The following is a 57,179-nucleotide window of genomic DNA, read 5'->3' as shown; positions in this document are numbered from 1 at the left end:
TCCACCGCTGACCACGATCCGCCAGCCGATCCGCGCCGCCGGACAGGCGCTGGTGGGGGCGCTGCTGGCGCTCGTCGAGAGCAAGCCGGCGGGCTCGCTGCAGTTGCCGACCGAGCTGATCGTCCGCGCGACGTCCACCTGATATCCCGGTTCGAGACACTTTTCAAGCGCCGCTCTAACAACATGTAACCGATTGCATTTTTCCGCGATTTTGTGGAAAAAAAGCCTCATTGGCGCGAAATGTATTGTTATGCAATCGATTGCATTAAAAAATTGCCTGAGTCATAATCTGCTCGCACACACCAATAAGCGCCGCTCGACGGCGCACCCCCTACCGGAGGAGACTATGACAATCCAGACCACCCGCATGGCCACGGCCGTGTCCATCGCGCTGCTTCACATCGGCGCCGCCGCCCAGCAAACCCCGTCCGCCGAGGCGCCCGCCGCCGATGGCCTGAACATGGAGCGCGTCGTCGTCACCGGCACCAGCGGCGGCGCGTCGAAAATGAAGTCGAGCGTCTCGGTGAGCACGATGGAGCTCGACGCCGTCCTCAAGACCGCACCCACCAGCGCCGCCGACGTGCTGCGCTCGATCCCCGGCGTGCGCTCGGAGTCGTCCGGCGGCGAAGGCAATGCCAACATTTCGGTGCGCGGCGTGCCGGTCTCGGCCGGCGGTGCGCGCTACGTGCAGATCCAGGAAGACGGCTTGCCGGTGCTGCAATCGGGCGACTTCAACTTCATCACGCCCGACAGCTACGTCAAGATCGATGGCAGCCTCGATCACCTGGAAGTGGTGCGCGGCGGCTCCGCATCGACCCTGGCCAGCAACGCGCCGGGCGGCATCATCAATTTCATCAGCAAGACCGGGGTGGAGAAGGGCGGCAGCGTCGGCCTGACCAAGGGCCTCGATTACGACACCACGCGGGTCGACTTCGACTACGGCGCGCCCTTGTCGGACAAGACGCGCTTCTTCGTGGGCGGCTTTTACCGGTACGGCGAAGGGATCCGCAAGACCGGCATGAACAGCGAGCAGGGCGGCCAGATCCGCGCCAACGTCACCCATGAGATGGATCAGGGTTTCGTCCGGCTCTCGTTCAAGCACCTGAACGACAAGACGCCGGCCGGCCTGCCGGTGCCGGTCCAGGTGAGCGGCAAGGTCATCTCCGCGATCCCCGGCATCGACCCGCGCGACGCGAGCTTCTATTCGCCGCACTGGGTGCGCGACGTCACGCTCGCCAAGGACAACGGCCAGGTAGCGAGCGATGTGAACGATGGCCTGGCGGTCAAGAGCACCGCCATCGGGATCGAAGCGCAGCTCAGGCTGGGCGACGGCTGGAGCGTGAACGAGAACCTGCGCTGGTCGGACAACACGGGCCGCTTTATCGGTGTCTTCGCGGGCAATAACGGCAGCATCGGCGAGTACACCTTCGCCACCGGGCCGCATGCCGGCAAGGCGTACAGCGGCCGTGCCTTTTCCGCGGTGGTATTCAATACCTCGATCGACGACGCCGGCGCCGTGTTCAACGACACCCGGCTGTCGAAGACCTTCACGTTGGGCCAGGGCGCCAGGCTGACCGCCACGGCCGGCCTGTACCTGTCGGTGCAAAACCTCGGGCTGACCTGGAACTTCAACGAGTACCTGATGCAGGCCAGCGGCGACCAGCCGGCACTGCTGCGCACCGCCAGCGCCACGCCCGGCCTGGTCGGACCGGCGTTCGGCGCCTGCTGTTCGCGCGCCGTCGACATGCAGTACAAGCTGACCTCTCCCTACGTGAACCTGGGCCTCGAGCGCGGCGCACTCAATGTCGATGCCAGCCTGCGGCGCGACATGCAAAGCGCCAGCGGCAGCGCCAACATCGCCACCGGCGCCACGCGCTACGACCCGGCCACGGCCCAGCAGGTCGACTATGACGTCGCGCGCACCTCGTATTCGGTGGGCGGCAACTACAAGCTGGCCACCGGCCTGGCCGTGTTCGCGCGCGCCAGCGACGGCGTCGCCTTCAATGCCGACCGCATCCTGTTCGGCTCTCCGCTGGACGGCAGCGCGCCGGTCAGCATCAACACGGTCAAGCAGCTCGAAGGCGGCGTCAAATGGCGCAAGGGCGGCATCAGCACCTTCGCCACCGTCTTCCAGGCCAGGACGCGCGAATCGAACTACGAGGCGACGACGCAGCGCAGCACCGCCAACAGCTACGACGCCAAGGGCGTCGAGCTGGAAGCGGCCTACAACGGCGGCGCCTTGCGCGTGGCCGGCGGCCTGACCTACACCCATGCCAAGATCACCGCCACCGCGCCCGGCGGCGAAGCCGTCATCGGCAATACCCCGCGGCGCCAGGCCAAGGTGGTGTACCAGCTCACGCCGAGCTACGTCATGGGGGACGCCAGCGTCGGCGTGAGCGTGATCGGCACCGGAAAATCGTGGGCCGACGACGTCCACACCATCATCATGCCGGCCTACGCGGTCGTGCATGGCTTCTTCAATTACCAGTTGGGCGAGCGTACCCAGCTCGCGCTGAGCGCGAACAACCTGTTCAACAAGACCGGCTACACCGAAGTCGAAGGCGACGGCCATGCCGCCCGTTCGATCAGCGGCCGTGCGATCAAGGCCAGCATCAGGTACGCATTCTAAGCCCCGCCGCGGCCGGCGCGTCCACCCTGCGCCGGCCGCGGCTTTTTTTTTGGCCACCATGACCACTTTCTCACCACAGCAGCGCATGCTCGACGCGCTGCCTCTTCACCTGCGCGAGCAGGCGGCGCAGCGCTACGCCCGGCACGAACCGGTACTGCTGGACCGCCTGCAGCGGCTGTACGGCCAGCGCGCCGATTTTCACGCGTGGTACGCGGACCTGATGGGCGCCGTCGGCGCGCTGCACGGCGCGCGTTCGCCCGAACTGCTGGCGCTCGACGCCCGGCGCGCCGCCGATCCGGCCTGGTTCGCCGGCCAGCACATGCTCGGCTACAGCGCCTACGTGCAGCAGTTCGGCGGCAGCCTGCGCGGCGTTATCGGGCGCATCGCGCACCTGCGCGAGATGGGTGTGACTTACCTGCACCTGCTGCCTTTCCTGCGCCCGCGCGCCGGCGACAGCGACGGCGGCTTCGCCGTGGCCAGCTTCGACGATGTCGATCCCGCCCTCGGCACCGGGGCCGACCTGCTGGCCCTGACGGCGGCGCTGCGCGACGCCGGGATCAGCCTGTGCTCCGACCTGGTGCTCAATCACGTGGCCGACGATCATGCGTGGGCGCTCGGCGCCAAAGAGGGCGACGCGGCGCTGCGCGACTACTTCCATGTCTTCCCCGACCGCGAACAGCCGGACCGCTACGAACAGACGGTGGGCCAGATCTTCCCCGAGGCGGCGCCCGGCAACTTCACCTGGGTCGATGCGATGCAGGGCTGGGTCTGGACCACGTTCTATCCCTTCCAGTGGGACCTGAACTACGCCAATCCGCACGTGCTGTCGGCGATGGTCCAGAGCCTGCTGCGCCTTGCCAACCGCGGCGTGGAGGTGTTCCGGCTCGATTCGACCGCCTTCCTGTGGAAGCGCGAGGGCAGCGACTGCATGAACCAGCCGGAGGCGCACCAACTGCTGCAGGTGCTGCGCGCGATCGTGGAGATCGCCGCGCCCGGCGTGCTGCTCAAGGCCGAAGCCATCGTGCCCACGCGCGAGCTGCCCGCCTACTTCGGCGATGCGGGCGGCGCGGCGCGCGAGTGCCACCTGGCCTACCACAGCACCCTGATGGCGGCCGGCTGGGCCGCGCTGGCCGAACAGGACGCCGGCCTGCTGCGCGCCGTTGCCGCCGCCACCCCGGCGCTGCCGCCGGCCGCCAGCTGGCTGACCTATGTGCGCTGCCACGACGACATCGGCTGGAACGTGCTGCGCGCCGAGGCGGGCGCGCCGCGGCTGGCCGCCATCGCCGATTTTTACGGGGGCGGCGACAGCGCCAGCTTCGCGGCCGGCGTGGCGTTCCAGACCAGCGCCGGGCGCGCCGTGCATGGCACCAACGGCAGCGCCGCCGCGCTGGCGGGCCTGGAGACGGCCTGCGGCCCGGAGCAGGAGGCATATGCGCTGCGGCGTCTGATGCTGCTGCATGGCCTGGCGCTGGCTTTCGGCGGCTTGCCGATGCTGTACATGGGCGATGAGCTGGGCATGGAAAACGATCACACGTATCTCGGCCACGCCGGGCGCGCGCCCGACACGCGCTGGGTGCAGCGCGCACCGTTCGACCAGCTGCGTTACGCGCAGCGCCACGATCGATCGAGTCCGGCCGGGCGAGTGTTCGGCGCCTTGTGCGCGCTGCTCGAACGGCGGCGCGGCTTGCCGATGCTGGCCGCCGGTGCGCCGCGCGCGCTGCTCGAGACGCCCTACCCCGCCTTGCTGGCGCTCACGCGCGGCGAGCGTTTTCTGAGCCTGTCGAATTTTTCAGCGCAGCCGCTCTCGTTCAGCCTGTCCGCCATCGGCGCGGGGCAGTGGCCGGGCGCGGGCGACGCCATCGCGCTGGCGCCGTGGGACATGCTGTGGCTGGAACGCCCGGCGTAATATGCTTATTAACGATGGATCAAGTTGAAGGAAGACCGCAGACATGGATATGGTGACAGGACCGATCGTGGTGTTCGGAGAGGCGCTGGTCGACGATTTTCTTACCGAGCAGGTAGTGGGCGGCGCGCCCTTCAACGTGGCGCGCAACCTGGCGGCGTTCGGCAGCGCGCCGTTGATGGTCACGCGCATCGGCGACGACCCGGCCGGCGTGCTGCTGCGCGCGCAGTTCGAGCGGTTCGGCCTGGCGCAGCAGGGCTTGCAGTTCGACGCCACCGAGCCGACCGGACGCGTGCTGGTCGAACGTGGCGCTGACGGTCATCGTTTCACCATCTTGCCCGACCAGGCCTACGACCGCATCGACAGCGCCGCCACGCTGGCCGCTGCCGGCGCGCGCACGCCATCGACCATCTATTTCGGCACGCTGGCGCAGCGCCACCCGACCTCGCGCGGGGCGCTGCGCGCGCTGCTGCGCTCCTGCGACGCATTGCGCTACCTGGACCTGAATGTGCGCGAAGGCCAGGTCAGCGAGCGCTGCGTGTTCGAGTCGCTGCACGAAGCCGACATCGTCAAGGTCAACGAAGAGGAGCTGCAAGACCTGTTCAGCTGGTACACCCACACGCGCCACGACACCGGCGACATGGGCAGCAGCAGCGTGCGCGGCGCCTGCGCGGCCTTGATCCGCATCTTCTCGCTCGAAGCCCTGATCGTCACGCTCGGGCCGCGCGGCTCGGTGTACTTCGGCGCCGGCGGCGCCACCCTGGTCCATGCCGATACCGTCAAGCCGGCGCGCATGGTCGACACGGTCGGCGCCGGCGACGCCTTTTCGGCGCTCTTTTTGCTGGGGCGCGAGCGCGGCTGGCCGCTCGAGCTCACGCTGGCGCGCGCCAACGAGTTTGCCGGCGCCGTCTGCGCCATCCCCGGCGCGGTGCCGGCCGAGCGCACCTTTTACGCGCCCTACATCGCGCGCTGGCCTGCCGACTGACCCCACGAAAGAGCACCATGTCGACCACCAAACCCACCTTGTCGTTCTGGCAGATCGTGAACATGAATGTCGGATTTTTCGGCATCCAGTTCAGCTTCGGCCTGCAGCAAAGCAGCATGAGCCCGATCTACAACTACCTCGGCGCCGACGAGGCCAGCCTGCCCTACCTGTGGCTGGCCGGCCCGGTGACGGGCCTGATCGTCCAGCCCATCGTGGGCGCCATGAGCGACCGCACCGTCACTCGCTGGGGGCGGCGCACGCCGTACTTCCTGCTCGGCGCGATCCTGTGCAGCATCGGCCTGCTGTTCATGCCGTTCAGTCCCACCCTGTGGATGGCCGCCAGCCTGCTGTGGATCCTCGACGCGGCCAACAACGTGACGATGGAGCCGTACCGCGCTTTTGTGAGCGACAAGCTCGATCCCGCGCAGCATTCGCTCGGCTTCATGACCCAGAGCGCGTTCACGGGACTGGGGCAGACCCTGGCCTACCTCACGCCGTCGCTGCTGGTGCTGGCGGGGATGAACAAGGATGCCGTCAACGCCAGCCAGATCCCGCACATCGTCATCGCCGCCTTTTTGATCGGCGCGGTGTTGTCGATCACGTCGGTGCTGTGGACACTGAAGACCACCAGGGAGCATCCCCTGAGCGCGCGCGAGGTGGCGGCGATCCGCGCCCAGCCGCAGGGCTTCAGGCACACCCTGCGCGAGATCGGCAGCGCGATGCGCGAGATGCCGCCGACGATGAAGCAGCTGGCGCTGGTCAAGCTGTTCCAGTGGTACGCGATGTTCTGCTACTGGCAATATATCACGCTGTCGCTGGCCACCACCCTCTACGGCACCACCGATCCGGCCTCGCAGGGCTTTCGCGACGCCGGGCTGCTCAATGGCCAGATCGGCGCGTTCTATAACTTCGTTGCCTTTGTCGGCGCCTTTGCGCTGGTGCCGTACACGCGCCGCCACGGACCGAAGGCCATGCATTGCCTGTGCCTGGCGCTGGCCGGCATCGGCATGCTGGCGATTCCGCAGATCCGCTCGCCCGCGCTGCTGCTGATACCGATGGTGGGTATCGGCCTGGCCTGGGCCAGCATCATGGGCAACCCGTACATCATGCTGGCCGGGAGCATTCCGCCGGAGCGCACCGGCGTCTACATGGGCATCTTTAACATGTTCATCGTGATCCCGATGATCATCCAGATTGCCACGCTGCCGCTGTACTACCGCAGTTGGCTTGGCGGCAATCCCGAGAACGTTATAATGCTGGCCGGCGCCCTCATGCTGTGCGCGGCGGCAGCTGTGCTGCGCGTAAAGGTCGATCAACCGCGGCGCGCCGATGCGCCGCCCGCGCCGTCCGCGCTCGCTGGCTCGAAGCCATAGGCGTTCCGGGCGCCGCAATGCGCAAGGAATGCAGAGTATGACAACCGTGGTGTATGGCGAGGCCCTGGTCGACGACTTTTCGAGCGAACAGGTGGTGGGCGGCGCGCCGTTCAACGTGGCGCGCCACCTGGCGGCGTTCATGTCGCCGCAGCTGGCGATCACGCGCATCGGCAACGACCGTAACGGCGCCGTGGTGCGCGCCGAGTTCGAGCGCTTCGCCATGTCCGACGCCGGCCTGCAGCTCGATCAGATGGAAGAAACCGGGCGCGTGGCGGTCGAGCGCCATGTGCGCGGTCACCGCTTCGTGATCCTGCCGGGCCAGGCCTACGATTACATCAATCCCGAACAGGCGCTGGCCGCGATGGCGTCGGTGCAGGCCTCGGCGATCTATTTCGGCACCCTGGCGCAGCGCTGTGCGCGCTCGCGCGACACGCTGTATGCACTGCTCGACGCCGGCAACGCCACGCGCTACCTCGACCTGAACCTGCGCGAAGGCCAGTTCGACGAGCGCTGCGTGTTCCACTCGCTGCACGCGGCCGATATCGCCAAGGTCAACGAGGAAGAGCTGCAGTCGCTGTTTGCGTGGTACGTCGATATCCATCCATCCTCGCCGCCGCTGGAAGGCGACGAGGTACGCGCCGCCTGCGCGCTGCTGGTGCAGCTGTTCGCACTGGAAGCGCTGATCGTCACCCTGGGACACCGCGGCTCGGTGTACTTCGGCGCCGACGGCACGGTGCTGGTCCATCGCGACAATCCGCTGCCGCCGTTCGTGATCGATACGGTGGGGGCGGGCGATGCGTTTTCGGCGATGTTTTTGCTGGGCCGCGTGCGCGGCTGGGAACTTGGCACGACGCTGGCGCGCGCCAACGAGTTCGCCGGCGCGGTATGCGCGATCCCCGGTGCGGTACCGAGGAGTCTTGCCTTCTACGACAAGTGGGTGGCGCGCTGGCGCGCCGGTTGAGGGAGCGCGAACCACTACCCTAAAAACCGTCGCCCCCGCGCTACCTGATTACGCGTGCTCGCCCATCTGGCTTTGCAGGTAGTTCTGGATGCCGACCTTGACGATCAGGTCCAGCTGCGTTTCGAGCCAGTCGATGTGCTCTTCGGTGTCTTCCAGGATCATCAGGAACAGGTCGCGCGTGACGTAGTCGCCGGCCAGTTCGGAAGCGGCGATGCCTTCCTTGACCGTGGCATGCGCCGCTTGCTCCAGTTTCAGGTCGCATTCGATCATTTCCTGGGTCGATTCGCCGATCAGCAGCTTGTGCAGCGCTTGCAGGTTCGGCAAGCCGTCGAGCATCAGGATGCGGTCGATCAGCTTGTCGGCGTGCTTCATCTCGCCGATCGATTCTTCGTATTCTTTCTTGGCCAGCTTTTCCAGACCCCAGTGGCGGTACATGCGCGCATGCAGGAAGTACTGGTTGATCGCGGACAGCTCGTTGGTCAGCTGTGCGTTGAGCAGCCGGATGATGTTCTTGTCGCCCTTCATGGGAGGCTTTCTTTAATGATGGAGAGTATGTCCATCATAACAAAAAATGCGTCCCAACGACGAAAAGCCCCTCGCGGAGCCTTCGTTTTGTTGCTCCCGCACCGATCAGCTGGCGAGCTGGAAGGTCAGCGGGACGATCACGTAGACCGGGACCGGACGGCCATCTTCCACGTGCGGCTTGAACACGGCGCGCAGGGCTGCCTGGCGGCCGGCTTCGTCGAGGCGTGAGGAACCGGATGAGCTCTGCACCTTGACCTGGTCGGGCATGCCTTTTTCATTGACCAGGATCAGCAGCACGACCTTGCCCTGTTCGCCCATACGCTTGGACATGGTCGGGTACACCGGCTGCGGCGGCTGGATATATTCGACGCCCGAGGTGATCGTTTTCGGGCCGGGTGCCGGCGGGGCCGGCGGCGCCGCCACGGCCACCGGCGCGGCTGGCGCTTCGCTCACGGCAGGGGCCGAAGGCGGCGAGGCGGTAATGGTGTTCTGGACTGCGACCTGCACCACCGGCGTCGGCGGTACGATGACCGGCGGCGGCGGACGTACCTTGGCGACCGACACGGTTTTCGGTGCGGCGGGCGTGGCCGGCTTGGGCGGCGGCGGCGGGGCGACAAAGGTCACCATCACCGCGCGCGGAATCGCGACGTCGACCATGCGGTGCAGCAGCCCGCTCGAAATCAGGTAGAACAGCACGGCGTGAATGGCGACCACGGCGGCGATGGGGCCGAACTTGGCGCGCAGCTTCGCCACCACGGCAGTGGGATCGCCCATGCCGGGTTCGGTGGAAAAGGTCATTGCGCTCATAGGTACACTCAGGCTGTTTGCGCCGAGCGGAAGGAAAGCTCGGTGGCGTGGATTTTGCTGTCGAGGTGTTCGTTCAGCACTTGTTTGGCGCAGCTGGCGCATTTGCCGCAGCAGGTGGCCACGCCCAGGTCGCGGCGCAGCTCGGCCATCGACGAGAGGCCGAGATCGACCGCCTGACGAATTTCGCGGTCGGAAATGTTATTGCAAACACAGACGATCATCGAAGCACCTTCCTTTGACTTGGCTTTGCGTTGGCTCGGCGGACAATCTTGCCGCTTTCACTATAATGAGAATCATTATCATTAAGATTTGTATTTTGTCGGAACTCCAGATCGTTTGCAAGTGGTTTTCTCAAAAAAGGGCCAACTCCAAATAGAAATAAGTCGCATTTACGTTTATGATGCTAGTATCCAACACGATGTAGCGCGAATTCCACTTATCTTAGTGAAGTGACAATATGACTCTTGCCCCCACCCTGATCACGCTCGATGCCCTCGTTCCCGGCCAGAGCGGCACCGTGATCCATATCGCGCCGTGCTCGGCGGACGCGGGCGGCGGCGTCGATGTCGCGCGCCGGCTGATGGAGCTCGGCTTCGTGCCGGGCGAACGCATCCGCATGCTCAAGCGCCTGCCGGGCGGCGATCCGGTGGCGGTCAGGGTGGGCGATTCCACCTTCGCGCTGCGCCGCTTCGAGGCGTCGCTGGTCTCGGTCAAACCGGAATAACGGAACAACGGAAATAACAATGGGTGCTGTAGAACCACAAGTCCAGGCAGTGACGCGCACGCCGCTCATTGCGCTGTTGGGCAACCCGAACTGCGGCAAGACTGCCCTGTTCAACCGCCTCACCGGCGCGCGCCAGAAGGTCGCCAATTACGCCGGCGTGACGATCGAGCGCAAGGAGGGCAGTTTCACCTCGCCCGCCGGCCGTGCCTATAAAGTACTGGACCTGCCGGGCGCGTACAGCCTGTCGGCCACCACCCCCGACGAAGCCATCACGCGCGACGTGGTCGGCGGCCTGCGCGCGGGCGAACAGGCGCCCGACGCTGTCGTCTGCGTGGTCAACGCCACCAACCTGCGCCTGAACCTGCGCCTGGTCCTCGAAATCAGGCGTCTCGGCCTGCCGATGGTGCTGGCCCTGAACATGGTCGATGTGGCCAACAAGCGCGGCATCAAGATCGACAGCGCCAAGCTGGCGCGCGAACTGGGCATGCCCGTGGTCGAAACCGTGGCCGTGCAGAGCGGCGGCGAAATCGCGCTGCTCAAGGCGCTCGACCTGATGCCGCAGACAAGCACCGTCAAGGCCGCGCCGCTGTCGGTGATCGATGCCGTGCCGGTCGAAGAAACCCAGCGCGAAGTGCGCCGCATATTGGACGCGTGCGTCAGCTACGCCAACGATACCGGCAACCTGTCCGAGAAAATCGACGACGTGGTGCTGCATCCCGTGTTCGGCCCGATCCTGCTGGCCGCGCTGATGTTCCTGGTATTCCAGGCCGTATTCAGCTGGGCCGCGGTGCCGATGGAATTGATCAGCGGCGGCGTGGAAGCGATCGGCGCCTGGGTCGGCGGCCTGATGGGCGAAGGCGTGCTGCGCAGCCTGCTGGTCGAGGGGATTCTCGGCGGCGTCGGCAGCGTGCTGGTGTTCCTGCCGCAGATTCTGATTTTGTTCTTCTTCATCCTGGTGCTGGAAGACTGCGGCTACCTGCCGCGCGCCGCCTTCCTGCTGGACCGCATCATGGGCGGAGTCGGCCTGTCGGGGCGCGCCTTCATCCCGCTGCTGTCGAGCTTTGCCTGCGCCATTCCGGGCGTGATGGCCGCGCGCACCATCCAGAACCCGCGCGACCGCCTGGTGACGATCATGATCGCGCCGCTGATGACGTGTTCGGCGCGCCTGCCGGTGTACGCGCTGATCATCGCCGCCTTCATCCCCAACCGCGATGTCGGCGGCGGGTGGATCAACCTGCAGGGGCTGGTGCTGTTCATCCTGTACTTTGCCGGCATCTTCAGCGCCATGGCGGTGGCCTGGGTGATCAAGCGCTTCATGGGCGCGAACACCCATCAGCCGCTGATGCTCGAACTGCCGAGCTACCACTGGCCGCACCTGCGCAACCTGGCGATGGGCCTGTGGGAACGCGCCAAGATCTTCCTGGTCCGCGTCGGTACCGTGATCCTGGCGCTGATGGTGCTGCTGTGGTTCCTGTCGAGCTTCCCCGGGGCGCCGGAAGGCGCGACCCAGCCGCCGATCTATTACAGCATCGCCGGCATGCTGGGCCGCGCGCTGGCCGTGGTGTTCGAGCCGATCGGCTTCGGCTGGCAAATCTGCATCGCGCTGGTGCCGGGCATGGCCGCGCGCGAAGTGGCCGTGGGCGCGCTGGGCACCGTGTATGCGCTGTCGCAGACCGGCGACGAGCTGGCCACCACGCTGGCGCCCATCATTTCGCAGTCGTGGTCGATGCCGACCGCGCTGTCGCTGCTGGCCTGGTATGTGTTCGCGCCGCAGTGCATCGCCACCCTGTCGGTGGTGCGGCGCGAAACGGGCAGCGTGCGGTACGCGTTCATCATGGCCGGCTATATGTTCGCGCTGGCGTATGCCGCCTCTTTCATCACTTACCGGGTCGCGATCGCGATGGGAGCCTGATATGCTGGAGAACCTGATCGTTGCAGTCATCGTCGCCGCGGCCGCATGGTATGCGGCGTCGAAGTACCTGCCGGCCAAGTTGCGGGCCAGGCTGTTCGGCAAGAAGAAGGCGCCGGCCGGCTGCGGCAGCGGTTGCAGCAGCTGCGGTTCGTGCGAGGATGCGCCGGCGAAGCCGCGCGCTGATGCGGGCGTGCCGCCGCGCGATCCGAGCGCGCGCGTGATCCAGCTTCACCTGAAGTAAGCGAATTTCCTCAGTGCGCTTGGTTCGGCGCAGTCAGATCGATCGGGGTCAGATAGCCGTATTTTCCGGGCACCACATCGTAGGTGCGCGTGTACGGCGGATAACCGGCCACATTGATCGTCAATTCATACCTGCCTTCCTTCAAGCCGACAAACGAAAAAAACGATTTGAACAGGTAATCCTGGCCTGCCACATAGGCTTCGAGGGTGCGGTCCCTGGTGTCACGGCTGGGCGCGATCTCGCGCCGGTCGGTTCCGTTGGTGAGGACGATGGACTCGATGTTGATGTCGCGGCGGCCCCCGCGAAAGCTGCCGGCCGGATTGTCGGCGGACGTGACGTCGGCACCGATATAGCCGGACAGCACGCCCTGTGGCGTCAGCTCGAAGTTCAGGTCGGGAATGCCGCCGGCGCCGATAGTCACCTGCGTGCTGGCCGGCGTGGTCTTGAACGCGCGCGCCATCAGGCCCACGTTGTAGACGCCCGGTGGAAAAGGCCCCAGTTCGCGTCCGCTGTCGCGCGTACTGACCGGTAAAACAATCCGCTCGCGCGTCGCATCGCGCGCCGCATCGCGCGCCGCATCGACGGGCGTGAGCACCAGCACCGGCGCCGATGCCGGCGTCTCGTCCGGCCGCGCGTAGGAGAACGCCACGCGCAAATTGCCCTTGCCCGCCGACCGGCCATCGCCATCGCGCCGGTCGGCCGCCTTGAGCAGCGCGGCGTATTGGGCGAATACCTGGGGCAACGACAGGATGCCGACGTGGTCTTCATCGTAGCCGAACACGCGCCGGGCTTCGGACTGGGCGTCCGAGCGCAATTGGCTCGACAGGGTAATGGTGCCGTCATTGCTGGCCGGGCGCAACAGGCTGTAACGGCCGCCGTGGCCGAACATCAGGTAATAGTCAAGTTGGCGCGGGAGCGGCTTTCGGAACAGCGTTTGCACGTAGCGCCCGCCGGCCCGCACATCGTTCCACGACGGGATGACGGCCGGCGAGTACGCCACGCCCTGGTCGGCCAGCGCATCGCCGCCCCACGGCGTCGACAGGGTGACGAACAGTTTGGCGGCCGGGAACTGGTCGCCGTAGTCGGCCAGGAACGAGCGCACTACCAGCCCGCCCATGCTGTGCGCGGTCAGGTAGAGCCGGTCGAAATGGTGGCGCCGCTGCAGGTTACTCAGTTTCCAGTACAGCAGGTAGGACATGGAATCGAGCGAGGAACCGGACGGGTAGTAGAAAATCCATGGCTGGTAGCGGCTGCGGTCCAGGTGCTTGAGGAAGTAGCTCCAGTCCTGCGGCGAGCCGGCCGCGCCGTGCACGAACAGCACCGGCGTCTTGCGCGCATCGTACTCCTCCAGGAAGTAGATATTGCCACCGACCTCCTTGAAAAAGTCGACCGGCGCCCAGTAGCCGCGCCGCCCCGATTCGGCCGACAGCAGCGGGTCGTCCAGCCTGGCGATGGCGCCAACCTGGGTACTGTGCGTTTTTGCCGATGCGCGCGCGGCGACGGAGGTGCCGCGCGGGAGGGCACTTTGCGCAGCGGCCGATATCACGACATCGAGGCTCACCAGCGAGCCCGTTCCCGTGGCCCGCACCGGGGCCGCCCCGTATTCGCCGACCGGTTCGCCGGCGTCCAGCGTCAGGTTGCCGTTGGCGTCGCCGAAGGCAAACAGGGCGTAATCGCCCTTTTGCACAATCAGCTCGTAGCCGCCGGCTTCATGCAGCACGGTGTAGTGCGCGATCTCCAGCCGGCCATTGCGCCGGGTGTAGGCGGCGACGACGACCGGCTTGTCCCATGCATCCGCGCTGGAGACATGGCCCGCCAGCACCGTGGACGAATAAAAGGTCTTCGATTCTTCCTTGAGCTTGACCAGCGAGCACGCGCTCAGGCAGAAACAAAGAAGTGCCAACACCAATCCGGATCGATTTCGCAAGAGACGCCTATTCAACGTAAGCCAAAGGTACTCCCTTATACACAACTATTGGAAGTCCCGGTAGGGCCGGGCCCCGGTTCATTTCGCCGCCGGCACCACCGGCAGTTCGACCGCGCTTTCCATGCCCGGCGCGTGGAACACCTTGTGCGTGGCCTTGCGGTAGTCGCCCGGCTTGGCGAAGAAAATATTCGGCACGAAGGTTTGCGGATTGCGCTCGTACAGCGGGAACCAGCTCGACTGCACCTGCACCATGATCCGGTGGCCCTTGAGAAACACGTGATCGGCGTTGGGCAGGGCGAAGCGGTAGCGTTCCACCTTGTTCGGCGTGATCGCCGTCGGTTTGTCCAGGCCCGTGCGGTAGCGGCCGCGGAAGATATCCATGGCGATGCCCAGCTGGTAGCCGCCCAGTTCCGGCTGCGACGCCACTTCGTCCGGATAGACGTCGATCAGCTTGACGACCCAGTCGGCATCGCTGCCGGTGGTGGCGGCGAACAGGTTGACCATCGGCTGGCCGGAAATCTGCAGGGGCGCGTCGAGCTTGTCCGACACGTAGGTGAGCACGTCGGGGCGGTCCGAGAACGAGCGCTGGTCGCTGGCCAGCCACGGCTTCCAGACCGCGCTGTCGTACATGCGCACCGGACGCGGAATGAAGGGTACCGGCTTGGCCGGGTCGGATACGTAGTCGTCGGCCTGGGCCGCGCCGGTGCCGGCGGCCGGCTTGTCGAAGTCCAGGCGCGCGCCCGCTTTCAGGTACACCGGTTTCATGACCTCGGTGAGTGGCCACTTGTCCAGGCGCTGCCACTTGTTGGTGCCGGTGAGGTATGACAGCACGGGCGGCGTGTCGGCTTTCGGTGCGTCGTCGCGCAGGTACTGGTTAAAGAAGGGCAGCATCACGTCGCGCCGGAATTCGGCGGCGGTGTCGCCGGTGAAGCGGATCGCGCCCAGGTTCGAGCCGTCGTAATTGACGCCGCTGTGGCGCCACGGGCCGACCACCAGGTGGTTCATGGTGTTGGTGGTGTCGAGCTTTTCGGTGGCGGCGTAGGCGGCGTACGGGCCGTAGATGTCTTCCTGGTCCCAGCGCCCCACCACGTGCATGGTCGGCACCTTGAGCGGGCGCGCGCCGAGGATGCGGTCGAGCGCCTGGTGCTGCCAGAAGCTGTCGTAGGCCGGATGCTCGAAGACCTTCTTGGTGAAAGTGAGCTGGTCGATGCCGAAGCGCTTGGCGTAGTCGGATGTGGAACCGGCGCGCAGCGCGAAGTCGTAGTCGTCGTACACGCCGGTGGCGATGGCGGGCCCGCTGCCGCGCGCGCCCGTCTGGCCGGCGAAGTAGGAGAGGTTATTGAGGCGGAAGGCGCCGTTGTGGAACCAGTCGTCGCCGCGCCAGCCATCGACCATGGCGCTCATCGGCACCGCGGCCTTGAGCGCCGGGTGCGGATCGGTCAGCGCCATGAGCACCGTGAAGCCCTCGTACGAGGAGCCGACCATGCCCACCTTGCCATTGCTTTGCGCGATATTCCTGACCAGCCAGTCGATCGTGTCCCAGGCGTCGGTCGCATGGTCGACCGCGGTGTCGTTGAGCGGGCCGCGCAGGGGACGCGTCATCACGTAGTCGCCTTCCGAGCCGTACTTGCCGCGCACATCCTGGTACACCCGGATGTAGCCGTTGGCGATGTAGCCGTCGTCGCCCTCGGCCAGCATCGACGCCATGTGCGGGCTGACGTTGCGCTCGGTGCGCTTGGCCGCGTTGTACGGCGTGCGCGAGAGGATCAGCGGCGCGCGCGCAGCACCCTTGGGAATGACGATCACGGTGTGCAGCTTGACGCCGTCGCGCATCGGTATCATCACGATGCGCTTGACGTAATCGGCGCCGTTATCGGGCACTTCAAACTTGGTGGCGGCAATGTCGGGCGCCATCGGCGCGGTCTGGGCGGCGGCCAGCGCCGGCACCGACAGGAGCATCAGGGATAGGGCGGACAGGCGGATGGTGCTTTGGCGCGGCATTCATGTCTCCAGGGTGGTCTGATCGTCATTGCGATCTTTATTGCAATATTGCTTGATAGTACCCAATGAAACACCCGTATGCAATCCGCATGGGACGACATTTGCAGCGAATGGAAAATTCAGTGCCATTGTGACAAACCGCGCTTTTTCAGCCGGATAATCCGTGTATCCTCGCTGCCCCCGTGCCTGCCTTGCCCTTATCGCTGGCGCACCGGATAACCGTCGAATACGCCGGTTTTGATGAACGTGATCCTGCTGCCTGTGGGCCACGGCCACTGCCGGTCCGCCACATTCAGGTTGGAGAAAGCACTGACCTTGACGCGCACGCGCTGCGCGGCAAATACCGGGGCCGGTGCCAATGCGGCTAAACGGATGCATCCCCGGATGGTCATGATATCGATGGTTATTTGATCAAGCTTGGCTGAAAGTTAATGGTAGCCGAATCAATTTTGGCGGGCAAGCGTTTCAGGATGGGATGGTCAGCATGCCAGCGGATGAAACGATTCAGCCTGCGCAATCGGCCAGTACAACCCGAAGACCGGCGGCAGGCGTTCGAGCTGGTTCGGATCGAGCAGTTCGCCCTCGGTCAGATACGGCAGCAGGGCCGAAGCCAGCTTGACCTGGTTGGGCGAGACGCGCCGCACCAGGTGGTGGGGTTTAAGCTGGTTGGGATGGGTCAGGCCGGCGGCGGCGATCAGCTGCGCCAGCGCCTTCATCGTATTCTGGTGGAAGTTGGCCACGCGCGCCGTTTTGTCGGGCACGTCGAGCGCTTTCTGGCGCAGCTCGTCCTGGGTTGCCACCCCGGTCGGGCAGCGGTCGGTGTGGCAGCTTTGCGACTGCACGCAGCCCAGCGCGAACATGAAGCCGCGCGCCGAATTGCACCAGTCGGCGCCCAGCGCGATGGTGCGCGCGATGTCGAAGGCGGTGACGATCTTGCCCGAGGCGCCGATCTTGATCTTGTCGCGCAGGCGCGCGCCGACCAGGGTGTTATGCACCAGCAGCAGCGCTTCCTGCAGCGGCGTGCCGACGTGGTCCGAAAATTCGACGGGCGCCGCGCCCGTGCCGCCTTCGCCGCCATCGACCACGATAAAGTCGGGCACGATGCCGGTGACCAGCATGGCCTTGACGATGCCGAAGAATTCCCACGGGTGGCCGATCGCCAGCTTGAAACCGGTCGGCTTGCCGCCCGAGAGCGTGCGCAGGCGCTCGATAAAGTGCAGCATTTCGATGGGCGTTGCAAAAGCCGAATGGCTGGCCGGCGACAGGCAGTCCACGCCCACCGTGACGCCGCGCGCGGCCGCGATTTCGATGGTCACCTTGGCACCCGGCAGAATGCCGCCCTGGCCCGGCTTGGCGCCCTGCGACATTTTGAGTTCGATCATTTTGACTTGCGGGGCGGTGGCGTTGGCGGCGAAGTTCGCCTCCGAGAAGCTGCCGTCGGGGTTGCGGCAGCCGAAGTAGCCCGAGCCGATCTCCCATACCAGGTCGCCGCCGTTGTGGCGGTGATAGCGGCTGATGCTGCCCTCGCCGGTGTCGTGCATGAAGCCGCCCAGGCGCGCGCCACCGTTGAGCGCCAGGATCGCGTTGGCCGACAGCGAACCGAAACTCATCGCCGAGATGTTGAAGACGCTGGCGCTGTAAGGCTGTGCGCGCGGACACGTTGGGTGGTTGCCGATCTCGATGCGAAAGTGGTAGTCGCTCATGGGTGCCGGCGCCATCGAATGGTTGATCCACTCGTAGCCCGGCTGGTACAGATCGAGCTGGGTGCCGAACGGGCGTTTGTCGGTTTCCATCTTGGCGCGCTGGTAGACGATGCTGCGCTGGTTGCGCGAGAACGGCTTGGCGTCGGTATCGTCTTCGAGGAAGTACTGGCGGATCTCGGGCCGGATCGACTCGAAGAAAAAGCGGAAGTGCGCGAGGATCGGGTAATTGCGGCGCAGCGCGCGCCGGGTCTGGGCCAGGTCGGCGATGCCCACCGCACTGAGGGCGCCGCTGAGTGCCGCCAGCCACCATCCGGGGCCTTCGCCCTGCAGCGCGAGGGCGCCCGACCACGCAAAGACGATCAGCGAGATCAGGAACGGCAGGTAGCGCGGCGAGGCGAAACTCATTGGTGACTCCATGGTCAATAGGCAGCAACAATGCTAAGCTAGCGCCGATTCCATACCGGCGAAAGAACCCAATGATCATTGTCCACCATTTGAATAATTCGCGCTCCCAGCGTATTTTGTGGCTGCTTGAAGAATTGGGACTGGAGTACGAGATCAGGAAATACCAGCGCGACGCCAAGACCATGCTGGCGCCGCCCGAGCTGCGCGCGGTGCACCCGCTGGGAAAGTCGCCCGTGATTACCGATGGCGAGAACACGGTGGCCGAATCGGGCGCCATCATCGAATACCTGCTCGAACGCTACGGCAATGGCAGATTCGTGCCCGCCGCCGGCACGCCGGACAAGCTGCGCTACACCTACTTCATGCACTACGCCGAGGGTTCGGCCATGACGCCGCTGCTGATGAAGCTCGTGTTCGACCGCGTTGAAAAGAGCCCGATGCCGTTCTTCGCCAAGCCGATCGCGCGCGGTATCGCGCAAAAGGTCAAGAGCACCTTTATCGTGCCGCAGATCGTGCAGCATCTGACCTATCTTGAAGCCGAACTGGCCAAATCAAGCTGGTTCGCCGGCCAGGAGTTCAGCGGCGCCGACATCCAGATCAGCTTCGTGCTGGAGGCGGCCGCCTCGCGCGGCGGCCTGGGCGACAAGTATCCCAAGCTGATGGATTTTTTGAACCGCATCCATGCGCGTGCGGCCTACCAGCGCGCGCTCGAGCGCGGCGGCCTGTACGAACTGCTCAAGTAAGGCCGTGGGCAAACTGCTTGCGATTGACGGACTCAATATCGTGCGGCGCGTGTACGAGGCCAGTCCGGAGCCCGATTCGGCCGAGAAGGCCGACATCGCGCTGCGCCACGCGCTGTCGTCGTTCCGCAAGCTGCTCGCCACGCACGCGCCGACCCACGTGCTGGCGGCGTTCGACTTCGGCGGCCCGACCTGGCGCCACGAGCTGTATCCGCGCTACCGCGAGCAGCGCGCGCCGATGCCATCCTTCCTGCGCGACGCGCTTCCCGGGTTTCATGCGAAGCTGGCGGGGGAGGGCCTGCACGTGCTCATGCTGCCCGGGGTCGAAGCCGACGACGTGATCGGTACCGGGGTGCTGCGCTGGCTGGCCGAAGGGCGCGGCGACGCCATTGTGGCCAGCACCGACAAGGACTTGCACGGCCTGATTGCGCAAGGGGCGCTGGTGTGGGACCATTTCAAGGGCGAGTGGCACGATGATGCGTGGGTGCGCAAAAAATTCGGCGTCGCGCCCGAGCTGCTGGTCGACTTGCTGGCGCTGATGGGCGACGTGACCGACGGCGTGCCGGGGGTGTCCAAGGTCGGCATGAAGACTGCGGCCAAGCTGCTCAACGCGTACGGCAACCTCGACGCGGTGATGGCCGGCGCCGGCATTCTCAAGACCCCGGTGGGCGAGCGCCTGCGCGCCGAACGCGAGGTCCTGTATTTGTCGCGCCAGCTGGTGCAGCTCAAGACCGACGTGCGCCTGGGCGTGACCTGGAACATGCTGGCATTCGATACGTTCTGACGAAAAGGAAAAGACGCGATGTTAAGAGCAGTGATCGTCGATGGAAATGCGATTTCGCGGGGCTTGTTGAACAGCGTGTTGACCGAGGGTGGCTACAACGTCGTCGGCGACACGCACACGGGCGCCAAGGGCTATCTGATGGTGCAGAAGCATCACCCGCAGATTGTCTGCGTGGCGTTGGAGCAGGTGGAGGATGGCGGCGACATCGTCGAACAGATCCGCGCGCATTTTCCGAAGACGCTGATCTTCATGGTCTCCGGCACGCTCGACGCGCCCACCGTGCAGGCAGCGGTGGCGCGCGGGGTGCACGGCTTCATCGTCAAGCCGTTCAAGGCCGATGCGGTGCTCAATACGATACGCAACACCGTCATCGCGGTGATCAGGAAGCAGAAGGCCAGTTAAGGCACGACGACGCCGGATGTCGTCGTTGTTCCTGTGGATAGCTGGCCGACGTCAGCGCAGCTGGCGCATGCGCATCACCAGCCGGTACACCCCGTACCCGTACAGGAGCGCCGCCACGGCGCCGAAGGCGAGCGCCAGTTGCAGGGACTCTCCCGACAGGGCGCGCAGCGGGCGCCAGTCGATCATGAGCCAGGCCGACAAGCCAAGGCACGCGCCGATCACGGCCAGCAGGAGCAGCATGGCCGTTACATTGTCGCGCTTCGAATACCGGTCCGGCGGGAAGGCCGGCACCTTGCCGTTGACGGCGGTCTGGCGAAAATACTTCCAGCCGCCGGCATCGGCCGCGCGTTCCCAGCCCGCTTGCGCGAACGGTCCCCAGTATTGCTCCGGTTCGTCCACGTTGTCGCCGCAATCGAGCCGGTACACCACATCGGCCGGCGCACCCTTGTCGAACTTCCAGAGCGAGAGCACGTTCACGCCCGCCAGATGCAAGCCTTGCTGCGCCATCCGGCGCAGCCACAGCTCCTGCTCGTGCTCGCGGGCAGCCCAGAACCATTTGAAGAGACGGACCTGCGCGCCCACTCAGCCAGCCGTGGACGAATCGATCATCCCGCCGCCCAGGCACACGTCGCCGTCATACAGCACCGCCGACTGCCCCGGCGTGACCGCCCACTGGGGATCGGTGAAGGTCAGGGCGAAGTTGCCCATGCCGTCGGGCGTGACCACGCACGGCACATCGGCCTGGCGGTAGCGCGTCTTGGCCGACATGGCGCGCGCTGCGGGCGGGGCGCCCGCCACCCAGCTGGCCTGGTCGGCGCGCAGGGAGGCGGACAACAGCCACGGATGGTCATGTCCCTGCACGATGTACAGGGTGTTGGTGGCGATATCCTTGCGCGCCACGTACCAGGCGTCGCTGCTGCCGTCCGGGTTCTTGTACGCCTTCATGCCGCCCACGCCGATGCCCTTGCGCTGGCCCAGGGTGTAGAACGACAGCCCCACGTGCTCGCCCACCGTCTTGCCGTCGTCGGTTTTCATCGGTCCCGGCTTGTACGACAGGTAGCGGTTCAGGAAGTCGCGGAACGGCCGCTCGCCGATGAAGCAGATGCCGGTCGAATCCTTCTTGGCGGCGTTGGGCAGCGCCAGCTTTTCGGCGATCTTGCGCACCTCGGTCTTGGGAATTTCGCCCAGCGGGAACAGGGTGCGCGACAGCTGCGCCTGGTTCAGGCGGTGCAGGAAGTAGCTCTGGTCCTTGGTGTGGTCGAACGCCTTGAGCAGCTCGAAGCTGCCGGCGTTCTGGCGCACGCGCGCATAGTGCCCGGTCGCGATCAGGTCCGCGCCCAGGTGCATCGCATGGTCGAGAAAGGCCTTGAACTTGATCTCGGCGTTGCACAGCACATCCGGATTCGGGGTGCGCCCGGCCTGGTATTCGCGCAGGAAGTCGGCGAACACGCGGTCCTTGTATTCGGCCGCGAAATTGACGGCTTCGATATCGACGCCCACCACGTCGGCCACGCTGGCCGCGTCGATCCAGTCCTGGCGCGTCGAGCAGTATTCGGAATCGTCGTCGTCTTCCCAGTTTTTCATGAACAGGCCGACCACGTCGTAGCCCTGTTCCTTGAGCATCCACGCCGCGACCGAGGAGTCGACTCCGCCCGACATGCCGATCACGACTTTCTGCTTTTTCCCTGCGTTTGCCATTGCATTACATCCGTCTTAGGTTAATCCACCCTCGAACACCGAGGCGTGGGTGTGCAGCATTTCGAGAGGCATGCGCCGGCCGGCCAGGTAGTCGTCCACGCACTGCAGCATCAGCGGGCTGCGGTGGCGCTCCTGGCAGGCCGCCATTTCGTCGCGCGTCATCCACAAGCTGCGGATGATGCCGTCGTCGAGCGGCTGGTCATGCTCGGCGCCGGCCTCGCCGCAAAAGGTGAAGCGCAGGTAGGTCACGTCGGTGCCGCGCCGCCTGGAGGTGTAGCGCGACATGTACACGCCCACCAGCGCCTGCGGCGTGAAGTCGTACGCCGTCTCTTCCAGCACTTCGCGCACCACCGCCTGGGCCAGCGTTTCGAGCGGGTCGAGGTGGCCCGCCGGCTGGTTCAGGCGGATGCCTTCGCTGGTCTCTTCTTCAATCAGGAGGAACTGGCCATCACGCTCGATGATGGCGGCAACGGTAACGGAGGGTTTCCAGATATGCGGCATGCGTGTCCTTCAAAATGAGCCGTCATTTTACCTTCATGCAGCATCGGTTGCCGATCCGCCATCGAACACAGGACTAAATCAGGGAACAGGGTATTGATCTGATACAAGAAAACGTGGGATTTTGCGCAGTGCGCAGTGCAACCGGTTTGGATGTGGAGGACTTCGTCTAGAAAAAACGGATGGTCGTGCTATTTTGAGGTTTGCGTGTACTATCGTGAGCAGTTTATTAATTCTATGGAGGCGTCATGAGAATAGGCATACCGGCCGAAACGCGGTCGGGTGAAACCCGTGTTGCTGCAACACCCGAGACGGTCAAGAAGCTCGCCGCCAAGCACCAGGTGGTGGTCCAGGCGGGAGCCGGCCTGATGGCCTCCGTCACCGATGAAGCGTATGCCGCGGCCGGCGCCACGATCGGCACCGCGCCTGATGCCTTCGGCTGCGACCTGGTGCTCAAGGTGCGCGCACCGAACGCCGACGAACGCCCCCTCATGAAACCCGATGCCGTGTTGATCGGCATGCTCAATCCTTTCGATACCGACAATATCGCCGCCATGGCCGGTGCCCGCCTGCGCGCCTTTGCGCTCGAAGCGGTGCCGCGTATCACGCGCGCCCAGTCGATGGACGTGCTGTCCTCGCAGGCCAACATCGCCGGCTACAAGGCGGTGATGATGGCGGCGAACACCTACCAGCGCTTCATGCCGATGCTGATGACCGCGGCCGGCACCGTCAAGGCGGCGCGCGTGCTGATCATGGGCGTGGGCGTGGCCGGCCTGCAGGCCATTGCCACCGCCAAGCGCCTGGGCGCCGTGATCGAGGCGTCCGACGTGCGCCCGCCCGTCAAGGAGCAGGTCGAGTCGCTCGGCGCCAAGTTCATCGACGTGCCGTACCTGACCGACGAGGAAAAGGAAATCGCCAAGGGCTCGGGCGGCTATGCGCGCTCGATGCCGGCCGACTGGATGCGGCGCCAGGGCGAACTGGTACACGAACGCGCCAAGCTGGCCGACATCATCATCACCACCGCGCTCATTCCGGGCCGCGCCGCGCCGGTGCTCATTTCCGAAGAGACGGTCAAGGCCATGAAGCCCGGTTCCGTGATCGTCGACCTGGCCGTGTCGCAGGGCGGCAACTGCCCGCTGTCGGAACTGAACAAGACCGTCACCAGATACGGCGTGCACATCATCGGCGAGCCTGACCTGGCGACGCTGGTGGCGGCCGATGCCTCGGCCCTGTATGCGCGCAATGTGCTCGATTTCCTCAAGCTGATCATCGACAAGGATGAGCAACTGGTGATCGACCGCGAAGACGAGATCCTCAAGGCCACGCTGGTGTGCGCCGACGGTGCGGTGCTGCGCACATAGCGCCTGCAGCACAGCGGCGCCACAAGAATAAAGCAAGGAACAAAGCAAGGAATAAAGCAAGCCATGGGGGACGGGCCGCGGCCCGTTGTCACATCAATGTAAAGAGGGAGGCAACATGGAAGTCAGTCACACCATCATCAATCTCATCATCTTCGTGCTGGCCATTTACGTCGGCTACCACGTCGTCTGGACCGTCACACCCGCACTGCACACGCCCCTGATGGCGGTCACCAACGCGATTTCGGCGATCATCATCGTCGGCGCCATGCTGGCCGCGGGCCTGACCACGGGCATCGTGGGCCAGGTGGCCGGCACGGTGGCCGTGGCGCTGGCGGCGGTCAATGTGTTCGGCGGCTTCATGGTCACCCAGCGCATGCTCGAAATGTTCCGCAAGAAGGAACCGAAGGCAGCCAAGACGGGAGACCACGCATGAGTTACATCAGCATGAACCTGGTGACGATGTTTTACCTGATCGCGTCGGTGTGCTTCATCCAGGCGCTCAAGGGCTTGTCGTCGCCGTCCACCGCGCGTACCGGGAATGCCTTCGGCATGAGCGGCATGGCGATTGCCACCGTCACCACCGTGGCGCTGATCTTCAAGCTGCAGGCGCAGGCTGCCACCACCGGTGGCCTGGGCTTTAGCCTGGTGCTGCTCGGCGTGGTGGTCGGCGGCGGCATCGGCGCGTTTGCCGCCAAAAAGGTCGAGATGACCAAGATGCCGGAACTGGTCGCGGCGATGCACTCGCTGATCGGCCTGGCGGCGGTGTGCATCGCGGTGGCCGTGGTGGCCGAACCGTGGGTGTTCCAGATCACGACCCCGGGCGTGGCGCTGCCGTTCGGGAACCGCCTGGAGCTGTTCATCGGTACCTTTGTGGGTGCGGTGACGTTCTCGGGTTCCGTGATCGCCTTCGGCAAGCTGTCGGGCAAATACAAGTTCCGCCTGTTCCAGGGCGCGCCGGTCAGCTTTCCCGGCCAGCACATGCTCAATCTCGGCATCGCCATCGCCCTGATCGCGCTCGGCCTGGTGTTTTGCTTCGCGCCCGGCGTGGAGCCGGCATGGACGCCGTTCATCATCATGGCGGTGCTGGCGTTCATCCTGGGCGTGCTGATCATCATTCCGATCGGCGGCGCCGACATGCCGGTGGTAGTGTCGATGTTGAACAGCTATTCCGGCTGGGCGGCGGCGGGCATCGGGTTTTCGCTGAATAACTCGATGCTGATCATCGCAGGTTCCCTGGTCGGTTCGTCCGGCGCGATCCTGTCGTACATCATGTGCAAGGCGATGAACCGCTCGTTCTTCAACGTGATCCTGGGCGGCTTCGGCGGCGACCCGGCGGCGGCCGCCGCCGGCGGGGCGCAGGAACAGCGTCCGGTCAAGTCGGGTTCCGCCGACGATGCGGCTTTCATCATGAGCAATGCCGAAACCGTGATCATCGTGCCGGGCTATGGCCTGGCGGTGGCGCGCGCCCAGCACTCGCTCAAGGAGCTGGTCGAGAAGCTGACCCACAAGGGCGTGATCGTCAAGTATGCGATCCATCCGGTCGCGGGCCGCATGCCGGGCCACATGAACGTGCTGCTGGCCGAAGCCGAGGTGCCGTACGACCAGGTGTTCGAGATGGAGGACATCAACGGCGAATTCGGCCAGACCGACGTGGTGCTGGTGCTGGGCGCGAACGACGTGGTCAATCCGGCGGCCAAGGATCCGAAGTCGCCGATCGCCGGCATGCCGATCCTGGAGGCGTACAAGGCCAAGAGCATCATCGTCAACAAGCGCTCGATGGCGTCCGGGTATGCGGGGCTGGATAACGACCTGTTTTACCAGGCCAATACCATGATGGTGTTTGGCGACGCCAAGAAGGTGATCGAGGCGATGGTCAAGGCGGTCGACTAGTCACCGCCTCGCAAAGCAAAAAACGCGCCACTCGACGAGGCTGGCGCGTTTTTTTTCGTCCCGGGCAAGATGAAGCCATGCTTCGCTTCACCAGCGGCCGTCGAGCGTTAGCGCGCCGATTCGGATGTCAGGCGCTCGAACTCGGTCGCATATTGCTTGGCCAGGGCGGGTACGCCGACAAACAGGTTGAAGTTATCCGCTGTCTTCTTCGATGGCGTTCCGGCGCGCGCCTTCTGCATCGCCGCTGCCGTGAACCCGGCGCTGCCGAAGGCGACCCGGTCGTCGTCGCAAATCACGAAATTCTGATGCATGCCGCGGTTGCGTGAATGAATCAGCGGGGTAATGCCACCGGCGCGAAAGCGGGCGGCTGCGTTGTTCTTGTCGGGACCGGTCTGGGAGGCGTCGAGCAGGACGCGCACGTCAAGGCCGCGCACCTTGGCCTGGATGATGGCCTGCGCCACGTCCGGCAGGCTGAACTCATTGGCGGACACCCAGACGCGGTGCTGCGCTTTGTTGATGAAGTCAACTAAGTAGAGGGCGATATCGTCCTGCGAGGAAAACAACACATCGGCCCCCGCCGACTCGCCGCGAAGTTGCACGCGTTCCGCGAGGGCGGACGACGTTGTCGCGCATCCAATTGCGCAAACGAATCCAATAATTCTCATGTGAAATTTTTTCATTGCGTTTTTTTGTAGGTAGAATGGTGCATGGCATCACGCAGGGCAGAGGAAATATTGCAAAAGAAGTATCGCACGATTTTGCTGCTTCAGAACTTTTTTGCACCCCTTCACAGGGTGGGGCGCGCCCCGGGAGGGCGATTGGTATGTTGCATAAATTCAACAAAATTATACAATATGAGTTGACATCAAGCATGCGTAAGTTGACAATAAGATAAATAAAATATTTCCTGCCCACTAAATGATTATCTGTGACATTGTTGCTTAATTGTTGCCGTATGGCAATGTGCAAGGCTGGAAACTCAACAATATGAGGGATTTGGAGAGTATTGAGCGTTTGTCCGTCAGGTCGAATGACGCGGATCGCAACAGTGGTGTCAGACAGGCGGAATGGACGAATGATCGATTTTGTGTTTCTCGCGCAACAGTGTGCGCCGGGTGTCCATGTCGACACGATGCAGCGGATCGTCCGTGTCGAGTCCTCGTTTAATCCCTATGCCATCGGTGTGGTCGGCGGGCGGCTTGAGCGCCAGCCGCGCAATAGTGGCGAGGCGCTGGCTACGGCGCAGTGGCTTGAGAAGAATGGCTACAACTTCAGCATGGGCCTGGCGCAGGTGAACAAGCGCAATCTGGCCAAATACGGGCTGACACTGGCGACCGCATTCGATCCATGCAGGAACTTGAGTGCGGGAAGCGCAATCCTGGCGGACTGTTATCAGCGGGCGGGCAAGACAGGCCGCAGCCAACAGGATGCGTTGCGCGCGGCATTCAGCTGCTATTACTCGGGTAATTTCATCAGCGGATTCCGGCTGGGGTATGTCCTGAAAGTGGTTGGCGCGGGTGGAGGCGGAAGCGCTCCATCGCCGCGTATTGCGCTCAATCAGGCGCCCAGCGTGGGAGCAGCGAATCGCCCGCTACGGTCGCGCAGGGATAGTGGCAGCACGCTGCGCATGGCCAGTGATCCTGGCTCCACCAGCGGGCAGGCAGCGGCGGTTTCCCCGCAATCGAATAGCGCGTTGTTGTTTTAACGCGAGACTGGCAATACGAAAACCGCAGGCGCAGGAGTATCCTTTATAACCATCTATTAAGCTCAAGCGTGGAGGACATAATCTCATCAGACAATTTATTTGCCTTAGCACGAGAATGAAACTTCAGCAGTATACCACTTTATAATTTAGAAAGAAATTTAATGAAAAACACGTTTGCCAAACTGGAAGCCTTCAAAACGATGCGCAACAACTATGCAGCACGCCTGACGGTGGCCGCAGTCGCCCTGATGTCGTCGCCTGCGTATGCGCAGATTTCAAAAGTGAACTCGGTGATGACCAACGTCCAGACGGTCCTGACCGGCGTTGCCGTGACCTGCTTCACGATCTCCCTGATGTTCGCGGGTTTCAAAATGGCATTCCAGCACTCCAAGTGGTCGGAAATCAGCAATATCGTCATCGGCGGCATTATCGTCGGCGGCGCGGCTGGTATTGCTGGCTGGCTGATCAACTAAGTCATGTCCGGATATCGCGATCCCATCTTTCGCGGGTGTACGCGGCCCGCGATGTTCGCGGGCGTGCCGATGCTTCCTTTCTTGTTGATTTCAGGTGTATTCCTGACATTGACCGTCTGGACGTTCTACCTGGTGAGCGGGTATGTCTCGCTCTTCCTGGTAATGGCTTACGTCCCGCTTTTTGTAACCATGCGCGCCGTGACGAAAAAAGACGATCAACGGCTGCGCCAGTTGCTGATGCGCGCGCGGATGCGTGTGCGCCAGCAAGCCAGCCGCCAGACCTGGGGCGCTATATCCTTTTCACCGTTACGGTATAAACGCCGGAAATAAGTATGAATATGAGATCGAAAGAAGCTGTACAAGCGGCGGCGGATGCGCAAATTCCATCCGCCGACTATATTCCGTTTGGAACGCATATAGCGCCGAACGTCATCAAGCTGAAGAAATCCGGCGACTATATTGTGATCTGGCGTCTGGAAGGAATCTCCTTCGAGACCGCTGACGTCGATTTCATTCATACCCGCAAGGATGGCCTGAACAGCTTCCTGCTGGCCCTGGGCGGCGGTCAGTATTCGATCTGGTCGCACAAGGTGCGGCGCCGGGTGCGCGAACGTCTGGACGGCCGCTACGAAGATGATTTCGCGCGCGAATTCAACGACCGCTACAACGCCAGTTTCGACGCGCGCGACCCGAACACCGGCCAGCTTCTGCACAAGCAGATGGCGACCGAGCTGTATATTACGCTGATCTATCGTCCGACGCCCACACGCGGCGCACGCCTGTTCAGCAAGCTGACGGCGCGCACGTCGGCCGAGCTGCATGCCAAGGAAAGCGAAAATCTCGACATCGTCGACGATATGGCCAAGCAAGTCACGTCGAGCTTGCGCCGCTATGAGCCGCAACGGTTGACCACGTACACGCGCGGCGGTACGGTGTTTTCGGAAATGGGCGCGTTTTTGGGCTTTTTGACGAACGGCGTATGGGAAGACGTTCCGATGCAGCGCGCGAATATCGCGGAGTATCTCCCGACCTCGCGCCTGATGTTTGGCGACAAGAACGGGATGATGGAAATCTGGCACCCGCTCGAGCACAAGTACGCCGGCTTCCTCGATTTCCAGGATTACCCCAAATTTTCCGAACCCGGCATGAACAATGTCATTTTGTACGGCGACTACGAGTACATTGAAACCCAGAGCTTCTCGATCCTGAACAAGCGCGATGCCATGACGGCGCTGGAGCGCCAGAAAGGGCAGCTTGAATCGTCCGAGGACGTCTCCGAGCGCGAAGTCGAGGAAATGGACGAGGCCATGGAATCGTGCAACAGCGGCACGATCGCGATGGGAGAATACCATTACACCCTGGCGATTTTCGGCGATACGCTGGGCGACGTTGCGAAAAATATTCAGGAAGCCCGCACCGCGCTGCAGGATGGCCCGGGCTTCAAGATGGCGGTCATCGATGCCATTCCCGAGTGCGCCTGGTTTGCGCAGTTGCCCGGCAACTGGGATTTGCGCCCGCGCGAAGCATCGATCACCAGCCTCAATTTTGCGAGCCTGAGCCCGTTCCACAATTTTGCGCGCGGCAAGCGCGATGGCAATCCGTGGGGCGAAGCGCTGGCCCTGATGCGCACGCCCAGCGGTCAACCGTACTACCTGAACCACCACGTCTCGCCCGAGGACAAGGATTCCACCGACGAGAAAAAGCCGGGCAATACCGCGGTGATCGGTACCACCGGCGTGGGCAAGACGACCCTGGTGATGGGTCTGATGCTGTTCGCGCTGAAATACAAGGGTTTGCGCGGCGTGTTTTTCGACAAGGACCGTGGCGCCGAAATCGGCATCCGGCGCCTGGGCGGGAAATACTATGCACTCAAACGCGGCGAGCCGACCGGCTTCAATCCGTTCCAGCTGCCGCCGACCGAAACCAATATCGAATTCTGCGAGAAGCTGGTGCGCTTGCTGGCCGGGCCTGCACCGCAGGAGGTCAGGGCGGCGGAAGACGCTGAAATCAGCCATGCGGTCAGGACCGTGATGAGCGACAAGGTGTCGTTCGAATTGCGGCGCCTGTCGGGCGTGTGGCAGAACCTGAAGGTCACCCAGGGCGGCAACAGCCTGCGAGACCGGCTCAAGAAATGGACCGGAAATAATCCGCGCGGCTGGGCATTCGACAATCCGCGCGACACCCAAGATTTCAGCAATACCAGTATCCAGATCTACGGCTACGACTATACCGAATTCCTGGACGACGAGGAGCTGCGCACGCCGATGATGGCGTACCTGCTGCACGTGACCGAGTCCCTGATTACGGGCGACCCTTTCATCTACTGGATGGAAGAGTTCTGGAAGCCGCTGATGGACGAGTACTTCACGGATTTTGCCCTGAACAAGCAAAAGACGATCCGGAAGCAGAACGGCCTGGGCGTGTTCCTGACACAATCGCCGTCGGACGTGTTGCAGCACAAGATCGGCAAGACCATGGTCGAGCAGTCGGTCACCAAGATTTTCCTGCCGAATCCGGCCGCCGATCACAAGGATTATGTGGAAGGCTTCAAGGTCACCGAGCAGGAGTTCAACATCATCAAAAATCTGGGCGAGGACAGCCGCCTGTTCCTGGTCAAGCAAGGTCACCGTTCGGCCGTGGTCAGGTTCGATCTGGGCGGGATGCCGGACATCCTGAACATTATTTCCGGTTCGACCGATAACGTCGAGTTGCTCGACCAGATTCGCGAAGAAGTGGGCGACGATCCGAAAGTCTGGGAACCATTGTTCCATCAACGCATTGCCGCGCGCCGGGCGCAGATTAAAACCAAATGAGGAGCTTAATCATGTTGCAGTCGAAACTGCCTTTAATGGTGTCATGTTTATCCCTCCTCGCCTTGGGCGCGTGCAACAACAGTGCGAAAGATGATGGGAATTCAGGCACCAAGAGCGCAATCGATACTTTCGAGTATAAACACGATCCGGACAAGTACAAGGACCGGCCAGCGAACGTGAATGCGCCTTCAGCCGGCGCTGAATCGGTGGCCGGCGAAAACAGGGCGAAAAATGACGGAAATTCCGGCACCAAAAGCGCTATCGATACGTTCGAGTATAAACATGATCCGAACAAGTACAAGAACCCGCCAGTGGGTGTGAACGGTGCGCCGGCGAAAGCCCAAGCGGTGGACAGCGCAACCGGCGTTCCATCCAACTCAGTGAAGGAATAGCAGAATGGGAATCGCAACTCAGTTAGAGCTCTCCATTGATGAATTGCTACTAAATTTCGTTACCAAAATCAGCAGCCAGTTGATTACGGCTCTGGTGCCGATTGTGCTTACCGGCGCCACGATCTACATCATCCTGATGGGATTTGCCATCATGCGCGGCGAGGCAAGCGAATCGGTCCGGACGTTCTCGTGGAAGTTGTTCCGGATGGCTTTCATCGCAGGGATCGCGCTTAGTGTTGGCGTCTACCAGTCTTTTATCGTCGACGGGGTTCAAGGACTACAGAAAGGGCTTATTCAGGAGGTTTCTGGCAAGGAGTCGGTCGGTGACTTGATCGATGCCATGTCCAAACCTTATGAGAAGCTGGGATCCTCTTTGTTGGCGAAGGCATCGACTGGCAACTGGTCCAAACCGGGTATGTTGATTTCTTCCGGGCTGGTCTTTGCGGGCCAAGCGTCCTTGTTTATCGTGGGATTAGGGTATTTCCTGGTAGCCAAAGTGGGACTGGCGCTGGTGCTGGCGGTGGGACCATTGTTCATCATGTTAGCGATGTGGCCCGGTACACAGAAATACACCATGAACTGGATCGGTACCGCGATGAATTACGTTCTCTTGAATGTACTGCTCGTGACCTGTGTTGCGATGCTGACCGACATTGCCAGTCAGTTTGCCGTGCACGTTACCGCCAAAGAGGCGCTGTCGGGGGCGGGAACGGTTAACGTCATTTCGTCGACCATGGCGTTGTTTATCTGCTCGTGCGTGCTGCCGACTGTCATGCGCAATGTTCCTCAACTTGCCACTGCGCTTGCCGGCGGCGCGACCATTTCCGGTATCGGACGTGACATGGCAAGTGCCATGAGTGGCGGCGGCGGAAAAGCCGCCGAGGGCAAGGCGTCCAAGCCGAAGAGCGCGGGAAGCGCACAAGCACCTAAGACTCCGAAGGAACCGCTGTATTGTGGCAACACTAACTACAGCAAACCATCAAAATAAGGAAGCATCGATGAAACGCATATTAGCATCCGTAACATTGGCGGCGCTGGGTCTCGCGAGCAACCCGGCCCAGGCCCAGGGCATTCCTGTGTACGACAATCTGGGTTTGCTTAAGCAGATCGCATCATGGACAGCGCAATTCCAGCAGATGAAGAGTCAATATGACCAGATGAAAACGCAATATGAAGCGTTGAGGGGAACGAAAGGCTGGGGCGATCTTCTGATCAACCCGGCCCTGCAAGGTATTGTTCCGAAGGACATGGCGAATATTTACAGGGCGGTGCAGGCAGGCGGAAATCTAAGCGGCACCGCAGCGGCTTACCGCGACGCTGCAAAAATTTATATGTGCGAAAACCGCACCGGGCCGGATTATTCGGCGTGCCGGGGCTTGTTGAATACCAATGCGCAGTCGCAGGGATATGCGGCCGACGCGTTGGCGCTGCTCGATACGCGCATGACGCAGATTGACTCCCTGCGGGCCGCCATTAAAACCATGGTTGAGCCCAAGGATATTGCTGACTTGCAGGCGCGGATTCAGGCAGAGAATGCCCAGGTGGCCAACGATACCAGCCGCCTCATCATTTTAAAAGCGATGGCGGACGCCCAGGCCCACGCAGTCGAGCAGACACTGAAGGAACATGAGTTGAAATCCCTGGCGAGCGACGTCAATGCCGGCGACGACTTCGTGTACAAGAAAACACCGTAATCATCGAGTTAAATCGGAAAATCAACGATGTCAAATAAAGAAACAGTGAAGGCGGCCGACGAAGCCGCTTTCTATCAAGAAGCGCGCGGTTGGGAAGCTGACCGGATGGCCATGCTGCATAAATCGGAGCGGCGCGCGTGGCGCATCGCGGGCGGCGCCTCACTGCTGGCCCTGGCAGCGGTGATCGGTCTTTCCACGCTGGCGCCGTTTCGCCGGACTGTTCCCTACCTGTTCGGCGTGGATAAAGCCACCGGCAATGTGGAATATGTCGGTGCGGTGGATGATCGCGCCGTCACCGGATATCAGGAGTTGCTCGACAAGCATTGGGCGGCAAGATATGTCGTCGCCAGGGAGTCGTATAACTTCAAGCTCCTGCAATCGGACTACGACATGGTATTGGGCTTGAGCGACGATAACGTCGGCAAGGATTTCGCCCGCCTGTACGATGGCCCGAACGCGCGCGACAAGAAATACGGCGCCAGCATGGAAATGAAAGTGGCTGTGATCAGCGTGCAGCGTTCGCAAAACGCCGTGGGTTCGGTGGCGGTGGTTCGTTTCAGCAAAACCACCAGGCGCGTCGAAAGCGAAGCCGTTGAACCTCCGCAGTATTTCGTCGCGACCCTGGCGTATGAATATAAGCCGAGCATGTTTGGTAAAGAGCAGGATCTGATTGCCAATCCGCTGGGCTATAAAGTGACAAGTTACCGCGCCGACTCCGAGCTCGCTCCTGTCATCGTGGCCCCGGCCGCATCGCCAACCGCATCGCCAACCGCAGCCCCGGCACCGGTACCGGCTGTGCCTGCGTTGCCGGCAAGCCCGACATCGGCCGCGCCACCCGCACCGGCGGAGCAGGTTCCGGCCGTGACGACAACTGGTCAATAGGGAACGCGCATGAAGATCATATTTGCATTGCTGCTTGCGGCAGCTCAGTGTTCGGCCGTGGCCGCCGAGTTGCCGGCGCCCGGTCAGCATGACCCCCGGGTGCGCTACATCACGTATAAAAAGGATGAGGTCACCGTCATCTATGCCCGTCGCGGTACGGTGACGCGCATCGTGCTGGCAGACGATGAGAAAATCATCAAGGATGGCGCGGCGACCGGTTTTCCATCGGACTGTTCAAAAGCCGACCTCGAATGGTGCGTGCGCGCCGATGTCGGGGCCAATCAGATCTGGCTCAAACCGAAGGACAACGCGACCTATAACAACCTGGAACTGAAAACCGACAAGCGCGATTACAGTTTCGACCTGCGCTTGTTAAGCGACCCGCCGACCGACCCGTCCAAAAAACTGGCCAGCAGGCGCGGTCTGGAAAACGAGCCGATGTTCCGCGTGATTTTCCGCTATCCGATGGCCTTGCCTTCCATGGCTTCCATGCTGGCGATGGCGAACACGCCCGCAACGGCGCTGGCTACCGAAAAAGCGCAATTGGAAGACCGGCTGGCGATGGCGACGGTCAAGCCCGCCAACTGGCGCTATTCGATGCAAATCCTGAAAGGCGCCCAGGATATCGCGCCCTCCATGGTGTTCGACGATGGCCGCTTCACCTACTTCCGTTTTCCCGCCAATCGGGAAGTACCGACGATCTACCACGTCTCGCCGTCCGGCGAGGAGTCGCGCCTGAGCTATCACATGGACGACAAGGACGACGAACTCGTTGTGGTCGAGCGCATGGGGCGGCGTTTTGTGCTGCGCCTTGGCGAGGCGGTCATCGGAATCTGGAATGACGCCTTCGATCCGGACGGCATCCGTCCCCAAAATGGCACGACGGTCGACGGTGTTTCGCGCGTCATTCGTGAAGGAAAATAAAAATGGAAGATAGAGACTTGAACAACAGCGCGCCCACTCCCCCCGAGTCGAGGGGGATCGTGTCGGTGAACAGCCGCGGCGGTTCTTCCAGCGGCTTGATGGGCAAAGTCATTTTTGTCATGGTGCTGCTCGCTGCGCTGGTGATTGGTGGCCTGATTTCTTTTAATAAGTACAGGGCTTCCCAAAAAACCGAAGAGAACCTGGCTCAACAAAGTTCCAAAAATGAGAATAAGCCGGCTGCCGTAGGCCAGCGCCGCAAATTCGATACCGATCCACCGCTCGTGCCTGCCGATGCCGACGGCGGGAAAAGCGCGGCTATCCGCCTGCCGCCGCCGCTGCCGGGGCAGGGGCAGGGATGTGCCGACAATAGCCCCGGCCAGATTCTGCTAGGTGCCGATAGCAAACCCATGATGGCGCCATCCGGCCTGCCGATGCGGGTCTGCGCAAACGGCCAGATACTTGTTCCCGCGCTTGCGCTGCGGCCCGGTGAGGCACCGATCGGTGTCGCCGGCCAGCCTGGTGCCGCGCAGCCGGGCGGCACGCCGCGTCCGAGCCGGTTCGCGGGCGACGTTATTGTCCCTCCCAGCAGCGGCCTGGCCGGTATGGGCGGCGGTAGCGACCCGTTGTCGGCCGAAGATCCGTTCGTCAAGGCGATCCTGGCCAATTCGCGTGGCGGGGCGGGCGCGGGCGCCGCGGCGCCGTCGGGTGCACCACCGGCGGCGGTGCCGCCGGCCAACGTTGCCGCGGCAAGCCAGCAAGGTCCGATCGCTAACCTGCTGCAACCGGCGCCGACACCGAACGTTACCGCAGGCATGATTGGCGACCGCAACATGATCTTGCCGAAAGGGCGCACGATCGACTGCAATCTGTCGACTCGCGTCGTGAGCGAAGTGTCGGGCATGGCGACCTGCGTGTTTTCGTCCAACGTCTACAGCGACAATGGCCGCGTGGTGCTGGCCGAGCGCGGTTCGGAAGCGACGGGCGAGTATAACTCCGTGTTGCAGCAAGGGCAGCGTCGCCTCTTTATCCTTTGGACGCGAATCAAGACCCCGCGCGGCGTGACGGTCAACATCAACTCGCCGGCCTCGGACGCACTGGGCGCCTCCGGCATTGAAGGCTATATCGAAAACCGCTGGATGGAACGGATCGGCGCGGCTTTCCTGTTGTCGCTGGTGCAGGACGCGATCGCCTTTGAAACGGCGAAAGCGACGGCCAGCAACGGCGCCGCGGGCGGCGTGACCATCATGGAAAAATCCACCCAGACCGGCAATACCATCGCCTCGAAGGTACTGGACAGCACCATCAACATCAAGCCGACCCTGTACAAGAACCAGGGCGACAGGGCCTCGATCTTCGTTGCACGCGATGTCGATTTCGGGAGCGTTTATGCACTTCGAGCCAATTGATCTTCTCGCCAATGACGCGATGGTGCGGGAGTTGTTCCGCCCCCTCGTCGACTTTCTGTCGATTCCGGGCGCCACCGAGATCGCGGTCAACCGCCCCCACGAAGTGTTCGTGGAGGCCGGCCCGATCTGGAAGCGCTATGACGCCCCTTCGCTGACGTTCGAGCAATGCGTCTCGCTCGCGCACGCCGTGGCCTCGTACACCGAACAGCATATCGGCCCCAGCGCGCCGCTGCTGTCGGCGATGCTGCCCGGCGGCGAGCGGATTCAGATCATCTTCCCGCCCGCGGTCGAACGCGACACGGTTTCGATGACGATCCGTATCCCGGATTTTTCCACGCGGACCTTCGAAGACTATGAACAGCAGGGATTCTTCGGCAAATACCGCTGGCCGCGCCCGGTCCAGCTGGAAGACCGGCGGCGCGACCTCAAGCAGGTCGACCTGAAGCTGATCGAGCATCTGGAAAACAACCGCCTCGGCGACTTTCTGCGCCTGGCGGTCAAGGCGAAGAAGAATATCGCCGTGGTGGGCGATACCGGTTCCGGCAAGACCACATTCATGAAGGCAGTCTGCCAGTACATTCCGAAGGATGAGCGCCTCATCACCATCGAAGACGTGCGCGAGCTGTTTCTGCCGCACCATGCCAACCGGGTCCACCTTCTGTATTCCAAGGGCGGGCAGGGAGCGGCCAAGATCACGCCGGCCGATCTGATCGCCAGCAACATGCGGATGAAGCCGGACCGCGTCCTGCTGGCCGAGCTGCGCGGCGGCGAAGCGTTCGACTTCCTGAAACTGCTCACGACCGGCCACAGCGGCTCGATCACCAGCTTCCACGCAGAGTCGTGCGCGCTGGCGACCGAACGCTATGTGTTCATGTCCAAGGAACACGAGCAGGCGGCCATTTATGACGCGGCCGCACTCAAGCGCCTGGTGGCGCTGACGATCGACATCATCATTCACGTCGAGGTTGAGAAAATCTACGACGACGAGGGCGAGCCGGTGCGCAAGGACCGCTACATCTCGGAAATTTCTTTCGACCCCGTCGCCAAACTGGCCACCCAGTTCGGCGCCGCGCAATTGCATCACGCCTGAAGGTAATCCATGAACGGAAAAAAAGGCCTCATTGCCGCCATTGTGCTCGTGTATGTCGTCGCCGGTTTTTTTGCGGCCCAGTATATCGCGGGCGCAGCGTATTTCGCCGTGAGTAAAACCATGCCGGTCGATATCGCCCTCGATACCTGGATGCGCTACTGGGAAGCCTACGGCGACGATCCGGTGCAGCGCAAGCGGCTCATCACCGGCGCCGGCATCGCGGCCATCGTTGTGTATGTCCTGCCGCTGCTGGTGGTGATGCTGGCTTCGCGCGGCCCAACCCGTTCGCTGCACGGCGACGCACGCTGGGCGACGGCGGCCGAAATCAGAAAGGCAGGCCTGTTATGAGCGGCGTTATCGTTGGAAAATATCAGGGCAAGTATCTGATCTTCCCGGGCCAGCAATTCGTGCTGGTGGCGGCCCCGACCCGTTCGGGAAAGGGCGTGGCGATCGTGATCCCGAATTTGCTCAATTACGAGGATTCGGTCGTCGTGCTCGACCTGAAGATGGAAAACTACAGGCTCACCTCGCTGTTCCGTGAACGTAACGGACAAAAAGTGTACCTGTTCGCCCCGTTCGCGGAAGATGGCATCACGCACCGCTGGAACATGCTCGACACGGTATCGCGCCATCGCAACACGCGTATCGGCGACGTGCTGTCGGTCGGACAGTCCCTGTATCCGAGCGATTGCGATCCGAAAGACAAATTCTGGAACGATAACGCGCGCAATCTGTTCCTGGCATTCGTGCTGTACCTGATGGAGTCGCCCGAATTGCCGTGCACCTTCGGTGAAGTGTTCCGCCAATCGTCCGGCCGCGGCCGTCCGATCAAGGAGTACTGCGAAAGCATCATCAAGGAGCGCGCCGATGCCGGCAATCCGCTCAGCAACGAATGCCTGGACGCTTTCGGCCGCTTTCTGGCCGCGCCTGAAAATACCCTCGGCAACATTCTGTCGACCTTCAATGCGCCGCTGCTCATTTTCGCCAACCCGATGGTCGACGCGGCCACCAGCGCGTCCGATTTCGATATCAATTCAGTGCGCAAGCAACGCATGTCGATCTATATCGGTATCCAGCCGAGCCAGTTGGCGGACGCGTCGCTCCTGATCAATATGTTTTTCTCGCAGCTGATCAATTTGAACACCAAGGAACTGCCCGAGGATAATCCGTCGCTGCGCTATGCCTGCCTGTGCGTGCTGGACGAATTTACCTCGATCGGCAAGGTCGGCATCATCGCCAAGGCCAATTCCTTTATTGCGGGCTATAACGTGCGGCTGCTGACGATCGTGCAAAGTATCGCCCAGCTCGAAGGCGTGTACGGCGAACAGGATACGCGTACCCTGGTCACCAACCATGGCTTGCAGATCATGTATCCGCCGCGCGAGCAGAAAGATGCGAACGACTATAGCGAGATGCTCGGTTACTTTACCGAAAAGTCGGTCTCGAAAGGGAACAGCAATTCGGGCGGGTTTGGTGCCGGCAACATGACCAGGAGCGAGAACACGTCGGAAAACCGGCGTGCGCTGATGTTGCCGCAGGAATTGAAGGAAATGCCTCAGGATGAAGAATTCATCCTGATGGAAAACACCAAGCCGATCCGCTGCCACAAGGCCCGCTATTTCAACGACCATGTATTTATCGACCGCCTGAAATCGGTCAGTCCGACCCTCGCGGCGCTTGATCATGTGGGCTGGCGCGCGTATGCGCGCAAGCTGGGGCTCAATTCGATCGGGAAGGTATTGCCCACATCGTCACAGCTCAAGGAAGTCGCGTTTATTCGCAGGGAAATGAGCTCGGCGGTTCCCTTCCTGGACGTCGATTTGTACAAGGCAAAGATGGAAGGCCGTATGCGCCCGCTCGAAGAAGGCGAGCCGATCGATCCCGCGACGTTGGCCATCGATGTCGCGGCCCTGCCCACGATCGACAATCAGAAGGACCCCGCCCCCAAGCAGGTTGAGGCGCTGGTCGATGCGTTCATGTCGGAACTCGAGTGGGGAGATGAGGATGCGTACGAGGAGCCGGCGCCAACGCCGGCCGTGCCCGTTACCGAGGCGGCAGGCGGGTGGATCGAAAAAGGCGACGATGCCGCGGCGGCGCTGCCTGCCATGGCTGGGGCCGACAATGACGAGACGTAACGCTGCCAGCCATGCCGCCTTGGATGGCGGTTGGCATCACTGTACTTCGTTGCTTGACCAATAATGCACAAAGGAAAATCCGATATGTACAAAACAATCATCGCACTGGCCGCTATGACCGCGCTGGGCGCCTGCAGTTCCGTACCTCATCCGGCCATGCCTAGCGGCTGGGACCGCAAGCCGATCAACAGCCAGGTCAAGATCGACGAATACCGCGCGCGCGTGGCCGAGGAATCGGTCGACCGCAAGGAAAGGATTGCGCTGGCACGGCAGGTGGAAGCGCTCAACCGCCAGCTCGCCGAGCTCAAGTTTTACATGATGGCGATGCAGGCCGATGCGCAAAATGGCCCCCCAAAAGCGCGGCCGGTATCCCAACAAGGCACGGTACCGGCCATTGAAATCACGAATGCCGAATCCGTCGATGTGCGCAAGCAGGCGATTGTCTTCCGTATGGCCCACCGCTATGGCAAATCCGCCTTCAGTCCAACTGCCGGGTTTCAGGAATCCTTGCTCAAGGCCGCCCGCAGCAGCTCGCGCATCGTGATCCGTGGGCGCACCGATTCGGCCATGGAGGATGATGCCAACCGCCGGGTGGCGATGGGCCGCGCCGTGAAGGCGCGCGCGTTTTTGATCGAAAGCGGCATTCCTGCCACCAAGATTCAAATTAGTTACCAGGCCGCGGGCGGTTTCCTGGTAGCGAACGATACCGAAGCGGGCAGGGCGCAGAACCGCCGTGTTGAGATCGAAACGGTCGATCTGGACACCACCGCGTTTGCCGTTCAAGCCCCGCTGGCGATCGGAGCGGCGCAATGAATGAAATGACCGAAGGTGCAAACCGCCCACCGGCCAGGCCCGCCGGGTCGGACCGGGGTGAGGCTGTTCCATCGGAACGGCAGGGCGCAGCGCGCGGCGCCGATGACTCGCGCGGCGAATTCGTCCAGCGCGACAAGCAGTTTTATTACCGCGACAAGCAAGACACTGTGGCGTTCGAAGACACGGGTGCGCGCCTGGCTACCAAGAATAACGATGTGGCGGTAGCGCGCGCGATGGTCGACATGGCGGTCGAGAAGGATTGGAAGACGATCACGGTCTCGGGCGCCGACGAGTTCAAGCGCGGCGTATGGCTCGAGGCCGCCGCGCGCGACGTGCCGGTCGCAGGCTACAAGCCGACCGATGTGGACATGGCCTTGTTGCAGGAGCGCCAGGAACGTCAGGAACGCGCCAGCAAGGAGCGGGCGCCGGGTGCCCCCGAGGCGGGCGAACGCGGCAGCCGCGCCGAGGGTGCGCCCGGCTGGGTGGCAGCCGACCGCGATGCGGTGGACACTCCGGCCAAGGTCGCCGCCCGCGCTGAAGAGCAGCGCGAGCTGACCGCCAAACAGCAACTGGCCATGGATGCGCTCAAGTCGCTCATGGGCGGACGCGGCGACTCGGACAAGGCGATGGAGATGGCCATGAAGCTCATGACCGATCTGTTTCAAAAGCTCGAGAAGGAAGATGAAAAGTCCCGGCGCGGCGATCCTGTGGTGAACCGTTACGACCGCGACGCCGAATCGCGCACCCAGGTGGAATTGGCGCAACGCGATACATCGTTTAACCGCGATCCCGACGCCCAGTTGGAGCGCCAGGCCCCACGACCGGCTGATCGCTCACGCTAAATTGCACGTGTTTATGCTGCGGATAGCTGTAAAGAATTATAAATCACCGCTTGTTTTGAGCAAATGAATGGCTTGTCGCCCCGCTCCAGCCGGAAGCTGAAAGGAGATTCAACATGCAGCACAAAAAACTCTATGCCTCGATCGCGTTTGCAGCAGCCGGCTTCGGCTTCGTCGCACCTGCCCAGGCGCAAGAATTGAACGCCGATGCCAAGTTGGCTTGTGAAATGACCCTTTGTCTCCTCGCCAAAGCCAAAGGCGACAATCCCAGCGAATGCCTCGAGCCAATAAAGAAATACTTCGATATCAGAGCGAAAAAATTCAAGGACACCCTCAAGGCGCGCACCAACTTCTTGAAATTGTGCCCGAGGAATAGTGGCCAAGCCTCCAGCGACGACAATCCTAGTCCCGAAATGCTGGCCGAGAGTTCGACCCCGGTGTATCCGGACCCGGTCGAAGAGCCGGTGCCGGCACCGGGCGTTCCGGGCACGGTGCCCGGTGTTGTGTACACCCCGGATACGAAAGAAGCCATCAAAGCCGAGATCGCCAGGCTGATGCCAATCTGGGACGCCCAAGCCGTGCTGAGCGTTGCTGCGCGGACGGTGGTGGAGACATGCGTGCAACTGAATGGCCGTGTTCAGGATGGATACTGCAAAGCGGAAATGGCTGACTACGATGCCAAACGCTTGCCCACGATTGCCAGCCGCGAAGAAATCTACCGCTTGCAAGCCATTCTCGCCAGCATGCCTTAAAAAGGGATGGCAACATTCCTTTGACAGTTATGCACTTGAGCCGCGGTCGCCATGACCGCGGTAGCTCGCACGGCCTGAAGGGATAGGCCGCAACTGCGGACCGAGCCAGTTGCCCGGTGTTCCGCCGGCACAACATCCTCAGTTTCCTGCAATATTCGAAGTCGGGAGGGGGAGCGCCCGGGGCCGGTATGCGCCAGGCTGCCGGTCGAAAAATGGGCCGCATCTCCCGGTCGGTAGCGCTGCAAAACAGCTGTTGTTGAGAAGCGCATGCAATCCGGCGCCGCGAGGCATATCCCCAAATTTCCGCTACAACGTGCGGGAGTACACAAGTGTGTAGGTATCGACGTGCTCGACGGCCGGCCGGCTGGCCGGGTCGAGGGGACGTACTTGCAATGTCGCGGCAAAGTACACATTCACTGTCCGATCGTCGTACTCGACAACGAGCGCTGGAAAACCCAGAATCGGTTCCTTGGCGAAGACGCGCTCCGGATGGTCGTATTGGATATGGGGATCGGGAATTTCTTTGTTGAGGTCGACGGTGTGGCTCAACTGCGTGCCGTCTCGAGAGCGCCATTTCATCTCCAGCGGTCCCGCGAACGCCTTGTAGAAACCCGATAAAACGCCAGGGACGCGGTTGACGTCGGAAGGCCGTTTTTCCCGGGCGACCTGGGTTACGCAAAGCTCGCTGATCAAACCCGCATATTTCAACCAAGCATTTGTTACGTAAGCGCCCAGCCGTCCCACCTATGATTTTCCAATCGTCCCGCCCAAACTAATCCCTTCGATTAATTCAGGAGGGTAACGGTGACGAATTCAGAACGAGAGACGGTGTGGCAGGAACGCGTGACGCAATGGCAGCGCAGCGGCCTGTCGCAGCGGGCATACGCGATGGAGCAAGGCTTCCCGGTGCGCCAAGTCGGCTATTGGGTGCGTCGGTTGGCCAAACCGCAGGTTGTGCCAGCGCTGTTGCCGGTGCGGTTGGCGCCAATGGTCCCCGCCGTAGCCACGATCAGCCTGCGCAGCGAGCGCGGTTGGACGTTGGCCTTGCCGAGCGAAGTGCCGGCCAGCTGGCTGGCCGAGTTGCTGCGCGGCCTGTGATGCAGCTGTCAGCCGATGCGATCTGGCTGGCGACGGCGGCGGTGGACATGCGCACCGGGATCGATGGGCTGTCCTTGCACGTGCAGCAGGCGCTGGGTCGCCCGCCTTGCGACGGCACGGCCTACGTGTTTGCCAACCGCCGCCGCACGCGCCTGAAACTGGTGTGCTGGGACGGCACGGGTGTCTGGATGTGCCTGCGCCGCTTGCACCGTGGCCAGTTCGTCTGGCCACAGGCAGGCGAGGCGTGCTGGCAGATGAGCGCCGAACAATGGCAATGGCTGGTGGCCGGCGTGGACTGGCAGCGCCTGTCGGCACCGGCGCCGGCGCAGTGGCGACTGTGAGGAGGTAAACTGTTTCGCTTGGAAACATCGTCCATGCTCTGTAAACTACTGAGCCATGGACCTGCTCAACGAACTTGCCGATCTGAACCTCACCCCTGCCGCCATGGCGCGAGTGCAGGCGCTGTTCGCGCAGCAGCAGGCTAAGTTGGCGCAGCGCGATGCTGTGCTCGCTGAGAAGGATTTCAAGATCACCGCGCTGACGCACGAGCTGGCCTACTACAAGCGAGTTCGCTTCGGCAAGGCCAGCGAAGCACTCGTCGGCGAACAGCGCCTGCTGTTCGAGGAAACGGTCGATACGGATCTGGCAGCCATCGACGAGGAACTTGAAGCGCAGGCACCTGTGAAACGGCAGCGCAAGCGCGCCGGGCGCCAGCCGCTGCCAACGCACCTGGAGCGCATCGAGCACCGTCATGAGCCCGAGTCGTGCCAGTGTGGCCAATGTGGCGCCGACCTGGTCAAGATCGGCGAAGACGTCAGCGAACAGCTCGACGTGGAACCGGCGCGCTTCTTCGTGCATCGCCACATCCGCCCGCAGTATGCGTGCCGTCCTTGCGAGACGGTGACGGCAGCGCCGGTTCCGCCAGCAGTCATTGACGGCGGCATGGCCGCTGTCGGGCTGCTGGCCTGGATCGCGGTGTGCAAGTACCTTGACCACTTGCCGCTGTACCGCATCGAGCAGATTGCGGCGCGCGATGGCGTGCCGCTGGCCCGCTCCACGCTCGGCGAATGGATCGGGCGTATCGGCGTAGCCTTGCAGCCGCTGGCCGACCGGCTGGCCGAATTGCTCAGGGAACGAAGTTGCCTGCATGCCGACGAGACACCCGTGCGCCAGCTCGATCCCGGCAGTGGCAAGACTAAGCACGCCTATCTGTGGGCCTACCGCTCCAATGGGCTAGATGACGGGCCGGGCATCGTCGTCTTCGATTACCAGACCAGTCGCGCTGGGGCCCATGCCCGTGCTTTCCTGCAGGACTGGCGCGGCCATCTGATGGTCGATGACTATGTCGGCTACAAGGCGCTGTTTACGGCAGGCCTCACCGAGCTCGCTTGCCTGGCCCACATCCGGCGCAAGTTCTTTGACCTGCATGCTGCCAGCGGTAGCCCAGTGGCAGACGAAGCTTTGCGGCGCATCGGACAGCTATACGCCATCGAGCAACAAGCGCTCGGCATGACCGCACAACAACGGGGCACATTGCGTGAGCAGCACGCCATCCCAGCCCTGGCCGACCTGCATCGCTGGCTGCTGGCGTCCCAGCGTAACGTCGCCATTGGCAGCGGCACGGCCAAGGCCATTGAGCATGCCCTCAAGCGCTGGCCTGCGCTGCAGCGCTATGCCAGCTCGGGCAGCCTCCCAATCGACAATAACCTGGTCGAGAACGCGATACGCCCGATCGCCATTGGCAAAAAGAATTGGCTGTTTGCCGGCTCCGAACGAGCCGGACGCCGCGCTGCCGCCATCCAGAGCCTGTTCGCTAGCGCCAAGCTTGACGGCCTCGATCCTGCACGCTGGCTCGCCGACACCCTCGAAAAGCTTCCCACCTGCCCCAACAGCAAAATTGACTCGCTGCTACCGTTCGCAAACTCTACACAGATCTAAACGATCGTAGAAGGCGGACGGGCTGGCCGCTTACTTTGTTACGCCGCCATAACAAGTTAATCCGACGTTATGCGTCGAAAATTTCAATACGTCATCTTTAGCGACCGCAGCACATCCTTGTAACAGTAAAATTCCGGAAAATAGCGGCGCCAGTGCTTTTTTCGCTAAAAAATCGGAGATTTTCAATTCTTCCTCCTCTGGTTTCGGTAATTGAGCGCGGAACCTGGTCTGATAGCCATCGCGCCGGAGGAGTCAAAAACCAAGTTCTATTCCACCTATAACGGAATGTTGATCTTGTACGAATTCAAATGCTTTCGCAATTGAATATTTGTGTTTTCTTTTGCTCGCTCTGCCTCGACTTGCCAAGCGGGGCGCAGGCGCATTTGATTCGCCCCATCCGGCGGTTTTTTCCGAAGGCGCCGCTAGGGCCGCTGGCGTCGCATCTCGATCAATCAGTCATCTTGCCGAAGTAGTCATATGGCAATTTTGCACAGGTGGCAGTGTCGCCTCCGGGTGGCGCGTGCGCACGCCATGTCCGGCTGTGCATTTTAGGTGATGAAAGGGGCGCGGGATGGAAGCATCCTGTTGGAAGATTTGCGATCCCGCCGCTGTGAGAGGCGGAGGTGACCTGGCGTTGCTAATGGCTAGCAACGCCAGGTCTGCGGTTACGACGCATGTACTGCAGTCCGACGCAGACTTAACGATCTTGAGTAGCGGCGGCTCTCTCGGGCGCCTTGTCGGTCATTTGTGCACGCCCGTCCTGATACTCGATGGTCACCGGTTTGTTTTGAACCGGCACGCTCGGCAAATCACGCAGTTCGTGCGCGACAAAGGACTTCTCGCCGACCGCCTGGACCGCGTGATAGCTGGTCACGGCCGTCACAGGTCCCGTGTGCTTGCTGTCGTGCGACGCGGGCTTGACTTCGGCGCCGTCGCCGCGCTGCGCGCGAGCCGCGCTGGTCGCCTGTTCCAAGCTGTGATCGACCGAACGGGCGACCGCCTTGTCGACTTGCTCTTTTACCGCCGGCAAGCCTTCGCGCACATGCAGTTCGTTGAAGTCGGCCACCTTGGCCCCCGTTTTGGACTCGGGGAAGGCAATCCCGACCTGGTGTTTCTCCGCCGCGGCGGTAGCCTTTTCGACACCGGCATGGTCTGCCATGATGTGCACAGGATTGGTCGGATGGTGCGATTTCACGGAGTCGACCACGGCGTCCATGTTGCGCGCATCGAAAGCGACCACCGTCGGTTTTCCGGTGGCCTGGTGCAGCGAGGCAGCGCTCGCGTACCCGTCGGCCACCAGCACATCGCTACCCGGCTTGATATCGCCGATGATGTGCATGTTGCCAACTCTGCGCCCACCTTTTTCAAACGTCGAGCCGCCATCTTCCCCGGGGCTGATGGTCTGTGCCGACCAGATCTTGCCATCAATGTCGCGCAGCGGAACGACCACCTTGTCGCCATCGAACTTGACGCCGTGCCCATCGATCTGCTTGCTCGCCAGGTAGGCATTGCCGCCCGCCGGAGGCGTATCAGGCAGCCGCTCGAGTTTCTCGCTGGTCTTGGCAGCCACGTTATTGTATTGCTCGGCAAGCTCGGCTCCACGCTGCTGCCGGGCATTCTGTGCGTCTACCGTCAGCTGGCCTTGCTGCTTGTCCGTTAGCGGCAGCCCGTCCTTGCTCCAGTTTTCTTTATGACCAGAGGCGAAATTGGTGATCTGGCCATGAGGATGACCGTCGAGGTGCCCGGTATACGCGCCATCGCGGTTGCCCGGCGCACCGCCGGCGACCGGCACGCGCTGCAGGGTGCCGTCCATGACAGGCGCCTCTTTCAGCTCCAGACCGGCCCCTTGAATCTTATTGCCGAACTCGACTTTTGGATCTGCTGCCGGGGCTGGCGTGACGACGGGAGCATCCTTGGGAGGGTACTGGGCCCGCAGGATGGGGTCGGCAGCCTCCCGCTCCGGCAGTTCAACTATCCTGCGCTCCGGCTCTGCCCTGTACACCCACTTGTGCTGTTCAGATTTATGGATGACATTCTGCTTGGGGTCGTTGGAAACCTCGACCTTTTTGAGCAAGTCCCCGCCCAAGACCCTGTTTTCAAAGTCCACCGCCAGATTGAAGCTGCGGTCCGACAGCCCCCTCGCCAAGTATCCTCCACCCCCATTGCTATGCGCGCCGGGCACCGGAACGGCGACAAACCGCCCATCGTCGGATAAGCCCTGCCCGATAATAGACGTCGACGCGAAGGCAGTGCGATGTTCATCGCTGACAGTAATCTGCATTCCCGTGACAACCGAGGGTGGCAGACGACGGTCATTGTTCCCTGGTTCACCCGTAGCGACCGGGTCGTATAGCATGACCGCCTGGGGGATAGTACCTGGCGCACGCAAAGGGGGATCAGGAATATCCGGGTGCTCGCGATTTATCGGCGCGGGTATTCCTCGCTCATGCACCAGCCGGGTAAAACCGGCTGCTTGCTCCGCGCCACGGCTGAATCCTGTGGACAGGACACTGATTTTACAGTCCGGATCCTCTTTCAGCCATATTGCAGCCTGTTTCTGGTACTCCACGAACATCTTGTCGATGCGCTCTTGATACGTGCCGCCGGTGATGCCGTCGATCGTTCTCGGGATATAGTGTTCTTGGGTACCGGGCCCCTCTATATAGTGCCCCCCGATCGACTTGTTTTTGTAAGAAAGCTGATCGACCTGGTCTTTCAGCATCCCGATGTTGGTAATATGCTCCCTGTCATTATGAAGATCATTGCCCGTACCGTCGAACATGGCGACAAATACGCGCGCTTTCGGGTCCGCCTGATTGTACAGTTCCGGCACTTTCAACTCGCGAGCTTTCGCTCCAGCTTTGTCATATTGACCCAGTTGCTCGGTCGTCGCAGGAACGACATCAACACCGTCTGGCGACCCCTCTTTAGGTAGGTTTACTAATCCGAATATTGTCATTACAGAGTCCTGGAATAGACAAGGGAATAAGTGTCAACATACTCGACACTTTTATTAGCCGGATCGACAGGAATAACTTGCAAGGTCGCTGCAATGTACACATTCACAGTCCGATCATCGTACTCGACAACAACCGTCGGATCACCGAAGAACGGTTGTTTGGCGTAGACACGCTCAGGATGGTCGTACTTGATACGCGGATCAGGAACTTCCTTGATGAGATCGACAGTGTGGCTCAATTCCGAGCCGTCTCGCGAGCGCCACTTCATTTCCATTGGCCCCGTGAACGCTTTATAGGATCCTGATGTCGAACCAGGGACTCGGTTGACGTCGGTAGATAATTTCTCCCGGGCGACCTCTGTAAAGCACAGTTTGCTTATTTTGCCCGCGTACATCAACCAGGCATTTGTTACTCCACTATAGCAAGTCAATCCAATGTTATGAGTTGAAAATTTCAGTACGTCATCTTTGGCCATCGCAGCACATCCTTGTAACAGTAAAATCCCGAAAAATAGTGGTCCGAACGCCTTTTTCGCTAAGAAAGCGGATATATTCAATGGTTTGCTCCTTGAGCTTCGGTATCTGCGAAACTGTTCGCATGTATCGCAAGCCTTGTCTGATGATGTTGCGCTGGAAGAGCCGAAAAATGGACTCGATCCAGCGTTTAAGGGACTCTCGATATTGTACGAATTTATGCGCTTTCGCAACAAAATAATTGTTTCTCGCGCTCGTCTGGCGTTGCAAGCCGTCGCAACGCCAGACGCGTGGTACCAGTGCTTGCCTGGCAGTCCGGCCCCGGCTTAACGCTGCAGGCTGGCTACTTTCTCGGGCGCCTTGTCGGTCATTTGCGCGCGTCCGTCCTGATACGCGATCGTGAGCGGTTTGTCTTGCACCGGCACGCTGGGCAGATCGCTCAGCTGATGCACGATGTAGGATTTTTCGCCCACCGCCTGGATCGCGTGATACTTGGTTACGGCGATGACAGGTCCGGTGTGCTTGCCGTCGGGCGTGGCAGCCTTCACTTCGGCGCTGTCGCCGCGTTGCGCGTGAGCCACACTGGTTGCCTGTTCCCGGCTGTGATCGACTGAACGGTCCACAGCCTTGTCCACCTGCGCTTTTACTGCCGGTAACCCTTCGCGCACATGCAGTTCATTGAAGTCGGCCACCTTGCCCGACTTGGACTCCGGGAAAGCAATGCCGACCTGGTGCTTCTCCGCAGCCGCAGTAGCCTTCTCGCCACCGACATTCTGTTGGGATTGCTTGTCATTATCCGCCATGATGTACAAGGCATTGGTCGGATGGCGCGATTTCACCGATTCGACCACGGGGTCGATGTTGCGCGCATCGAATGCCACGACGACCGCCTTGCCAGTGGCCTGGTGCAGCGAGGCGCCACTTGCGTAACTTTCTGTCACCAGCACATCGGCACCCGGCTTGATATCGCCGATGATGTGCATGTTGCCAACCCTGCGGCTGCCTTTTTCAAAGGACGATCCGCCATCCTCTCCGGGCTGGATCGTCTGCGCCGACCACACCTTGCCGTTAATGTCGCGCATCGGAACAATCATCGTGTCGCCTTCGAACTTGACGCCGTACGCATCGATTTTCTTACTCGCCATGTAGGCGTTGCCTTCCGCCGGCGGATGGTCGGGCAAGCGATCGAGTTTCTCGACTATTTTGGCACTGACCTGATTGTATTGCTCGGAAAGCTCGGTGCCGCGCTGCTGCCGGGCATCTTGCGCGTGCGCCGTCAGCTGGCCTTGCTGCTTGTCCGACAACGTCATCCCGTCCTGGCTCCAGTTTGTTTGGACGCCGCTGGCAAAATTGGTAATGTGCCCGTGAGGGTGGCCGTCGAGATGACCGGCATACGCGCCATCGCGGTTGCCCGGAGCGCCGCCGGCGATGGCCACGCGCTGCAGTGTGCCGTCCATGACCGGCGGCTCCTTCAGTTCCAGCCCGGCTGCCTGGAGTTGCTTGGCAAACGCGGCTTTTCCATCCAGCTCCGGTGCTGGCGCGGCGGGAGCTTGTTCCGCGACCGGGCGCGGAGCGACGTTTTGAGCCGCGGCCACTGCCTGCGGTGCTGGTGCGGCGGGAGCTTGTTCCGTGACCGGGCGAGGTGCGACGTTTTGAGCTGCGGACATTTCCTGCGGTGCTGGCGCGGCGGGAGCTTGTTCCGTGACCGGGCGCGGAGCGACGTTTTGAGCTGCGGCCATTGCCTGCGGTGCTGGCGCGGCGGGACCTTGTTCCGTGACCGGGCGCGGAGCGACGTTTTGAGCTGCGGACACTGCCTGCGGCGCTGGCGCGGCGGGAGCTTGTTCCGAGACCGGGCGAGGAGCGACGTTTTGAGCTGCGGATACTGCCTGCGGTGCTGGCGTGGCAGGAGCTTGTTCCGTGACCGAGCGCGGAGCGACGTTTTGAGCTGTCGACACTGCCTGCGGTGCTGGCGCGGCGTGCTGATCCTTGACCGGATGAGATGTTTCCTTGATCGCTGTGGCCGCCGTCTGCGGTGCTGGAGGCGCGTGCTGATCCTTGGCCGGTTGAGGTGCTTCCTTGTGCGCGGCCGCCGCCGCGTGCGGTGTCGGCGCGGCGTGCTGCTCCTTGGCCGGTTGCGGTGCTTCCTTGTGTGCTGCGGGCGCTGGTGCAGCGGGCTGATCTTTGGCCGGACGAGGCGTTTCCTTGTGCGCTGCCGCCGCGTGCTGCTCCTTGGCTGGGTGAGGTGCTTCCTTGTGTGCTGCGGGCGCTGGCGCAGCGTGCTGATCTTTGGCCGGACGAGGTGTTTCCTTGTGCGCTGCTGCCGCCGCATGCTGCTCCTTGGCCGGGGCTGCTTCCTTGTGTGCTGCGGGCGCTGGCGCAGCATGCTGATCTTTGGCCGGGCGAGGCGTTTCCTTGTGCGCCGCCGGCGCCGCCGGTTGAGCCTTGGCTGGCTGAGGCGCTTCCTTGTGTGCAGCGGCCGCCGCCTGCGGTGCCGGGGCTGCAGGCTGCGCCTTGGCCGGGTATTGCGCCTGCAGGGTAGCACTGGCAGCGGCTCGCTCGCCCATGGGGACGTTTTCGCGAACAGGCGAGTCCGATTTCCGCCAAAACCGCTCATGCTGCGTAGAATCGTGGATGACGCTGTGTGTAGGATCTTTCGAAACGACCTGCTTGCGGATCAGGTCCCCGCCGAGCAATCTGTTTTGATAGTCCGTCGCCAGATTGAAACTGCGATCCGACAGCCCTCTCAGCTTATATCCGCCGCCAACATCGCTGTGCGCGCCTGGCACAGTGAATGCCAAAAACCGGCCATCGGCCGAATGACCCTGTTTGATATTCGTTGTCGACACAAAGTCCGTACGATGCTCGTCGTTGGCCCGGATCTGCACTCCGCTGATGACCGAGGGCGGCAGACGGCGATCATGTCTTTCTGGTTCTCCACTGGCTACCGGGTCGTACATGACAACTGCCTGGGCGATCGAACCTGGCGGGCGCAAGGCAAGAACTTTACGCTCCGGATGGTCAGGATCTTTTGCTCCGGCTATTCCGCGGTCATGCACCATCCGGGTGAACCCGGCGGCTTGCTCTGCGCCACGGCTGAATCCTGTGGACATGACGGTGATTTTTGCGTTCGGATCCTCCTTCAGCCATTTCTCGCACTGCTGCTGGAACTTCTGATACATGAATTCCTGACGTGCTTGATACGTCAAACCCTTGGCGCCGTCGAGGACTCTCTCAATGGCATCTTCTTGTGTGCCAGGCCCCCTTATGTACTGACCAGCGATAGAGGATTTGTCATGGGCAAGCGTATCGATCTGCTTTTTCAGCAAGCCGATATTGGTAATACCTCTGGCCGGGTTATTCAGGTCATTGCCGGTGCCATCGAACATGGCGACGAACACGCGCGAATGCGGATCGGCCCGGTTATATATCTCGGGTACCTTCAGCTTGCTGATTTCCTTTTCAGCTTTGCCATATTGAGACATTTGCGCGTTGCTCACGCCAGTAACGTCGACGCCATCCTTGGATGGATTTTTCGCAGTATTATTATATCCAAAAAAGTCCATTATAACGTCCGGGAATAAACAAGTGTGAAGACATCCACATGCTCTACGGATGGGCGGGTAGCCGGATCAAGAGGGCGTACTTGTAATGTCGCGGCAAAATAGACGTTCACAGTCCGATCGTCGTACTCGACCACGACCGTTGGAACGCCCTGGAACGGTTCCTTATCGAAGACGCGCTCCGGATGGTCGTACTTGATACGGGGGACAGGAATTTCCTTCTTAAGGTCAACAGTGTGGCGCAGTTCCGTGCCGTCGCGCGAACGCCATTTCATTTCCAGCGGGCTCTCGAAGGCCTGATAAAAACCCGCTAACGATCCGGGAACGCGGTTAATGTCAGTTGGCAATTTGTCCCTGCCAGCCTCTGTGTCGCAGAGTTCGCTGACCATTCCCGCATACTGCAGCCAAGCATTGGTTACTCCACCATAGCAAGCCAACCCGATGTCATGAGTTGAAAATTTTAATACGTCGTCTTTGGCCATCGGAGTACATCCTTGTAAAATTAAAAACACAGCTATTAATGGTCCCAGCGCTTTTTTAGCTAATAAAACGGATATGCTCAATTGTTTTCTCCTTGGGCTTCCGGTAGTTGCATCCATATGTTCACAATGATGGCGGAGCTGGGCCTGATGGCATTGCACTGGAGAACTAAAAAGATGACATCCAGCACATAATAAAGTATTGATTTTGTACTAATTTGCGTGTTTGCGCAACAACATTTTTTTTTGTTATTTTTGCCTGTGAATGGGAGTTTCCCGCCAATCGGCCCTGCCCGTGAGGGGCCGTCAGGTGGCGATTGTTACAAGCCTCCCGGCGGATGTCACGTTGTTTAAACATAAATTGGATTCTGTAACAATTGTTGACAAATATATAGCGTGCGTTAAAAATAGTTTGAATAATCTTCCATATTGAGCAGTCATTTTTTGTGACATTGTCACCGGCGCTTCTGATTCTGATTGCAACACTTGGCGAACTCGTGGAAATTGCGTGTTTTGGATAGTATTCGGTGTATTTTGGCAGCGCCGATTGACTGTCTTGCTGACAAGCGCGTCGTTCAGGGTGTAAATTCACGGTTCTGGTACGGGCGCCGGGAGAATGCCCAGCCGTGTTGGATTTACTTCCTGTTACATTTGTGATCTACATGAATTATGTGGATGGATGTAAGGTGCACAGCAAGACTTCAAGTTGCAACACAGTGATTCGCAAGGAAGTCGGTGGCGATCCCACAGTCTGGGGCCTGCTTTTTCGGACGATGGCGCATCCCGTGCGCAGATTAAAACCAATGAGGAATTTCACCATGAATAAATCAAAACTGTGCCTTCTGGCTTCTGTTGTGTCGATCTTCGCCCTGACCGGCTTCGCCCATGACGATGGAAACGGCAATTTGCATTCCACTAACAATGCCGGCGACTCGTTCAAATTTGACAAGAACAAGAAGATGGTACTCGAGAAGCCTGCGGCGCCGGCCAAGGACGGTAAGCCTGCCAAGCGGGCTGCCAAATCCGAAGGGGGCGAAAACGCCGGGGATACATTCGTGTTCAAACCGCCAGCAAAAAAGAGCTGGGAGCGTGGCGGGTCCAAGGAGCCGGCGGCACCGACAAAAGATGCTCCGGAGAACGCGGGCAACCGATAATCGCACACGGGACTCGACAACCGGGTCCCAGGAGCGCGCTGACCCGATCGCGGCCCAGTGCCGCTCCATGCCACACCCATCGGGATGCATCAGCGCCGCCTGACGGCGCTCTTGCACCGGCCCGATATTGATCGTTGCGCTCACTTGCCCCTCCTCGGGCGTGACGATCTACTTCCCCGCTTTCCCACTCATTTGCTCCACCCTCGGTCACGCAGCCAAGCCGGGCTGCCCACTGCAGCCCGCTCGGCCACTGCCGCCCGCACGCATGGCGATATCAATAAAGACCAGCACACAACATTGTCGCTGCGCTTGTCGCATCACAAACACAAGCCGCGCAGAATTTGACCTATGTTGATAATGCGCCATTTAACTCACTACCCAACTTCGGTATATTTCTTGGAGGACAGGCTTTCATGCCGCCCCCGGCCGTGCGCATCCGGCTCCCGCAACCGCTAGCTGAAAGGTCACCGACCATGTTTAAAAATCTGACGATCAAGGCACGTCTCATTTTCGTCATCGTGGTGCTCAGCGTGATTTCCCTGCTGATTGGCCTGCTCGGCTTGCGCAACCTGAGCGTGACCAACGCCTCGCTCAAAACGGTGTACGAAGACCGCCTGGTAGCGGTGGGCATGCTGTCAGAAGTGCTGACCGAGATCCAGCAAAACCAGACCGCCCTGTCGAAGGCGGTCAGCGCCGACCCGGCCACTCTGGGCGCCGTGGCCGAGGAGGTCGAGCAGCGCGTCAAGATCGTCACCGAGGTGTGGGGCAGGTTCATGCTGACCTACCTGACCCCCGAAGAAAAGATCCTCGCTTCCAAGTTCGAGGCCAGCCGGGAAGCGTTTGTCACGCAGGGGATCAAGCCGACCCTGGCCACGTTCCGCGCCAAGGACGTGCCGGGCGCGGTCGCCCTGGTGAACGGTGCGCTGACCCAGACCTTCCAGCCCGTGCGCGACAACATGAATGCGCTGATCAAGTACCAGCTCGGCGTCGGCAAGGCCGAGTATGAGGAAGCTACGGCGCGGTTCGAGACGGCCCGCGCGCTGGCCATCGGCCTGATTGTATTTAGCGCGGCCCTCGGTCTGATGACCGGCACCGCCCTCATTCGCGGCATCTCGCGCTCGATCGCCGAAGCGCTGCGCTTTGCCAACAGCATTGCCGGGGGCAATCTGACCGACACCGTCAAGATCGAATCGAACGACGAGATCGGCCAGTTGCTTACCGCGCTGCAAAAAATGAACGACAGCCTGGTCGACGTGGTGCGCCAGGTCCGCCAGGGCACCGATACGATTTCAGTCGCCTCGTCCGAAATTGCGGCCGGCAACCAGGATCTGTCGAGCCGCACCGAGGAGCAGGCCAGCTCGCTGGAGGAAACCGCATCGTCGATGGAAGAACTCACGTCCACCGTCAAGCAGAGCGCCGACAACGCGCGCCAGGCCAGCACCCTGGCCGAAACGGCGTCGCAGGTGGCCACCAAGGGCGGCAACGTGATCGGCAACGTGGTCGATACCATGGGCCGCATCAATGAGGCCAGCAACAAGATCGTCGACATCATCGGCGTGATCGACGGGATCGCGTTCCAGACCAATATCCTGGCCCTGAACGCGGCGGTGGAAGCGGCGCGCGCGGGCGAGCAGGGACGCGGGTTTGCGGTGGTGGCGAGCGAGGTGCGCAACCTGGCGCAGCGCTCGGCGCAGGCGGCCAAGGAGATCAAGGGCCTGATCGGCAGCTCGGTCGAGCAGGTCGAGGCGGGCAGCAAGCTGGTGAACGAGGCGGGCAGCACGATGGGCGATATCGTCCAGAGCATCCGCCGGGTGACCGATATCATGGGCGACATCGCGGCCGCCACCCAGGAGCAGACCCTGGGGATCGAGCAGATCAACCAGGCTGTCACGCAGATGGACCAGGTGACGCAGCAGAACGCGGCGCTGGTGGAAGAAGCGGCGGCGGCGTCGGAAGCGATGCAGGACCAGGCGCGCCAGCTGGCCGCCGTGGTCAGCGTGTTCAAGCTCAATGCCGGCAGCGCGCTGGTAGCGGCGCCAAGGCATGTGGCGGCGCGCACTGCACCGAAGCCGGTGGTTCGCGCGCCGGTGAAAAAGCAGTTGGCCAGCACCGCGCCGGCCGAGGATTGGGAAGAGTTTTAAGCCGCGCCATTCCTGCCACTGGCAGGAATGGCGTTATCAGCGCCGTCCGAACATCATCCATTCGCCCAGCACATTCTTCGCCGGGTTGAATGTGTCGAGCAAGCCAAGCGACAATCCCAGCAGCGCCTGCCCCGGCCCCTCGTGCGCGAACGCGCGCGCCATCGTGTCGGTCAGCTCCACCACCAGCTTGCGGTCGGTTTGCCGTTCGCCCGCGAACGCAGCCAGCGCCGCCGGTCCGGCCTCGCGCGCCAGCAGCCGCGCCAGCACAGCGGCGTCGCGCAGCCCCAGATTCAAACCCTGTCCCGCCACCGGATGCAAGGTTTGCGCCGCATTCCCGACCGCCACCGTGCGCCGTGTGGCAGCCGGTTCGGCATTGAGCCCGAGCCGATACGCACCGCGCGCGCCCGTTGCGGTAAACCGTCCCAGGCGCTGCCCGAAAGCCTCGCCCAGCTGCGCCAGGAAGGCCGCGTCATCGAGCGCCAGCAATGCCTGCGCGCGTTCCGGCCGCACGCACCACACCAGCGCATACTGATGGCCATCGGCGCCGTCCTGCGGCAGCAGCGCCAGCGGCCCTTCGCCGGTAAAGCGTTCGTACGCGCGATGCGCAACCGGCGCGCTGGCGCTGACGCGCGCAATCACCGCCGTCTGCCGGTAGTCGTGCGTGCGCGACCTGGCATCCTGCTCGCCGAACACGCCGCCCTCGGCCTGTACCACCACCGCCGCTGTCAGTTCGCGGCCGTCGTCGAGCGTCAGCCCGACGCCATCGGCATGCTCCGTGTGGCCGGCCACGCGCACCGGCCGAATCGCCACCACGCCGGCGCGCTCGCACGCCGCCGCCAGGGCCGACACCAGGTCGCCGTAGCGCGCCACATAACCGAGCGCCTCCACGCCATGCTCGCCGCGGTCGATCAGGCTGCGCCCGAAATGGCCGCGGCGCGATACATGGACCTGGTGGATGGCCGTGGCGGTGGCGAGCAGAGGCCAGGCGCCGATATCTTCCAGCAGCAGGCGGCTGCCGTACGACAGCGCGATCGAGCGCGGGTCGCTCAATGCCACGCCCAGCGCCCTGGCGTCGATCAGGCCAATGCTGCTGCTTGCCATGCCGCGCCGCGCCAGCAGGGCGGCCAGCGCCATGCCCACCGGGCCGGCGCCGCAGATCGCCACATCGAACGTTGTTTGTGTGTTGTCCATCAGGTTCGCATCAGTTGTTCGATATCGTCCGCCAGCTTGGGTGCCGCGGCGCTCAGGATGGCATGTCCGCCTGGGGTGACCAGCACGTCGTCTTCGATGCGGATGCCGATGTGCCAGAACTGTTCCGGCACGCCGTCCGCCGGACGCACGTAGATGCCCGGTTCGACCGTCAGCACCATGCCCGGCTGCAGCGGGCGCGATGGCTTGCCTTCGGCCGTGACGTCGCGGTACGCGCCGGCGTCGTGCACGTCCAGCCCCAGCCAGTGGCCGGTGCCGTGCATGTAGAACTGCTGGTGCGCGCGCTCGGCGATGACGTCGTCCACGCTGCCGAATTTGTGTTTGTCGAGCAGGCCCAGGTCGAGCATGCCCTGCGCCAGCACGCGTGTGGCGGCGTCGTGGATGTCGCTGTATTTCCGGCCCGGCCGCACCACCGCCAGCGCCGCGTCCTGCGAGGCCAGAACCAGCTCGTACAGCACCCGCTGCGGCCCGCTGAAGCGGCCGTTGACGGGGTAGGTGCGGGTAATGTCGGCGGCGTAGCTGTCCAGTTCACAGCCGGCGTCGATCAGCACCAGGTCGCCGTCGCGCGTTTGCGTATTGTTGGCGTTGTAGTGCAGCACGCAGGCATTCGCGCCCGACGCCACGATCGGCGTGTAGGCCGGATACTGGGCGCCGCTGCGGCGGAACTCGTGCAGCAGTTCCGCCTCGATCTCGTATTCGTACATGCCCGGTTTCGACGCCAGCATGGCGCGTGCATGCGCCACGCCCGAAATGGTCGCGGCGCGCAGCATCACGGCTTGC

General features: G+C 62.2%; 55 protein-coding genes (2 of these 55 cut by a window edge). 36 read left to right on the top strand and 19 right to left on the bottom strand.

The features are described 5' to 3' along the window. From RBA41_RS21285 to RBA41_RS21260, 6 genes are all read left to right on the top strand, one after another. Positions 1–142 carry the 3' end of a LacI family DNA-binding transcriptional regulator gene (locus RBA41_RS21285; protein WP_306626252.1) on the top strand. It extends 908 nt beyond the left edge of the window, so the window shows 142 of its 1,050 coding nt (coding positions 909–1,050); the start codon falls outside the window, past its left edge; it ends in the stop codon at positions 140–142. A gap of 204 nt (positions 143–346) precedes the next feature. Then, a complete protein-coding gene (locus tag RBA41_RS21280; protein WP_306626251.1) occupies positions 347–2,629 on the top strand; it encodes a TonB-dependent receptor domain-containing protein in 2,283 nt (760 codons plus the stop codon). 58 nt (positions 2,630–2,687) lie between these two features. After that, on the top strand, positions 2,688–4,535 hold the full coding sequence (locus tag RBA41_RS21275; RefSeq protein WP_306626250.1) for an alpha-amylase family glycosyl hydrolase: 1,848 nt from the start codon (positions 2,688–2,690) through the stop codon (positions 4,533–4,535). Between the two features lie 43 nt (positions 4,536–4,578). Then, positions 4,579–5,517 carry a PfkB family carbohydrate kinase gene (locus RBA41_RS21270; protein ID WP_306626249.1) on the top strand — a complete coding sequence of 313 codons (939 nt, stop codon included), beginning with the start codon at positions 4,579–4,581 and terminating at the stop codon, positions 5,515–5,517. A 17-nt stretch (positions 5,518–5,534) separates the two neighbouring features. Continuing rightward, positions 5,535–6,890 carry an MFS transporter gene (locus RBA41_RS21265; RefSeq protein ID WP_306626248.1) on the top strand — a complete coding sequence of 452 codons (1,356 nt, stop codon included), beginning with the start codon at positions 5,535–5,537 and terminating at the stop codon, positions 6,888–6,890. A 37-nt stretch (positions 6,891–6,927) separates the two neighbouring features. Continuing rightward, positions 6,928–7,851: a PfkB family carbohydrate kinase gene (locus RBA41_RS21260; RefSeq protein WP_306626247.1), complete on the top strand. Its 924-nt coding sequence runs from the start codon at positions 6,928–6,930 to the stop codon at positions 7,849–7,851. Between the two features lie 48 nt (positions 7,852–7,899). Here RBA41_RS21260 and bfr read toward each other — a convergent pair whose 3' ends face one another. The 3 genes from bfr to RBA41_RS21245 all read right to left on the bottom strand — a co-directional run bounded on the left by bfr (position 7,900) and on the right by RBA41_RS21245 (position 9,404). Further along, the gene (bfr, locus tag RBA41_RS21255) at positions 7,900–8,376 is read right to left on the bottom strand and encodes a bacterioferritin (RefSeq protein WP_306626246.1); all 477 of its coding nucleotides are present in this window, start codon (positions 8,374–8,376) and stop codon (positions 7,900–7,902) included. Between the two features lie 105 nt (positions 8,377–8,481). Next, positions 8,482–9,183: an energy transducer TonB gene (locus RBA41_RS21250; RefSeq protein ID WP_306626245.1), complete on the bottom strand. Its 702-nt coding sequence runs from the start codon at positions 9,181–9,183 to the stop codon at positions 8,482–8,484. A gap of 8 nt (positions 9,184–9,191) precedes the next feature. Further along, complete coding sequence (locus RBA41_RS21245) at positions 9,192–9,404, bottom strand: (2Fe-2S)-binding protein (protein ID WP_167090400.1); 213 nt, start codon at positions 9,402–9,404, stop codon at positions 9,192–9,194. 236 nt (positions 9,405–9,640) lie between these two features. Between RBA41_RS21245 and RBA41_RS21240 the strand changes: the two genes are divergently transcribed. Genes RBA41_RS21240 through RBA41_RS21230 form a run of 3 tightly spaced genes read left to right on the top strand, consistent with a single transcriptional unit; the run spans position 9,641 to position 12,060 of the window. After that, positions 9,641–9,907: a FeoA family protein gene (locus RBA41_RS21240; protein ID WP_306626244.1), complete on the top strand. Its 267-nt coding sequence runs from the start codon at positions 9,641–9,643 to the stop codon at positions 9,905–9,907. A gap of 19 nt (positions 9,908–9,926) precedes the next feature. Continuing rightward, entirely contained in the window at positions 9,927–11,819 is a 1,893-nt protein-coding gene (gene feoB, locus RBA41_RS21235) for a ferrous iron transporter B (protein ID WP_306626243.1), read from the top strand. 1 nt (position 11,820) lies between these two features. Then, positions 11,821–12,060, top strand: a complete 240-nt coding sequence (locus RBA41_RS21230; RefSeq protein WP_306626242.1) for a hypothetical protein — start codon at positions 11,821–11,823, stop codon at positions 12,058–12,060. 10 nt (positions 12,061–12,070) lie between these two features. Here the strand turns inward: RBA41_RS21230 and RBA41_RS21225 are convergent, their stop codons facing one another. From RBA41_RS21225 to RBA41_RS21210, 4 genes are all read right to left on the bottom strand, one after another. Then, a complete protein-coding gene (locus RBA41_RS21225) occupies positions 12,071–13,963 on the bottom strand; it encodes a lipase family alpha/beta hydrolase (RefSeq protein ID WP_306626241.1) in 1,893 nt (630 codons plus the stop codon). A 102-nt stretch (positions 13,964–14,065) separates the two neighbouring features. Next, on the bottom strand, positions 14,066–15,988 hold the full coding sequence (locus RBA41_RS21220; protein WP_306626240.1) for a CocE/NonD family hydrolase: 1,923 nt from the start codon (positions 15,986–15,988) through the stop codon (positions 14,066–14,068). Positions 15,989–16,185: 197 nt separating this feature from the next. Beyond that, positions 16,186–16,380, bottom strand: coding sequence for a hypothetical protein (locus RBA41_RS21215; protein WP_306626239.1), 195 nt, complete (start codon positions 16,378–16,380; stop codon positions 16,186–16,188). An 87-nt stretch (positions 16,381–16,467) separates the two neighbouring features. Continuing rightward, positions 16,468–18,096 carry an FMN-binding glutamate synthase family protein gene (locus RBA41_RS21210; protein WP_306626238.1) on the bottom strand — a complete coding sequence of 543 codons (1,629 nt, stop codon included), beginning with the start codon at positions 18,094–18,096 and terminating at the stop codon, positions 16,468–16,470. Positions 18,097–18,167: 71 nt separating this feature from the next. On the opposite strand from RBA41_RS21210, the gene RBA41_RS21205 reads away from it, so the two are divergent. The 3 genes from RBA41_RS21205 to RBA41_RS21195 are packed head-to-tail and all read left to right on the top strand — an operon-like array spanning position 18,168 to position 20,022. Beyond that, positions 18,168–18,839, top strand: a complete 672-nt coding sequence (locus RBA41_RS21205) for a glutathione S-transferase (RefSeq protein ID WP_306626237.1) — start codon at positions 18,168–18,170, stop codon at positions 18,837–18,839. A 4-nt stretch (positions 18,840–18,843) separates the two neighbouring features. After that, positions 18,844–19,620, top strand: a complete 777-nt coding sequence (locus RBA41_RS21200; protein WP_306626236.1) for a 5'-3' exonuclease — start codon at positions 18,844–18,846, stop codon at positions 19,618–19,620. Positions 19,621–19,638: 18 nt separating this feature from the next. Further along, positions 19,639–20,022, top strand: a complete 384-nt coding sequence (locus RBA41_RS21195) for an ANTAR domain-containing response regulator (protein ID WP_306626235.1) — start codon at positions 19,639–19,641, stop codon at positions 20,020–20,022. A 51-nt stretch (positions 20,023–20,073) separates the two neighbouring features. Here RBA41_RS21195 and RBA41_RS21190 read toward each other — a convergent pair whose 3' ends face one another. The 3 genes from RBA41_RS21190 to RBA41_RS21180 are packed head-to-tail and all read right to left on the bottom strand — an operon-like array spanning position 20,074 to position 22,221. Continuing rightward, positions 20,074–20,604: a DUF2812 domain-containing protein gene (locus RBA41_RS21190; protein ID WP_306626234.1), complete on the bottom strand. Its 531-nt coding sequence runs from the start codon at positions 20,602–20,604 to the stop codon at positions 20,074–20,076. Beyond that, positions 20,605–21,720, bottom strand: a complete 1,116-nt coding sequence (gene mnmA / locus RBA41_RS21185) for a tRNA 2-thiouridine(34) synthase MnmA (protein WP_306626233.1) — start codon at positions 21,718–21,720, stop codon at positions 20,605–20,607. It lies immediately after the preceding gene. A gap of 15 nt (positions 21,721–21,735) precedes the next feature. Beyond that, a complete protein-coding gene (locus tag RBA41_RS21180) occupies positions 21,736–22,221 on the bottom strand; it encodes an NUDIX hydrolase (protein WP_306626232.1) in 486 nt (161 codons plus the stop codon). Between the two features lie 245 nt (positions 22,222–22,466). Here RBA41_RS21180 and RBA41_RS21175 point away from each other — a divergent pair, with 245 nt between their 5' ends. The 3 genes from RBA41_RS21175 (at position 22,467) to RBA41_RS21165 (ending at position 25,469) form a co-directional block, all read left to right on the top strand. Beyond that, positions 22,467–23,579: a Re/Si-specific NAD(P)(+) transhydrogenase subunit alpha gene (locus RBA41_RS21175; RefSeq protein WP_306626231.1), complete on the top strand. Its 1,113-nt coding sequence runs from the start codon at positions 22,467–22,469 to the stop codon at positions 23,577–23,579. Positions 23,580–23,694: 115 nt separating this feature from the next. Then, entirely contained in the window at positions 23,695–24,012 is a 318-nt protein-coding gene (locus RBA41_RS21170; RefSeq protein ID WP_306626230.1) for a proton-translocating transhydrogenase family protein, read from the top strand. Beyond that, positions 24,009–25,469: an NAD(P)(+) transhydrogenase (Re/Si-specific) subunit beta gene (locus RBA41_RS21165; protein WP_306626229.1), complete on the top strand. Its 1,461-nt coding sequence runs from the start codon at positions 24,009–24,011 to the stop codon at positions 25,467–25,469. Before RBA41_RS21170 ends, RBA41_RS21165 begins: the two co-directional genes overlap by 4 nt. 107 nt (positions 25,470–25,576) lie before the next feature. On the opposite strand, the gene RBA41_RS21160 is transcribed toward RBA41_RS21165, so the two are convergent. Continuing rightward, positions 25,577–26,068 carry a phospholipase D-like domain-containing protein gene (locus tag RBA41_RS21160; protein WP_306626228.1) on the bottom strand — a complete coding sequence of 164 codons (492 nt, stop codon included), beginning with the start codon at positions 26,066–26,068 and terminating at the stop codon, positions 25,577–25,579. A 476-nt stretch (positions 26,069–26,544) separates the two neighbouring features. Between RBA41_RS21160 and RBA41_RS21155 the strand changes: the two genes are divergently transcribed. The 16 genes from RBA41_RS21155 to RBA41_RS21080 all read left to right on the top strand — a co-directional run bounded on the left by RBA41_RS21155 (position 26,545) and on the right by RBA41_RS21080 (position 41,387). After that, positions 26,545–27,174, top strand: a complete 630-nt coding sequence (locus tag RBA41_RS21155; RefSeq protein WP_306626227.1) for a lytic transglycosylase domain-containing protein — start codon at positions 26,545–26,547, stop codon at positions 27,172–27,174. A 161-nt stretch (positions 27,175–27,335) separates the two neighbouring features. After that, a complete protein-coding gene (locus RBA41_RS21150; protein ID WP_306626226.1) occupies positions 27,336–27,647 on the top strand; it encodes a TrbC/VirB2 family protein in 312 nt (103 codons plus the stop codon). Positions 27,648–27,650: 3 nt separating this feature from the next. After that, positions 27,651–27,977 carry a VirB3 family type IV secretion system protein gene (locus RBA41_RS21145; protein ID WP_306626225.1) on the top strand — a complete coding sequence of 109 codons (327 nt, stop codon included), beginning with the start codon at positions 27,651–27,653 and terminating at the stop codon, positions 27,975–27,977. A gap of 2 nt (positions 27,978–27,979) precedes the next feature. Then, complete coding sequence (locus RBA41_RS21140) at positions 27,980–30,460, top strand: VirB4 family type IV secretion/conjugal transfer ATPase (RefSeq protein ID WP_306626224.1); 2,481 nt, start codon at positions 27,980–27,982, stop codon at positions 30,458–30,460. An 11-nt stretch (positions 30,461–30,471) separates the two neighbouring features. After that, positions 30,472–30,852 carry a hypothetical protein gene (locus tag RBA41_RS21135; protein ID WP_306626223.1) on the top strand — a complete coding sequence of 127 codons (381 nt, stop codon included), beginning with the start codon at positions 30,472–30,474 and terminating at the stop codon, positions 30,850–30,852. 4 nt (positions 30,853–30,856) lie between these two features. Beyond that, a complete protein-coding gene (locus tag RBA41_RS21130; RefSeq protein ID WP_306626222.1) occupies positions 30,857–31,840 on the top strand; it encodes a TrbL/VirB6 family protein in 984 nt (327 codons plus the stop codon). Between the two features lie 10 nt (positions 31,841–31,850). Next, the gene (locus RBA41_RS21125; RefSeq protein WP_306626221.1) at positions 31,851–32,546 is read left to right on the top strand and encodes a TrbJ/VirB5 family protein; all 696 of its coding nucleotides are present in this window, start codon (positions 31,851–31,853) and stop codon (positions 32,544–32,546) included. Between the two features lie 27 nt (positions 32,547–32,573). Next, positions 32,574–33,428: a VirB8 family type IV secretion system protein gene (locus tag RBA41_RS21120; protein WP_306626220.1), complete on the top strand. Its 855-nt coding sequence runs from the start codon at positions 32,574–32,576 to the stop codon at positions 33,426–33,428. 9 nt (positions 33,429–33,437) lie between these two features. Further along, a complete protein-coding gene (locus RBA41_RS21115) occupies positions 33,438–34,352 on the top strand; it encodes a TrbG/VirB9 family P-type conjugative transfer protein (RefSeq protein ID WP_306626219.1) in 915 nt (304 codons plus the stop codon). A gap of 17 nt (positions 34,353–34,369) precedes the next feature. Continuing rightward, positions 34,370–35,758, top strand: coding sequence for a type IV secretion system protein VirB10 (gene virB10, locus RBA41_RS21110; RefSeq protein WP_306626218.1), 1,389 nt, complete (start codon positions 34,370–34,372; stop codon positions 35,756–35,758). Further along, the gene (gene virB11, locus RBA41_RS21105) at positions 35,739–36,848 is read left to right on the top strand and encodes a P-type DNA transfer ATPase VirB11 (protein WP_306626217.1); all 1,110 of its coding nucleotides are present in this window, start codon (positions 35,739–35,741) and stop codon (positions 36,846–36,848) included. Before virB10 ends, virB11 begins: the two co-directional genes overlap by 20 nt. A 9-nt stretch (positions 36,849–36,857) precedes the next feature. Continuing rightward, positions 36,858–37,196: a hypothetical protein gene (locus RBA41_RS21100; RefSeq protein WP_306626216.1), complete on the top strand. Its 339-nt coding sequence runs from the start codon at positions 36,858–36,860 to the stop codon at positions 37,194–37,196. Beyond that, on the top strand, positions 37,193–38,983 hold the full coding sequence (locus tag RBA41_RS21095; protein WP_306626215.1) for a type IV secretory system conjugative DNA transfer family protein: 1,791 nt from the start codon (positions 37,193–37,195) through the stop codon (positions 38,981–38,983). Before RBA41_RS21100 ends, RBA41_RS21095 begins: the two co-directional genes overlap by 4 nt. A gap of 84 nt (positions 38,984–39,067) precedes the next feature. Further along, positions 39,068–39,796 carry an OmpA family protein gene (locus RBA41_RS21090; protein WP_306626214.1) on the top strand — a complete coding sequence of 243 codons (729 nt, stop codon included), beginning with the start codon at positions 39,068–39,070 and terminating at the stop codon, positions 39,794–39,796. After that, a complete protein-coding gene (locus RBA41_RS21085) occupies positions 39,793–40,638 on the top strand; it encodes an LPD7 domain-containing protein (RefSeq protein ID WP_306626213.1) in 846 nt (281 codons plus the stop codon). The genes RBA41_RS21090 and RBA41_RS21085 overlap by 4 nt, the downstream gene beginning before the upstream one ends. Positions 40,639–40,751: 113 nt before the next feature. Then, positions 40,752–41,387 carry a TrbM/KikA/MpfK family conjugal transfer protein gene (locus RBA41_RS21080; protein WP_306626212.1) on the top strand — a complete coding sequence of 212 codons (636 nt, stop codon included), beginning with the start codon at positions 40,752–40,754 and terminating at the stop codon, positions 41,385–41,387. A gap of 306 nt (positions 41,388–41,693) precedes the next feature. On the opposite strand, the gene RBA41_RS21075 is transcribed toward RBA41_RS21080, so the two are convergent. Then, positions 41,694–42,131 carry a hypothetical protein gene (locus RBA41_RS21075; protein WP_306626211.1) on the bottom strand — a complete coding sequence of 146 codons (438 nt, stop codon included), beginning with the start codon at positions 42,129–42,131 and terminating at the stop codon, positions 41,694–41,696. Positions 42,132–42,191: 60 nt separating this feature from the next. Between RBA41_RS21075 and tnpA the strand changes: the two genes are divergently transcribed. Genes tnpA through tnpC form a run of 3 tightly spaced genes read left to right on the top strand, consistent with a single transcriptional unit; the run spans position 42,192 to position 44,423 of the window. Continuing rightward, positions 42,192–42,485: an IS66 family insertion sequence element accessory protein TnpA gene (gene tnpA, locus RBA41_RS21070; protein WP_306626210.1), complete on the top strand. Its 294-nt coding sequence runs from the start codon at positions 42,192–42,194 to the stop codon at positions 42,483–42,485. Then, complete coding sequence (gene tnpB, locus RBA41_RS21065) at positions 42,485–42,826, top strand: IS66 family insertion sequence element accessory protein TnpB (protein WP_306626283.1); 342 nt, start codon at positions 42,485–42,487, stop codon at positions 42,824–42,826. The genes tnpA and tnpB overlap by 1 nt, the downstream gene beginning before the upstream one ends. Before the next feature lie 55 nt (positions 42,827–42,881). Beyond that, entirely contained in the window at positions 42,882–44,423 is a 1,542-nt protein-coding gene (tnpC, locus tag RBA41_RS21060) for an IS66 family transposase (RefSeq protein ID WP_306626209.1), read from the top strand. Between the two features lie 30 nt (positions 44,424–44,453). Here tnpC and RBA41_RS21055 read toward each other — a convergent pair whose 3' ends face one another. From RBA41_RS21055 to RBA41_RS21035, 5 genes are all read right to left on the bottom strand, one after another. After that, on the bottom strand, positions 44,454–44,609 hold the full coding sequence (locus RBA41_RS21055; RefSeq protein ID WP_306626208.1) for a hypothetical protein: 156 nt from the start codon (positions 44,607–44,609) through the stop codon (positions 44,454–44,456). A gap of 511 nt (positions 44,610–45,120) precedes the next feature. Continuing rightward, complete coding sequence (locus tag RBA41_RS21050) at positions 45,121–47,382, bottom strand: KfrB domain-containing protein (protein WP_306626207.1); 2,262 nt, start codon at positions 47,380–47,382, stop codon at positions 45,121–45,123. After that, positions 47,382–47,939, bottom strand: coding sequence for a hypothetical protein (locus RBA41_RS21045; protein ID WP_306626206.1), 558 nt, complete (start codon positions 47,937–47,939; stop codon positions 47,382–47,384). The genes RBA41_RS21050 and RBA41_RS21045 overlap by 1 nt, the downstream gene beginning before the upstream one ends. Before the next feature lie 243 nt (positions 47,940–48,182). Next, on the bottom strand, positions 48,183–51,419 hold the full coding sequence (locus tag RBA41_RS21040) for a KfrB domain-containing protein (RefSeq protein ID WP_306626205.1): 3,237 nt from the start codon (positions 51,417–51,419) through the stop codon (positions 48,183–48,185). Continuing rightward, complete coding sequence (locus tag RBA41_RS21035) at positions 51,419–51,979, bottom strand: hypothetical protein (protein ID WP_306626204.1); 561 nt, start codon at positions 51,977–51,979, stop codon at positions 51,419–51,421. The genes RBA41_RS21040 and RBA41_RS21035 overlap by 1 nt, the downstream gene beginning before the upstream one ends. A 734-nt stretch (positions 51,980–52,713) precedes the next feature. Between RBA41_RS21035 and RBA41_RS21030 the strand changes: the two genes are divergently transcribed. Next, entirely contained in the window at positions 52,714–53,049 is a 336-nt protein-coding gene (locus tag RBA41_RS21030) for a hypothetical protein (RefSeq protein ID WP_306626203.1), read from the top strand. Positions 53,050–53,522: 473 nt separating this feature from the next. Then, a complete protein-coding gene (locus RBA41_RS21025) occupies positions 53,523–55,190 on the top strand; it encodes a methyl-accepting chemotaxis protein (protein WP_306626202.1) in 1,668 nt (555 codons plus the stop codon). 36 nt (positions 55,191–55,226) lie between these two features. Here the strand turns inward: RBA41_RS21025 and RBA41_RS21020 are convergent, their stop codons facing one another. Further along, entirely contained in the window at positions 55,227–56,381 is a 1,155-nt protein-coding gene (locus tag RBA41_RS21020; protein ID WP_306626201.1) for an FAD-dependent monooxygenase, read from the bottom strand. Further along, positions 56,381–57,179: the 3' portion of a Xaa-Pro aminopeptidase gene (gene pepP, locus RBA41_RS21015; protein WP_306626200.1), read on the bottom strand. It continues 536 nt past the right edge of the window; only the last 799 of its 1,335 coding nucleotides appear in the window; its start codon lies off the right edge, out of view; its stop codon occupies positions 56,381–56,383. Before pepP ends, RBA41_RS21020 begins: the two co-directional genes overlap by 1 nt.

The sequence above is a fragment of the Massilia scottii genome (assembly GCF_030846495.1).
In the GTDB taxonomy this organism is placed as follows: Bacteria; Pseudomonadota; Gammaproteobacteria; order Burkholderiales; family Burkholderiaceae_D; genus Telluria_A; species Telluria_A violaceinigra.
This window is presented reverse-complemented; position numbering and strand designations above follow the sequence as displayed.

Coding starts and splice junctions, on each gene's coding strand:
- RBA41_RS21280 (WP_306626251.1), top strand. CDS start 347: ATGACAATCCAGACCACCCGCATGGCCACGGCCGTGTCCATCGCGCTG.
- RBA41_RS21275 (WP_306626250.1), top strand. CDS start 2,688: ATGACCACTTTCTCACCACAGCAGCGCATGCTCGACGCGCTGCCTCTT.
- RBA41_RS21270 (WP_306626249.1), top strand. CDS start 4,579: ATGGATATGGTGACAGGACCGATCGTGGTGTTCGGAGAGGCGCTGGTC.
- RBA41_RS21265 (WP_306626248.1), top strand. CDS start 5,535: ATGTCGACCACCAAACCCACCTTGTCGTTCTGGCAGATCGTGAACATG.
- RBA41_RS21260 (WP_306626247.1), top strand. CDS start 6,928: ATGACAACCGTGGTGTATGGCGAGGCCCTGGTCGACGACTTTTCGAGC.
- bfr (WP_306626246.1), bottom strand. CDS start 8,376: ATGAAGGGCGACAAGAACATCATCCGGCTGCTCAACGCACAGCTGACC.
- RBA41_RS21250 (WP_306626245.1), bottom strand. CDS start 9,183: ATGAGCGCAATGACCTTTTCCACCGAACCCGGCATGGGCGATCCCACT.
- RBA41_RS21245 (WP_167090400.1), bottom strand. CDS start 9,404: ATGATCGTCTGTGTTTGCAATAACATTTCCGACCGCGAAATTCGTCAG.
- RBA41_RS21240 (WP_306626244.1), top strand. CDS start 9,641: ATGACTCTTGCCCCCACCCTGATCACGCTCGATGCCCTCGTTCCCGGC.
- feoB (WP_306626243.1), top strand. CDS start 9,927: ATGGGTGCTGTAGAACCACAAGTCCAGGCAGTGACGCGCACGCCGCTC.
- RBA41_RS21230 (WP_306626242.1), top strand. CDS start 11,821: ATGCTGGAGAACCTGATCGTTGCAGTCATCGTCGCCGCGGCCGCATGG.
- RBA41_RS21220 (WP_306626240.1), bottom strand. CDS start 15,988: ATGCCGCGCCAAAGCACCATCCGCCTGTCCGCCCTATCCCTGATGCTC.
- RBA41_RS21215 (WP_306626239.1), bottom strand. CDS start 16,380: ATGACCATCCGGGGATGCATCCGTTTAGCCGCATTGGCACCGGCCCCG.
- RBA41_RS21210 (WP_306626238.1), bottom strand. CDS start 18,096: ATGAGTTTCGCCTCGCCGCGCTACCTGCCGTTCCTGATCTCGCTGATC.
- RBA41_RS21205 (WP_306626237.1), top strand. CDS start 18,168: ATGATCATTGTCCACCATTTGAATAATTCGCGCTCCCAGCGTATTTTG.
- RBA41_RS21195 (WP_306626235.1), top strand. CDS start 19,639: ATGTTAAGAGCAGTGATCGTCGATGGAAATGCGATTTCGCGGGGCTTG.
- mnmA (WP_306626233.1), bottom strand. CDS start 21,720: ATGGCAAACGCAGGGAAAAAGCAGAAAGTCGTGATCGGCATGTCGGGC.
- RBA41_RS21180 (WP_306626232.1), bottom strand. CDS start 22,221: ATGCCGCATATCTGGAAACCCTCCGTTACCGTTGCCGCCATCATCGAG.
- RBA41_RS21175 (WP_306626231.1), top strand. CDS start 22,467: ATGAGAATAGGCATACCGGCCGAAACGCGGTCGGGTGAAACCCGTGTT.
- RBA41_RS21170 (WP_306626230.1), top strand. CDS start 23,695: ATGGAAGTCAGTCACACCATCATCAATCTCATCATCTTCGTGCTGGCC.
- RBA41_RS21165 (WP_306626229.1), top strand. CDS start 24,009: ATGAGTTACATCAGCATGAACCTGGTGACGATGTTTTACCTGATCGCG.
- RBA41_RS21155 (WP_306626227.1), top strand. CDS start 26,545: ATGATCGATTTTGTGTTTCTCGCGCAACAGTGTGCGCCGGGTGTCCAT.
- RBA41_RS21150 (WP_306626226.1), top strand. CDS start 27,336: ATGAAAAACACGTTTGCCAAACTGGAAGCCTTCAAAACGATGCGCAAC.
- RBA41_RS21145 (WP_306626225.1), top strand. CDS start 27,651: ATGTCCGGATATCGCGATCCCATCTTTCGCGGGTGTACGCGGCCCGCG.
- RBA41_RS21140 (WP_306626224.1), top strand. CDS start 27,980: ATGAATATGAGATCGAAAGAAGCTGTACAAGCGGCGGCGGATGCGCAA.
- RBA41_RS21135 (WP_306626223.1), top strand. CDS start 30,472: ATGTTGCAGTCGAAACTGCCTTTAATGGTGTCATGTTTATCCCTCCTC.
- RBA41_RS21130 (WP_306626222.1), top strand. CDS start 30,857: ATGGGAATCGCAACTCAGTTAGAGCTCTCCATTGATGAATTGCTACTA.
- RBA41_RS21125 (WP_306626221.1), top strand. CDS start 31,851: ATGAAACGCATATTAGCATCCGTAACATTGGCGGCGCTGGGTCTCGCG.
- RBA41_RS21120 (WP_306626220.1), top strand. CDS start 32,574: ATGTCAAATAAAGAAACAGTGAAGGCGGCCGACGAAGCCGCTTTCTAT.
- RBA41_RS21115 (WP_306626219.1), top strand. CDS start 33,438: ATGAAGATCATATTTGCATTGCTGCTTGCGGCAGCTCAGTGTTCGGCC.
- virB11 (WP_306626217.1), top strand. CDS start 35,739: ATGCACTTCGAGCCAATTGATCTTCTCGCCAATGACGCGATGGTGCGG.
- RBA41_RS21100 (WP_306626216.1), top strand. CDS start 36,858: ATGAACGGAAAAAAAGGCCTCATTGCCGCCATTGTGCTCGTGTATGTC.
- RBA41_RS21095 (WP_306626215.1), top strand. CDS start 37,193: ATGAGCGGCGTTATCGTTGGAAAATATCAGGGCAAGTATCTGATCTTC.
- RBA41_RS21090 (WP_306626214.1), top strand. CDS start 39,068: ATGTACAAAACAATCATCGCACTGGCCGCTATGACCGCGCTGGGCGCC.
- RBA41_RS21085 (WP_306626213.1), top strand. CDS start 39,793: ATGAATGAAATGACCGAAGGTGCAAACCGCCCACCGGCCAGGCCCGCC.
- RBA41_RS21080 (WP_306626212.1), top strand. CDS start 40,752: ATGCAGCACAAAAAACTCTATGCCTCGATCGCGTTTGCAGCAGCCGGC.
- tnpB (WP_306626283.1), top strand. CDS start 42,485: ATGCAGCTGTCAGCCGATGCGATCTGGCTGGCGACGGCGGCGGTGGAC.
- tnpC (WP_306626209.1), top strand. CDS start 42,882: ATGGACCTGCTCAACGAACTTGCCGATCTGAACCTCACCCCTGCCGCC.
- RBA41_RS21050 (WP_306626207.1), bottom strand. CDS start 47,382: ATGACAATATTCGGATTAGTAAACCTACCTAAAGAGGGGTCGCCAGAC.
- RBA41_RS21040 (WP_306626205.1), bottom strand. CDS start 51,419: ATGGACTTTTTTGGATATAATAATACTGCGAAAAATCCATCCAAGGAT.
- RBA41_RS21030 (WP_306626203.1), top strand. CDS start 52,714: ATGAATAAATCAAAACTGTGCCTTCTGGCTTCTGTTGTGTCGATCTTC.
- RBA41_RS21025 (WP_306626202.1), top strand. CDS start 53,523: ATGTTTAAAAATCTGACGATCAAGGCACGTCTCATTTTCGTCATCGTG.
- RBA41_RS21020 (WP_306626201.1), bottom strand. CDS start 56,381: ATGGACAACACACAAACAACGTTCGATGTGGCGATCTGCGGCGCCGGC.